This is a genomic window from Gordonia hankookensis, assembly GCF_014673215.1.
GTDB classification, from domain to species: domain Bacteria; phylum Actinomycetota; class Actinomycetes; order Mycobacteriales; family Mycobacteriaceae; genus Gordonia; species Gordonia hankookensis.
Window position 1 is genome coordinate 346,029 of sequence record NZ_JACWMS010000005.1, and the last position, 57,671, is coordinate 403,699.

54 protein-coding genes and 1 tRNA gene (2 of these 55 cut by a window edge) are annotated in these 57,671 nt (G+C 67.2%); 22 read left to right on the forward strand and 33 right to left on the reverse strand.

Annotated elements, in window-relative coordinates; all coding sequences use genetic code 11:
• A protein-coding gene (locus tag IDF66_RS22080) for a thioesterase family protein (RefSeq protein WP_164309664.1) crosses the window boundary here: on the forward strand, positions 1 to 783 show its 3' portion. Its footprint begins 63 nt before the window's first position; 783 of the gene's 846 nt are visible here — the last part of the coding sequence; the start codon falls outside the window, past its left edge; its stop codon occupies positions 781 to 783.
• A 20-nt stretch (positions 784 to 803) separates the two neighbouring features.
• On the opposite strand, the gene hisG is transcribed toward IDF66_RS22080, so the two are convergent.
• The 4 genes from hisG to IDF66_RS22100 all read right to left on the reverse strand — a co-directional run bounded on the left by hisG (position 804) and on the right by IDF66_RS22100 (position 3,534).
• On the reverse strand, positions 804 to 1,649 hold the full coding sequence (gene hisG / locus IDF66_RS22085; RefSeq protein WP_164309663.1) for an ATP phosphoribosyltransferase: 846 nt from the start codon (positions 1,647 to 1,649) through the stop codon (positions 804 to 806).
• Between the two features lie 77 nt (positions 1,650 to 1,726).
• Positions 1,727 to 1,990: a phosphoribosyl-ATP diphosphatase gene (locus IDF66_RS22090; RefSeq protein ID WP_164309662.1), complete on the reverse strand. Its 264-nt coding sequence runs from the start codon at positions 1,988 to 1,990 to the stop codon at positions 1,727 to 1,729.
• Positions 1,991 to 1,996: 6 nt separating this feature from the next.
• Positions 1,997 to 2,740, reverse strand: a complete 744-nt coding sequence (locus IDF66_RS22095; RefSeq protein WP_317628811.1) for an HAD family hydrolase — start codon at positions 2,738 to 2,740, stop codon at positions 1,997 to 1,999.
• Positions 2,737 to 3,534 (reverse strand): helix-turn-helix domain-containing protein, encoded by a 798-nt coding sequence (locus tag IDF66_RS22100; RefSeq protein WP_190268627.1) that lies wholly within the window; start codon positions 3,532 to 3,534, stop codon positions 2,737 to 2,739. The genes IDF66_RS22095 and IDF66_RS22100 overlap by 4 nt, the downstream gene beginning before the upstream one ends.
• A 49-nt stretch (positions 3,535 to 3,583) precedes the next feature.
• On the opposite strand from IDF66_RS22100, the gene IDF66_RS22105 reads away from it, so the two are divergent.
• Entirely contained in the window at positions 3,584 to 4,468 is an 885-nt protein-coding gene (locus IDF66_RS22105; RefSeq protein WP_317628812.1) for a serine aminopeptidase domain-containing protein, read from the forward strand.
• Here the strand turns inward: IDF66_RS22105 and IDF66_RS22110 are convergent.
• The 4 genes from IDF66_RS22110 to metH all read right to left on the reverse strand — a co-directional run bounded on the left by IDF66_RS22110 (position 4,369) and on the right by metH (position 11,493).
• The gene (locus tag IDF66_RS22110; protein WP_190268628.1) at positions 4,369 to 5,832 is read right to left on the reverse strand and encodes a hypothetical protein; all 1,464 of its coding nucleotides are present in this window, start codon (positions 5,830 to 5,832) and stop codon (positions 4,369 to 4,371) included. The genes IDF66_RS22105 and IDF66_RS22110 overlap by 100 nt on opposite strands.
• 110 nt (positions 5,833 to 5,942) lie before the next feature.
• Positions 5,943 to 7,391, reverse strand: a complete 1,449-nt coding sequence (locus tag IDF66_RS22115; protein ID WP_223309964.1) for an MFS transporter — start codon at positions 7,389 to 7,391, stop codon at positions 5,943 to 5,945.
• 11 nt (positions 7,392 to 7,402) lie between these two features.
• Positions 7,403 to 7,867, reverse strand: a complete 465-nt coding sequence (locus IDF66_RS22120) for a MarR family winged helix-turn-helix transcriptional regulator (RefSeq protein WP_190268630.1) — start codon at positions 7,865 to 7,867, stop codon at positions 7,403 to 7,405.
• Between the two features lie 41 nt (positions 7,868 to 7,908).
• A complete protein-coding gene (gene metH / locus IDF66_RS22125) occupies positions 7,909 to 11,493 on the reverse strand; it encodes a methionine synthase (protein WP_164309658.1) in 3,585 nt (1,194 codons plus the stop codon).
• Between the two features lie 51 nt (positions 11,494 to 11,544).
• Here metH and IDF66_RS22130 point away from each other — a divergent pair, with 51 nt between their 5' ends.
• Positions 11,545 to 12,444, forward strand: a complete 900-nt coding sequence (locus tag IDF66_RS22130) for a PAC2 family protein (RefSeq protein WP_190268631.1) — start codon at positions 11,545 to 11,547, stop codon at positions 12,442 to 12,444.
• Positions 12,445 to 12,462: 18 nt separating this feature from the next.
• On the opposite strand, the gene IDF66_RS22135 is transcribed toward IDF66_RS22130, so the two are convergent.
• The 6 genes from IDF66_RS22135 to IDF66_RS22160 all read right to left on the reverse strand — a co-directional run bounded on the left by IDF66_RS22135 (position 12,463) and on the right by IDF66_RS22160 (position 17,496).
• Positions 12,463 to 12,771: a hypothetical protein gene (locus IDF66_RS22135; RefSeq protein WP_164309656.1), complete on the reverse strand. Its 309-nt coding sequence runs from the start codon at positions 12,769 to 12,771 to the stop codon at positions 12,463 to 12,465.
• Positions 12,772 to 12,838: 67 nt separating this feature from the next.
• A complete protein-coding gene (gene mshC / locus IDF66_RS22140) occupies positions 12,839 to 14,083 on the reverse strand; it encodes a cysteine--1-D-myo-inosityl 2-amino-2-deoxy-alpha-D-glucopyranoside ligase (RefSeq protein ID WP_164309655.1) in 1,245 nt (414 codons plus the stop codon).
• A 76-nt stretch (positions 14,084 to 14,159) separates the two neighbouring features.
• A complete protein-coding gene (locus tag IDF66_RS22145; RefSeq protein WP_190268632.1) occupies positions 14,160 to 15,068 on the reverse strand; it encodes an SCO1664 family protein in 909 nt (302 codons plus the stop codon).
• 1 nt (position 15,069) lies between these two features.
• Positions 15,070 to 15,762 carry a DUF3090 domain-containing protein gene (locus IDF66_RS22150; RefSeq protein WP_164309653.1) on the reverse strand — a complete coding sequence of 231 codons (693 nt, stop codon included), beginning with the start codon at positions 15,760 to 15,762 and terminating at the stop codon, positions 15,070 to 15,072.
• A 25-nt stretch (positions 15,763 to 15,787) separates the two neighbouring features.
• Positions 15,788 to 16,582 carry an MSMEG_4193 family putative phosphomutase gene (locus IDF66_RS22155; RefSeq protein WP_190268633.1) on the reverse strand — a complete coding sequence of 265 codons (795 nt, stop codon included), beginning with the start codon at positions 16,580 to 16,582 and terminating at the stop codon, positions 15,788 to 15,790.
• Positions 16,583 to 16,653: 71 nt separating this feature from the next.
• On the reverse strand, positions 16,654 to 17,496 hold the full coding sequence (locus IDF66_RS22160) for an undecaprenyl-diphosphate phosphatase (protein ID WP_164309651.1): 843 nt from the start codon (positions 17,494 to 17,496) through the stop codon (positions 16,654 to 16,656).
• A gap of 140 nt (positions 17,497 to 17,636) precedes the next feature.
• On the opposite strand from IDF66_RS22160, the gene IDF66_RS22165 reads away from it, so the two are divergent.
• Genes IDF66_RS22165 through IDF66_RS22175 form a run of 3 tightly spaced genes read left to right on the forward strand, consistent with a single transcriptional unit; the run spans position 17,637 to position 20,193 of the window.
• The gene (locus tag IDF66_RS22165; protein WP_223309965.1) at positions 17,637 to 18,749 is read left to right on the forward strand and encodes a YncE family protein; all 1,113 of its coding nucleotides are present in this window, start codon (positions 17,637 to 17,639) and stop codon (positions 18,747 to 18,749) included.
• A gap of 2 nt (positions 18,750 to 18,751) precedes the next feature.
• Positions 18,752 to 19,084 (forward strand): DUF5703 family protein, encoded by a 333-nt coding sequence (locus IDF66_RS22170; RefSeq protein ID WP_164309649.1) that lies wholly within the window; start codon positions 18,752 to 18,754, stop codon positions 19,082 to 19,084.
• The gene (locus IDF66_RS22175; RefSeq protein ID WP_190268634.1) at positions 19,078 to 20,193 is read left to right on the forward strand and encodes a quinone-dependent dihydroorotate dehydrogenase; all 1,116 of its coding nucleotides are present in this window, start codon (positions 19,078 to 19,080) and stop codon (positions 20,191 to 20,193) included. Before IDF66_RS22170 ends, IDF66_RS22175 begins: the two co-directional genes overlap by 7 nt.
• A gap of 45 nt (positions 20,194 to 20,238) precedes the next feature.
• Here the strand turns inward: IDF66_RS22175 and IDF66_RS22180 are convergent, their stop codons facing one another.
• Together IDF66_RS22180 and IDF66_RS22185 are read right to left on the reverse strand one after the other, a co-directional pair.
• On the reverse strand, positions 20,239 to 20,784 hold the full coding sequence (locus IDF66_RS22180) for a YbhB/YbcL family Raf kinase inhibitor-like protein (protein ID WP_164309909.1): 546 nt from the start codon (positions 20,782 to 20,784) through the stop codon (positions 20,239 to 20,241).
• A gap of 56 nt (positions 20,785 to 20,840) precedes the next feature.
• Complete coding sequence (locus IDF66_RS22185) at positions 20,841 to 22,187, reverse strand: M20/M25/M40 family metallo-hydrolase (protein ID WP_190268635.1); 1,347 nt, start codon at positions 22,185 to 22,187, stop codon at positions 20,841 to 20,843.
• Between the two features lie 67 nt (positions 22,188 to 22,254).
• Between IDF66_RS22185 and IDF66_RS22190 the strand changes: the two genes are divergently transcribed.
• The 3 genes from IDF66_RS22190 to IDF66_RS22200 all read left to right on the forward strand — a co-directional run bounded on the left by IDF66_RS22190 (position 22,255) and on the right by IDF66_RS22200 (position 24,105).
• Positions 22,255 to 22,343 (forward strand) — tRNA-Leu (locus IDF66_RS22190).
• Between the two features lie 183 nt (positions 22,344 to 22,526).
• Positions 22,527 to 22,940 (forward strand): Zn-ribbon domain-containing OB-fold protein, encoded by a 414-nt coding sequence (locus tag IDF66_RS22195; protein WP_164309647.1) that lies wholly within the window; start codon positions 22,527 to 22,529, stop codon positions 22,938 to 22,940.
• Positions 22,941 to 22,959: 19 nt separating this feature from the next.
• Positions 22,960 to 24,105 carry a thiolase family protein gene (locus IDF66_RS22200; protein WP_164309646.1) on the forward strand — a complete coding sequence of 382 codons (1,146 nt, stop codon included), beginning with the start codon at positions 22,960 to 22,962 and terminating at the stop codon, positions 24,103 to 24,105.
• A 22-nt stretch (positions 24,106 to 24,127) separates the two neighbouring features.
• On the opposite strand, the gene IDF66_RS22205 is transcribed toward IDF66_RS22200, so the two are convergent.
• Complete coding sequence (locus IDF66_RS22205) at positions 24,128 to 25,063, reverse strand: mechanosensitive ion channel family protein (RefSeq protein ID WP_164309645.1); 936 nt, start codon at positions 25,061 to 25,063, stop codon at positions 24,128 to 24,130.
• A gap of 158 nt (positions 25,064 to 25,221) precedes the next feature.
• Between IDF66_RS22205 and IDF66_RS22210 the strand changes: the two genes are divergently transcribed.
• Entirely contained in the window at positions 25,222 to 26,280 is a 1,059-nt protein-coding gene (locus IDF66_RS22210) for a nucleoside hydrolase (RefSeq protein WP_190268636.1), read from the forward strand.
• Positions 26,281 to 26,319: 39 nt separating this feature from the next.
• Positions 26,320 to 27,273, forward strand: coding sequence for an LLM class F420-dependent oxidoreductase (locus tag IDF66_RS22215; protein ID WP_164309643.1), 954 nt, complete (start codon positions 26,320 to 26,322; stop codon positions 27,271 to 27,273).
• 126 nt (positions 27,274 to 27,399) lie between these two features.
• On the opposite strand, the gene IDF66_RS22220 is transcribed toward IDF66_RS22215, so the two are convergent.
• Together IDF66_RS22220 and IDF66_RS22225 are read right to left on the reverse strand one after the other, a co-directional pair.
• Positions 27,400 to 27,693 carry a phosphopantetheine-binding protein gene (locus IDF66_RS22220; protein ID WP_190268637.1) on the reverse strand — a complete coding sequence of 98 codons (294 nt, stop codon included), beginning with the start codon at positions 27,691 to 27,693 and terminating at the stop codon, positions 27,400 to 27,402.
• Positions 27,694 to 27,843: 150 nt separating this feature from the next.
• The gene (locus IDF66_RS22225) at positions 27,844 to 29,421 is read right to left on the reverse strand and encodes a (2,3-dihydroxybenzoyl)adenylate synthase (protein ID WP_164309641.1); all 1,578 of its coding nucleotides are present in this window, start codon (positions 29,419 to 29,421) and stop codon (positions 27,844 to 27,846) included.
• 24 nt (positions 29,422 to 29,445) lie between these two features.
• Here IDF66_RS22225 and IDF66_RS22230 point away from each other — a divergent pair, with 24 nt between their 5' ends.
• From IDF66_RS22230 to IDF66_RS22240, 3 genes are all read left to right on the forward strand, one after another.
• Positions 29,446 to 30,144 carry an isochorismatase family protein gene (locus tag IDF66_RS22230; RefSeq protein ID WP_190268638.1) on the forward strand — a complete coding sequence of 233 codons (699 nt, stop codon included), beginning with the start codon at positions 29,446 to 29,448 and terminating at the stop codon, positions 30,142 to 30,144.
• Entirely contained in the window at positions 30,141 to 30,869 is a 729-nt protein-coding gene (locus tag IDF66_RS22235; protein ID WP_190268639.1) for an SDR family oxidoreductase, read from the forward strand. The genes IDF66_RS22230 and IDF66_RS22235 overlap by 4 nt, the downstream gene beginning before the upstream one ends.
• A gap of 112 nt (positions 30,870 to 30,981) precedes the next feature.
• Positions 30,982 to 31,821: a DUF5995 family protein gene (locus IDF66_RS22240; RefSeq protein WP_190268640.1), complete on the forward strand. Its 840-nt coding sequence runs from the start codon at positions 30,982 to 30,984 to the stop codon at positions 31,819 to 31,821.
• Between the two features lie 21 nt (positions 31,822 to 31,842).
• Here IDF66_RS22240 and meaB read toward each other — a convergent pair whose 3' ends face one another.
• Genes meaB through IDF66_RS22255 form a run of 3 tightly spaced genes read right to left on the reverse strand, consistent with a single transcriptional unit; the run spans position 31,843 to position 37,084 of the window.
• Complete coding sequence (gene meaB, locus IDF66_RS22245) at positions 31,843 to 32,877, reverse strand: methylmalonyl Co-A mutase-associated GTPase MeaB (RefSeq protein WP_164309637.1); 1,035 nt, start codon at positions 32,875 to 32,877, stop codon at positions 31,843 to 31,845.
• Positions 32,877 to 35,168, reverse strand: coding sequence for a methylmalonyl-CoA mutase (gene scpA, locus IDF66_RS22250; protein WP_190268641.1), 2,292 nt, complete (start codon positions 35,166 to 35,168; stop codon positions 32,877 to 32,879). Before scpA ends, meaB begins: the two co-directional genes overlap by 1 nt.
• On the reverse strand, positions 35,165 to 37,084 hold the full coding sequence (locus IDF66_RS22255) for a methylmalonyl-CoA mutase family protein (protein WP_190268642.1): 1,920 nt from the start codon (positions 37,082 to 37,084) through the stop codon (positions 35,165 to 35,167). The genes scpA and IDF66_RS22255 overlap by 4 nt, the downstream gene beginning before the upstream one ends.
• A 127-nt stretch (positions 37,085 to 37,211) precedes the next feature.
• On the opposite strand from IDF66_RS22255, the gene IDF66_RS22260 reads away from it, so the two are divergent.
• The 3 genes from IDF66_RS22260 (at position 37,212) to IDF66_RS22270 (ending at position 39,292) form a co-directional block, all read left to right on the forward strand.
• Complete coding sequence (locus IDF66_RS22260) at positions 37,212 to 37,982, forward strand: TVP38/TMEM64 family protein (RefSeq protein ID WP_387999540.1); 771 nt, start codon at positions 37,212 to 37,214, stop codon at positions 37,980 to 37,982.
• A 114-nt stretch (positions 37,983 to 38,096) separates the two neighbouring features.
• Positions 38,097 to 38,702 carry a hypothetical protein gene (locus IDF66_RS22265; RefSeq protein WP_190268643.1) on the forward strand — a complete coding sequence of 202 codons (606 nt, stop codon included), beginning with the start codon at positions 38,097 to 38,099 and terminating at the stop codon, positions 38,700 to 38,702.
• On the forward strand, positions 38,699 to 39,292 hold the full coding sequence (locus IDF66_RS22270) for a hypothetical protein (protein WP_164309633.1): 594 nt from the start codon (positions 38,699 to 38,701) through the stop codon (positions 39,290 to 39,292). Before IDF66_RS22265 ends, IDF66_RS22270 begins: the two co-directional genes overlap by 4 nt.
• Positions 39,293 to 39,319: 27 nt before the next feature.
• On the opposite strand, the gene IDF66_RS22275 is transcribed toward IDF66_RS22270, so the two are convergent.
• From IDF66_RS22275 to IDF66_RS22285, 3 genes are all read right to left on the reverse strand, one after another.
• Entirely contained in the window at positions 39,320 to 40,519 is a 1,200-nt protein-coding gene (locus IDF66_RS22275; protein ID WP_190268644.1) for an SPFH domain-containing protein, read from the reverse strand.
• Positions 40,520 to 40,526: 7 nt separating this feature from the next.
• Positions 40,527 to 40,955 (reverse strand): NfeD family protein, encoded by a 429-nt coding sequence (locus IDF66_RS22280; protein ID WP_190268645.1) that lies wholly within the window; start codon positions 40,953 to 40,955, stop codon positions 40,527 to 40,529.
• Positions 40,956 to 41,018: 63 nt separating this feature from the next.
• Positions 41,019 to 41,849, reverse strand: coding sequence for a DUF3097 domain-containing protein (locus IDF66_RS22285; RefSeq protein ID WP_317628815.1), 831 nt, complete (start codon positions 41,847 to 41,849; stop codon positions 41,019 to 41,021).
• Positions 41,850 to 41,939: 90 nt separating this feature from the next.
• On the opposite strand from IDF66_RS22285, the gene IDF66_RS22290 reads away from it, so the two are divergent.
• Complete coding sequence (locus IDF66_RS22290) at positions 41,940 to 42,752, forward strand: hypothetical protein (RefSeq protein WP_190268646.1); 813 nt, start codon at positions 41,940 to 41,942, stop codon at positions 42,750 to 42,752.
• Positions 42,753 to 42,812: 60 nt separating this feature from the next.
• Here IDF66_RS22290 and IDF66_RS22295 read toward each other — a convergent pair whose 3' ends face one another.
• The 8 genes from IDF66_RS22295 to IDF66_RS22330 all read right to left on the reverse strand — a co-directional run bounded on the left by IDF66_RS22295 (position 42,813) and on the right by IDF66_RS22330 (position 51,371).
• Positions 42,813 to 43,919: a ferrochelatase gene (locus IDF66_RS22295; RefSeq protein ID WP_190268647.1), complete on the reverse strand. Its 1,107-nt coding sequence runs from the start codon at positions 43,917 to 43,919 to the stop codon at positions 42,813 to 42,815.
• The gene (inhA, locus tag IDF66_RS22300) at positions 43,919 to 44,752 is read right to left on the reverse strand and encodes an NADH-dependent enoyl-ACP reductase InhA (protein ID WP_164309627.1); all 834 of its coding nucleotides are present in this window, start codon (positions 44,750 to 44,752) and stop codon (positions 43,919 to 43,921) included. The genes IDF66_RS22295 and inhA overlap by 1 nt, the downstream gene beginning before the upstream one ends.
• Before the next feature lie 40 nt (positions 44,753 to 44,792).
• Complete coding sequence (gene fabG1 / locus IDF66_RS22305) at positions 44,793 to 45,524, reverse strand: 3-oxoacyl-ACP reductase FabG1 (RefSeq protein WP_161059149.1); 732 nt, start codon at positions 45,522 to 45,524, stop codon at positions 44,793 to 44,795.
• A gap of 50 nt (positions 45,525 to 45,574) precedes the next feature.
• A complete protein-coding gene (locus tag IDF66_RS22310; RefSeq protein WP_190268648.1) occupies positions 45,575 to 46,549 on the reverse strand; it encodes a VWA domain-containing protein in 975 nt (324 codons plus the stop codon).
• Between the two features lie 7 nt (positions 46,550 to 46,556).
• Complete coding sequence (locus tag IDF66_RS22315) at positions 46,557 to 47,495, reverse strand: DUF58 domain-containing protein (protein ID WP_164309625.1); 939 nt, start codon at positions 47,493 to 47,495, stop codon at positions 46,557 to 46,559.
• A complete protein-coding gene (locus IDF66_RS22320) occupies positions 47,482 to 48,666 on the reverse strand; it encodes an AAA family ATPase (RefSeq protein WP_164309624.1) in 1,185 nt (394 codons plus the stop codon). Before IDF66_RS22320 ends, IDF66_RS22315 begins: the two co-directional genes overlap by 14 nt.
• 120 nt (positions 48,667 to 48,786) lie before the next feature.
• Positions 48,787 to 50,343 (reverse strand): NlpC/P60 family protein, encoded by a 1,557-nt coding sequence (locus tag IDF66_RS22325; protein ID WP_387999531.1) that lies wholly within the window; start codon positions 50,341 to 50,343, stop codon positions 48,787 to 48,789.
• 374 nt (positions 50,344 to 50,717) lie between these two features.
• Positions 50,718 to 51,371 carry an Rv1476 family membrane protein gene (locus tag IDF66_RS22330; protein WP_190268650.1) on the reverse strand — a complete coding sequence of 218 codons (654 nt, stop codon included), beginning with the start codon at positions 51,369 to 51,371 and terminating at the stop codon, positions 50,718 to 50,720.
• Positions 51,372 to 51,837: 466 nt separating this feature from the next.
• Between IDF66_RS22330 and IDF66_RS22335 the strand changes: the two genes are divergently transcribed.
• The 4 genes from IDF66_RS22335 to IDF66_RS22350 all read left to right on the forward strand — a co-directional run.
• Positions 51,838 to 54,654 (forward strand): aconitate hydratase, encoded by a 2,817-nt coding sequence (locus IDF66_RS22335; RefSeq protein ID WP_190268651.1) that lies wholly within the window; start codon positions 51,838 to 51,840, stop codon positions 54,652 to 54,654.
• 33 nt (positions 54,655 to 54,687) lie between these two features.
• Complete coding sequence (locus tag IDF66_RS22340) at positions 54,688 to 55,254, forward strand: TetR/AcrR family transcriptional regulator (RefSeq protein ID WP_164309620.1); 567 nt, start codon at positions 54,688 to 54,690, stop codon at positions 55,252 to 55,254.
• 126 nt (positions 55,255 to 55,380) lie between these two features.
• On the forward strand, positions 55,381 to 56,946 hold the full coding sequence (locus IDF66_RS22345) for a GMC oxidoreductase (RefSeq protein WP_387999745.1): 1,566 nt from the start codon (positions 55,381 to 55,383) through the stop codon (positions 56,944 to 56,946).
• A 114-nt stretch (positions 56,947 to 57,060) separates the two neighbouring features.
• On the forward strand, positions 57,061 to 57,671 hold the 5' portion of the coding sequence (locus tag IDF66_RS22350; protein ID WP_190268652.1) for an acyl-CoA synthetase. It continues 940 nt past the right edge of the window; only the first 611 of its 1,551 coding nucleotides appear in the window; the start codon lies at positions 57,061 to 57,063; its stop codon lies off the right edge, out of view.

Below are 57,671 nucleotides of genomic sequence, written 5' to 3' on the forward strand. Positions count from 1 at the left end.
GGTGTCGAGTACTTCCAGCCCACCGAGGCGACGCAGAGTGTGTGGGCGGCGACGATGCAGCATGGCGGTCCGCCGTCGGGACTGATGATGCGGTCACTGTTGCGGTGTGACCCGGACCCGGGTCAGCGGTTCACGCGGGTGACCACCGAGATCCTCGGTCCGATCGGGCTCGGGGTGAATCGAATCAGCGCCCAGGTGATCCGGCCGGGACGGCAGATCAGCCTGGTGGGCACCGATCTCGAGGTGCAGCAGCCCGACGGTTCGTTCCGGCTGGCCGCGCGGTCGGTCGGCTGGCGGTTGCGCACCGCCGACACCTCGGCGATCGCCGAGGAGCCAGCCCCGCTGACCCCGCTCCCCGCCGAGCTGACCCCCGTCGCAGGCGTCACCGGCAACGAGGACCTCGGAGTGGATTGGGGCACAACGGGTTTCATTGGTTCGATCGAATCGGCGACGATCGCGGGCCGCACCGGCGACACCCCGGCGGTGTGGATCCGGCCCGCGATCCCACTCGTCGGTGGTGAGGAGATCTCCGATCTGGAGTCGGTCTTCAGCGTCATCGACATCGCGAACGGTATGGGCACGCGTCTGCGTACCGACGAGTGGACGTGGATGAACACCGACACCACCGTGCACCTCACCCGGACGCCCAGCGGACCGTGGGTGGGCATCGACGCCGACATGGTGCAGGGGCCGGACGGGTACGGCGCGACCTTCGCAGACCTCTTCGACACCGACGGGTTCATCGGCCGGTCGGCGCAGACGGTGCTCCTGTCCGCCCTCTGACGGATCGTCGGGGATCCGGGTCAGAAACGGCAGGAGCGGATGTCGGTCGCGAGAATCGCTTTCGCCCCGAGCTCGGACAGCTCGTCCATGAGACCCTGGTGCTCCTTGCGCGGCACCATCGCGCGCACCGCCACCCAGGCCGGATCCGCCATGGGTGCCACAGTCGGCGATTCCAGTCCCGGCGTCAGCGCGGACGCCTGTTCGAGGAGGGTGCGCGGGCAGTCGTAGTCGATCATCACGTACTGCTGCCCGAAGACGACACCCTGGACGCGGGCGATGAACTGTTTGGCGGCCTTGGTCCGCTCCGCGCCACCCTGCGAGATCAGCACAGCCTCCGAGTCGCACAGCGAGTCGCCGAACGCGGCCAGTCCGTGCTGGCGCAGCGTGCGGCCCGATCCCACGACGTCGGCGATCGCGTCCGCCACGCCGAGCTGGATCGAGATCTCGACGGCTCCGTCGAGCCGGATGATCTCGGCGTCGAGCCCGCGCCTGCCGAGGTCGGCACGCACCAGATTCGGGTACGACGTCGCGATCCGCTTGCCCGCCAGTTCCTCGACGGTCCAGCCCTTCCCGGCGGGAGCGGCGTACCGGAAGGTCGAGGAACCGAAGCCCATCGAGATCTGTTCGTCCACGGTGGCGCCCGAGTCGAGTGCCAGGTCACGTCCGGTGATCCCGAGGTCGAGAGTGCCGGACCCCACGTAGATGGCGATGTCCTTGGGCCGCAGGAAGAAGAACTCGACGTCGTTGGCGTTGTCGAGGACGGTGAGATCCTTGGGGTCCGAACGCTTGCGATATCCGGCTTCGGCCAACACGGCCCCCGCCGATTCGGAGAGTGATCCCTTGTTGGGCACGGCTACGCGCAACATGTTGTGGTGTCCTAACTGATTGCCGGGTGATCTGTGGAGGCGATCCGGGGCCGGTACGTGACATCCGATGCCGACCCCTACAGATGGCGGTACACGTCCTCCAGCGAGAGTCCACGCTTGATCATCATCACCTGCAGCCAGTAGACCAGTTGGGAGATCTCCTCACCCAGCGACTCGTCGGACTCGTACTCGGCGGCCAGCCACACCTCGCCGGCCTCTTCGATGATCTTCTTGCCGAGGGTGTGCACCCCGGAGTCGAGGGCCGCGACGGTCCCGCTCCCGGCGGGTCGATGCTGCGCCTTGTCGCTCAGTTCGGCGAACAGCTCCTCGAATGTCTTCACGATCCCCTATCTTGGCATGTCACGGTGGTCGGAACGATGGCCGGGGTGCTGCCCGGTCCAGGCATCGGTGAGGTCGTCGAGGGTGAGACCCACCAACGATTCCCTGAAGGTACGCAGATTCCCGGACGGAACCGGCGCCGCCGACGGGAGCACCAGCGTCGGACACCCGGCCGCGGTCGCCGCGACGGTCCCGGTCGGCGAGTCCTCGACGGCCAGGCATTCATCGGGTGTCAGGCCGAGTAGTGCCGCCCCGCGCAGGTAGAGGTCCGGCGCAGGCTTCCCGACCGGGACCTCGTCGCCGCAGACCGTCGCGGTGAACCGGTCGCGCCCCAGCGTCTCCAGAGCGGTGTCGGTCAGTTCGCGCACCGTGTTCGTGACCAGCACCATCGGCAGTCCTGCCCCGGCCACCAGGTCCAACGCCGCCGCTGCGCCCGGTCTCCACGGCAGCCCGGCAGCGAAGAGTCCGGCGACGTGGTCGAGCAGCCACCGATAGTCGCCGTCCCGGTCCCGGTCCGGTTCGGCGATGGCGGCGGCGTCGTAGACCTTCGTCATCGCATCGGGAAGGGAGTTGCCCAGCGTCGACTCCCGAAGGGCGGGCGACATCATGATGCCGTGCCGCAGTGCCAGATCGGCCATCGCGATATCCCACAACGGCTCGGAGTCGAGCAGCGTGCCGTCCATGTCCCAGAGCACGGCTGCCGGACCCGAACGGGCGGCACGGGACGATGGGACGCTCGGAGTGCTGTTCACCCCTGCATTCTCGCAACCACATCCTCGGTCGCCTCGTCCGCCGGGTAGAACAGCTCGATGGTCAGTTCCTCGAGCGTGATGTCGCGGGGCGTCCCGAAGGTGGTGAGCGTGGTGAAGAACGACAACACGTCATCGCCCAGGCGGAGTACGAAGGGCACCAGCAAGGCCGGCTCACCACTGCGTTCCGCTGATCGCGTTGCGCGTCGGTCGAGGTCGGCAACCGTCGAGTACTCCCCCACCTCACGTTCGATGGCGGTGAGGCGCGGATCCGCCGTGATCCGGACCAGCCGACGAAGAGTGTCCACCAGGTACGCCGCCCAGACGTCGAGGTTCTCCGTCATGCGGGCGAAACCATCGGGGTGCAGGGACGCACGGAAGACGTTGAACGGCGGCCCCTGCAGGTGTGCCGGAAGCAGCGCGGCGAGCGATGCCGCCGAGTCGTTGGCCAACACGACGTTCCAGCTCCGATCGAGGGCAAGGCCCGGGTTGGGATCGTGCGCGTCGAGAATTCGCTGCACGGAGGCCCGAATCCGTTGCATCGCCGCCGCATCGAGTGACTCCTCGGAGTATCGCGGCGCATGCCCGGCTGCGAGCAGGAGCGCGTTGCGTTCCCGCAGAGGGATGTCGAGGCGGGTGGACAGCGCCTCGAGCAAGGCCGGGCTCGGTCGCGACTTCCCCGTTTCGACGAAGCTCAGATGTCGCGGTGAGACACCGACGTCGTAGGCCAGGTCGAGCTGACTGATCGACCGCTGCGAACGCCACTGCCGCAACATCGTTCCCGCATCGGCCGCCATCTGGCCATCCTAGAGCGGGCGGTGATCGGATCCGACTACCTCGGAGGTAGTGGATTCGCTGCACGACGACGAGCAGGCTGCACTCATGACCCACCACACCTCACCGACCGTGCTGATCTCCCCGGCGATGGCGGTGCCGTCGCGCTATTACCGACCGGTCGTGGACGCCTTCGCGCGGCGTGAGTGGTTCGCGGCGACGATTCCGCGACGTGGGCTCGACCCCGGCACCGATGCGCCCTCGCGGTCCGAGGACTGGTCCTACGCCGACGAGGCGGACGATCTCTCCGCGGCCGTTCGCCGTGTGCGTGCGCAGACGCCCGGCGCGCCGGTCATGATCCTCGGGCACAGTCTCGGTGCCCAGTTGTGCGCGGTCATCGGACAGCGCGGCGGCGAGGGCGCCCCGGACGCCATCGCCACGGTCGCGGCCTCGGTGCCCTACTTCCGTCACTACGCGCGTGGGGGTGTGGTGGAGTGGTGCACCGCAGCCGCCGTCCCGATCGTCACCGCGGCGGTCGGCCACTGGCCCACCCCGGGTTTCGGCGCCCCCGCACCTCGAACGCTGATGCGCGAGTGGGCTCGCATGGTTCGCACCGGAGTCACCCCGTTCGACGGTGGCGATCCGATCGAGATCCCCACGCTCGCGGTCCGTCTCGCCGACGACCGCCTGGTGCCCGCGCGAGCGGCCGAGCGCTTCGAGCGCGCCTTTCATCCGGCCGCCCGCACCACCTGGACATACTCGGCGGACGACTGCCCGCCGGGCGGGTCGGTGGGCCACGTCCGGTGGGCCCGCACGCCGGACGCGGTGGTCGACCGGATCGTCGACTGGTGGACGTCTCAGCTCGGGGAGGACGTCACCCGTAGGCGCCCCCGCCGGAACGTGTCGATCACGGCGACGACGACACCGAGCACGGCCAAGCCCATCATCGACGCGTAGATCGACAGTGCGGTATCGCCACGGCCCGAGCTGTAGCCACCACCCCCATTCGGTCCGCCGCGCGCTGCGCCACCGTGGGCGCCGTGGGCGGATCCCGGATCGCCGCCGGTGCCGCCGCCTGGGCTGCCGGGTGGGCCGCCCTGGCCGCCGCCCGGCGCGCCCGCATGTCCCCCGCCACCGGGACCACCGCCACCGGGACCACCGCCACGATGCCCACCGCCACCGGGACCACCCATCCCCTGTCCTTGGTCGCCGGTCAGCGAGGAGTGGTACACACCGATCGCGGCCGCCTGGATGAGGATCGGGATCACGATGAAGCGAAGCGGCAGGTAGAACGCCATGACCACACTCAGGATCTCCGCCGTGAAGAAGTAGCGATCGTGCATTGCCGGGAGCAGGAACGGCACGATCACCGAGGAAGCGGTCGCGACCACCAGGATCGAGGTCGGGGTCACCTCGGGCTTCTTCCAGACCGACCAGGCCAGGAACACCACGATGACGCCGGCGGCAGCAGCGATCCCGAGATGAGCGAGCCAGGTCGCATCACCGGAGATAGGGATGAGTTGATACAGATTCGCGGCACCCAGGGTCAGTTGCTGATAACTGTCGGTCTGATCCAGGTACACCGACAGTGCGGTCTGGAAGGGGGCGCCCGCGACGAGCGCCGGGACGTCGAGCAGCAGGTACACCACCGGGATGGCCGTCAATGCGTACCACGGCACGCGGCGCCGGAGCAGCATCCAGGCCAGCACCGGCAGCACGAAGACGGCCTGCAACTTGAACGAGATGGCCAGGCCGAACAGGCCGCATGCCCAGAGCGAGTTCCAGCGGTACGACTCGTGCCGGGCTCTCATCAGGAAGTACACGCCGCCGAGCGCGAACGCCGAGTAGATCGCGTCGGCCTGACCCCAATAGGCGCTGTTGGCGATCACCGACGGCAAGAACACCATCGTCGCGAACGCCAAGGCGCGCAATGCGAATCGGTCGGTCCGGAGGCCGACGATGCGATAAGCGAAGAAGCCCAGCACGAAATCGAAGAGGATCGAGATCGCCTTGATGCCCACCAGCGCGGGGATGTTGAGGACGGTGAGGATCCAGATCAGATACAGATAGGGGTAGTTGTAGTCGGCGAACTTCTCACGGAATGCCCCGAAGCCCTGCGTGTCGAGGGTGTCGTACCACCGGCTGAGAAACGCTCGGTAATCGAGGGTCTCGACGTCGAGGAACCAGCAGCGGATTCCGATGGCGACTGCGATGATGACGCCGAGCACGAGCCACCGCATCCAGCGCGGTGTCCCGGTGACGGCGTGCGACTCGGATGTGCCGTCGAGTGCAGGCGTGAGGGCAGGGGCAGCCAAGGTCATGCTCACCACTGTGGGTGGCGAAGCTGTGGACCCGGTGTCAGCCCGCTGGGAGGTTCACGCGGACCCGCCCGCAGTGGACGGTCCGTCCCGGATCGGTGACACCGGATCGTTCACGGACCGGTTGTCGCGACGATCTGCTCCCGCGTGCGCTCGGCGGTCCGGGCGGCCCGGCGACCCGTCGACACGATGCCGACGATGATGATCCCGACACCGCACGACGCCATGAGGATCCATGCCGGATGCGACGCCGCCGCCAATCCATCGGAGACCGGGCCGTCGAGGCCGGCGAACGCGACGGCCCCGAAGATCGCGACGCCCAACGAGATCCCGACCTGTCGGCTGGTCGAGGCGATCGCGGACGCAACGCCTGCCTGCGATCGTGGCATACCCGAGACGGCCGCATTGGTGATCGGGGCGTTGACCAAACCCATGCCCACCCCGAGGAACAGGTACGCGACCCCGAGGTACCACATGCTGGTGTCGTGACCGGCCTGCGTCAGCATCACGCCGCTCGCCAGAACCATCACACCGGCACCGACCATGGGCACACGTGCGCCCCGATCGCCCACCAGTCGGCCGGACAGCGGCGAGAACACGGCATTCGCGACCGCCATCGGCAACGTCATCAACCCGGCCTGAAGTGGGCTCAACCCGCGCACCTGCTGAAGGTAGAGGGTGTTGAGGAACAGGAAGCCGCCCATCGCACTGAACGCCAGGATTGCACCGATCACCGAGCTGCTGAACGGGATGCTGTGGAAGAAGCGAAGATCCAAGAGCGGCTCATGCCTGCGTGATTCGACGAGCAGGAACAGAAGGAGCGCCACGATCGCGGCGGTGAACGCACCGACGACCAGACCGGAGTCCCATCCGAGACCTCGGCCCTCGATGATGCCGTACGTGAGAGTGGCGAGAAAGACCAGGATCAGGAACTGACCGGCGGGATCGGGCCGGCGTGCACGGGCCGCCTTCGACTCCGGCACCAGGATCGCGGTGAGGATGCATGCGGCCAGGCAGACCGGGACGTTCAGCCAGAAGATCGCCTCCCAGCCGATGCCGTCGACCAGTGCACCGCCGACGAGCGGACCGAGTGCCATGCTCACCCCGATCGCCGTGCCCCACATGCCGATCGCCCGTGCCCTCTCCTTCGGTTCGGTGAAGGTGTTGGTGATGATCGACATCGCGACGGGGTTCATCATCGCCCCACCGACAGCCTGCAGCATGCGCGCACCGATGAGCATCTCCGGCGACACCGCCAAGGAGCAGAAGATGGAACCGAGCCCGAAGACGGTGAGTCCCACCTGGAAGACTCGTTTGCGGCCCAGTCGGTCGCCCAATGATCCACCCAGCATCAGCAGGCTGGCGAGCACCAAGGTGTAGGCGTCGATCACCCATTGCAGCTGGGATGCCGTCGCGCCGAGTTCGGAGCCGATCGCCGGTAGGGCGACGTTCACGCCGGAAGTGTCGATCCCCACGATGAAGAGACTCAGACAGCACGTCGCCAGGATCGCCATGCGGCGACGCGTACCGAGCTCGGAGATGTCCGTCACGGGTCCGGACATGGTCGGAAGGTTCATGATTCGGCTGCCTCTCGGAGGGCGTCGAGCAGTGAGCCCAGGTCGCGCAGTTGCTCGTCGTCGAGCGCGGCGAACATCGTGGGGGCGATGGCCGGATCGGCGATCACCGAATCGACGATCCGGCGACCCTCATCGGTGATGGTGACCACCTTGTATCGGCGGTCGGTGGGATGGGGCTCGCGCGTGACCAGCCCCCGGTCGACGAGGTCGTTGACGATTCCACTGGTCGCAGGTGCGTCGACGCCGAGACGCCTGGCCAGGTCGCTCTGGGTCATGTCGCGCACGGCGATCCGGCGCAGCGCACGGAATCGGCTGAACGGCATCTCGACGCGCGCGTCGATCCGGGCGCGCGACTCCACGGCGTGGTCGCGGACGAGGCTGTTCATCGCGAACCAGAGTTCGGTGGCAGTCGGCACAGCTGCCACCGAGGACGCGCGTTTCCCCGAATCAGTTGTACGCATACAATGATTGTATACATACAACCGTTTCCGTGCGACTCAGGTCAGGTGTTGAAGTACTTGGCCTCCGGGTGATGCAGCACGAACGCGTCCGTCGACTGCTCGGGATGCAGCTGCAGTTCCTCCGACAGCACCACACCGATCCGCTCGGGCTCGAGCAGCTCCATCATCTTCGCGCGGTCGTCGAGGTCGGGGCAGGCCCCGTAGCCGAACGAGAAGCGGGCGCCCCGGTACTCGAGGTCGAAGAAGCCCTGTGCGTTCTCCGGATCCTCCCCCGCCAGCGATGTTCCCGCGACGGTCAACTCACTGCGCACCCGCTGATGCCAGTACTCCGCCAACGCCTCGGTCAACTGCACACCGATGCCGTGCACCTCGAGGTAGTCACGGTAGGCGTCCTCGGCGAACAGCTTGTTCGCGAAGTCCGCGATCGGCTGGCCCATGGTGACGAGCTGGAACGGGAGCACATCGACCTGGCCTGCGGCCTTCGCCTGTTCGCGCGAGGAGATGAAGTCTGCGACGCAGAGGAACCTCGAACGCTGTTGCCGCGGGAATTCAAAACTGTGGCGCACCTCGGCGTCGGGTCGCGGCTCGGCCAGCACGTGGACCGTGTCGCCCTCGCTCACCGCCGGGAAATAGCCGTAGACGACGGCGGCATGCTGGAGGATGCCCTCGGTGGCGAGTCGGTCGATCCAGTAGCGCAGCCGTGGACGACCCTCGGACTCGACGAGCTCCTCGTACGACGGCCCCTCTCCCCCGCGTGCGCCGCGAAGTCCCCACTGTCCGAGGAACAACGCGCGCTCGTCTAGCAGTTGGAGATAGTCCGCCACCGGCACGCCCTTCACGATCCGGGTGCCCCAGAACGGAGGCGTCGGGATCGCGTTGTCGGCGGCCACATCCGAGCGGGCCGGAACCTCGACGGGCGTCTCCGCGGCCTTGCGCTTCTCGGCAATCCGCCGCGAACGTTCGTGCCGAGCCTTGCGCTCCTCCACCTTCTGCCTGGCGGCGATCGCCTCCGGGCTGTTCGGATCCGGACCTTCACCGCGCTTGGTCGCCATGATCTCGTCCATGAGCCGCAGACCCTCGAAGGCGTCGCGTGCGTAGTGGACATCGCCGTCGTAGGTCTCGGACAGATCGTTCTCGACGTAGGTACGGGTGAGCGCGGCCCCGCCGAGCAGGACCGGGAAGCTCGTGGCGACCCCGCGCGAGTTGATCTCCTCGAGGTTCTCCTTCATCACCACGGTCGATTTGACGAGCAGCCCGGACATGCCGATGACGTCGGCCCGCTTGTCCTCGGCAGCCTCGAGGATGGTGTTGATCGGTTGCTTGATACCGAGGTTGACCACCTCATACCCGTTGTTGGACAGGATGATGTCGACGAGGTTCTTGCCGATGTCGTGGACATCGCCCTTGACGGTGGCGAGCACGATGCGTCCCTTGCCGTCCTCGCCGGTCGCTTCCATGTGCGGTTCCAGGTGCGCGACAGCGGTTTTCATCACCTCGGCGGACTGCAGCACGAACGGGAGCTGCATCTGGCCCGACCCGAACAGCTCTCCGACGGTCTTCATGCCCGAGAGCAATGTCTCGTTGATGATCTCCAGCGGCGGCTTCTCGGTCATCGCCTCGTCGAGGTCGTCCTCGAGGCCGTTGCGCTCACCGTCGACGATGCGGCGTTCCAGACGATCGAACAGCGGCAGTTTCGCCAATTCGGCCGCGCGGGATTCGCGTGCGGACGCCGCCGACACCCCTTCGAACAGCTCCATGAGCTTCTGCAGCGGGTCGTAGCCCTCACGACGCCGGTCATAGACGAGATCGAGCGCGACCTCGCGGTGTTCTTCGGGAATCCGGGCGATCGGCAGGATCTTCGACGCGTGCACGATCGCGGTGTCGAGCCCGGCCTGCACACATTCGTGCAGGAACACCGAGTTCAGCACCTGCCGGGCGGCCGGGTTGAGGCCGAACGAGATGTTGGAGATACCCAGTGTGAAGTGCACGTCCGGGTGCGCCTCGTGGAGGCGGCGGATGGCCTCGATGGTCTCGATGCCGTCGCGTCGGACCTCTTCCTGCCCGGTCGAGATCGGGAACGTGAGGGCATCGATGATGATGTCTTCCTCGGCCAGACCCCAGTTCTCGGTGATGTCGGTGATCAGCCGCTCGGCGATCCGGATCTTCCAGTCCGCGGTCCGCGCCTGTCCCTCTTCGTCGATGGTCAGCGCCACCACGGCGGCGCCGTGTTCCACGACCAGCTCCATGATGCGGGTGAACCGCGAATCGGGACCGTCGCCGTCTTCGTAGTTGACCGAGTTGACCGCACAGCGGCCGCCGAGCGCTTCCAGACCGGCCTTGATGACCGCGGGTTCGGTGGAGTCGAGCATGATCGGCAGGGTCGACGATGTCGCGAACCGACTGGCCAGCGCCGTCATGTCGACCGCGCCGTCGCGGCCCACATAGTCGACGTTGAGGTCCAGCATGTGCGCGCCGTCGCGGGTCTGGTCCTTGGCGATGTCGAGGCACTTCTGATAGTCCTCGGCGATCATCGCCTCACGGAACGCCTTGGAGCCGTTGGTGTTCGTCCGCTCGCCGATCACCAGGAAGCTCGCGTCCTGATCGAACGGGACCGCGCTGTAGAGCGACGACGTCTCGGCGATGTGCTCGGGCTTCCGCTGTGCCGCGGTCACCTCGGCCACGCGGTCGGCGACCTGACGGATGTGTTCGGGGGTTGTTCCGCAGCAGCCGCCCACGAATGCCAGTCCGAAGTCGGAGACGAAATCACCCAGGGCGCTCGCCAGTTCGTCGGGCTGCAAGGGATATTCGGCGCCGTTGGCGCCCAGCACGGGCAGACCGGCATTCGGCATGACCGACACCGGAATCCGCGCGTGCTTGGAGAGATACCGGAGGTGTTCGCTCATCTCGGCGGGCCCGGTCGCGCAGTTCAACCCGATCATGTCGACGCCGAGCGGTTCGATGGCGGTCAATGCGGCACCGATCTCCGAGCCCAGCAACATGGTGCCGGTGGTCTCCACGGTGACATGACTGATGATGGGGATCGATCGCCCGAGATCGTTCATGGCGCGACGTGCCGCCACGATCGCCGCTTTGACCTGCAGCAAGTCTTGCGACGTCTCGACCAGGATCGCGTCGGCGCCGCCGTCGAGCATCCCGGCCACACACTCGTAGTACGCATCGCGGATCACCGCGAAGGTCGTGTGGCCGAGGCTGGGCAGTTTGGTACCGGGCCCGATCGAGCCGAGCACGAAGCGCGCGGTCCCATCGGCCGACGGACCCATCTCGTCGGCCACGCCACGCGCGATGCCGGTGCCCTTGTACGACAGCTCGCGGATCCGATCGGCGATGTCGTAGTCGCCGAGATTCGAGAGGTTGCAGCCGAATGTGTTGGTCTCGACCGCGTCCGCGCCTGCCTCGAAATAGGCACGGTGGATGTCGGCGAGCACATCGGGGCGGGTGTCGTTGAGGATCTCGTTACAGCCTTCGAGACCGTTGAAGTCGTCGAGGGTGAGATCGGCGGCCTGCAGCATGGTGCCCATGGCCCCATCGCCGATCAGCACACGGCGCGACATCGCGGTGAGGAATGTCGTGTCGTAGGCGGCCGGGTCGGTGGTGCGGGTCGACATGGTTGTCAGCGTAGTTCGCCCTCTCTCGGGGTTCGGTCGTAGGCTGGTTCAGTGAACGCTGAGCAGAGGTCGAACCTTCCCCAGCTGCGCAAGCCCATCCTGTTGGCCGCCTTCGAGGGGTGGAATGACGCGGGGGACGCTGCCAGCAGCGCGATCGAGCATCTGGCGCTCACCTGGGATGCCGTTCCACTCGCCGACATCGACTCCGAGGACTATTACGACTTCCAAGTGAACCGACCCACGGTCAAGCAGATCGACGGGGTCACCCGACGGATCGACTGGCCCACCACGTCCATTTCCTATTGCACCCCCCAAGGTGCGGACCGTGACATCGTACTCGTTCGCGGCATCGAGCCGAACATGCGCTGGCGGGCGTTCTGTGCGGAGATCGTGGATCTCGCCCGGCAGCTGGATGTGGAGACGACGGTCATGCTCGGCGCGCTCCTCGCCGACACGCCCCACACGCGTCCCGTTCCGGTGACCGGCACGGCCTACAGCAGTGAGTCGGCTGCACAGTTCAACCTCGCGGAGAGCCGCTACGAGGGGCCAACCGGGATCACCGGAGTGCTCCAGGATCTGTTCGTCCAGGCGGGGTTGCCTGCGGTGTCGTTCTGGGCCGCAGTGCCCCATTACGTCTCCACTCCCCCGAATCCGAAGGCGACGGTGGCCCTGCTGAACCGGGTCGAGGAGGTCCTCGACGTGGAGGTACCCCTGGCGACGCTGCCCGAACAGGCCGAGGAGTGGGAGCGCGCGGTCACCGAGATGACCGAGGACGACGAGGAGATCGCCGACTACGTGCGAGGGCTCGAAGAGCGCGGCGATGCCGAGATCGACGCCGACGACGTGATGGCCAAGATCGACGGGGACGCCCTGGCAGCCGAGTTCGAGCGCTACCTCAAGCGACGCGGACCGGGCGGGACGGGCCGCGGCCAGGGGTCGTTCGGGAGCTGAGGAGACCCGGATCGGCCGTCAGCCGATCCTCTCGATCGACACGACCGGCGTTGTGATCCGCCAGGTGCGCACGTCCGGATCGTCGGCTGCCCGAACCCAGAATTGGGCGGATTCACCGACCCGGCAGGACTTGACGCCCAGGAGTGGGATGTCCTCGGAATCACGACGCAGCCGGCTGACGGCCCACTCGTCACTCTCGGTGCCACCCACCCCCGGCGCCCTGAGCAAGGTCATGTCGTCGAAGTCCAGCAGGTAGGTCGATGTGCGGGTCACCACCGTCCACACCCCGGCAGTGGTGTCGGGATCGATTTCCTGAGCGCGTGCCACGGGAGAACTGTACCGATCCCGATTCCGACCTTCGCGACGACGTCGGCTCGTTCTGCCCGGTCGCGGGTCAGGAGGACAGGGCGACGCCGAGCAACGCGTCGACAGCCTGCTCGATCTCTCCGGGGGCCGCGGCGGATCCGCCGATCCCCTCGGCCACGTCGCGGCACCACGCGTCGATCGCGGCCAGTGCCTTCGGGGTGTCGAGATCGTCGGCGAGGTGCTGGCGCACCCGCGCGATGACCGGTGCCGCATCCGGACCGGCGGGCGCCGACGTCGCGGTGCGCCACCGCTGCAGACGCTCGCGCGCCTCGTCGAGAACCGCATCGGTCCACATCCGATCGGCCCGATAGTGATCGGCGAGCAGGGCGATCCGGATCGCGGCCGGGTCCACACCGTCACGGCGCAGGCCCGAGACGAACACCAGATTCCCGCGACTCTTCGACATCTTCTCGCCGTCGAGGCCGACCATCCCGGTGTGGACGTAGTGCCGGGCGAAACGGCGCGAATCGGTCAGGGCCTCACCGTGGGCGGCGGAGAACTCGTGATGCGGGAAGATCAGGTCGTTCCCACCGCCCTGGATGTCGAATTCGACGCCGAGGCGGTTCAACGCGATCGCCGAGCACTCGATGTGCCAGCCCGGGCGTCCCGGCCCCTGGGGCGAGTCCCAGGACGGCTCCCCGGGGCGCGTCGCGCGCCACAACAGTGCGTCGAGGGGGTCTCGTTTGCCTGCCCGGTCGGGGTCGCCGCCCCGCTCGGCGAAGAACTTCTCCATCGTGGCGCGGTCGTAGCCGGACTCGTAGCCGAACTGTTCGGTCGCATCCGTGCGGAAGTACACGTCGGGATACTCGGCATCGTCGACGACATAGGCCGCCCCGGACGCCAGCAGCTTGCCGACCACTTCGACGACCTCGCCGACCGATTCGATGGCGCCGATGTAGTCGCGTGGTGGGAGCACCCGCAGCGCCGTCATGTCGTCGCGGAACAGCTGGGTCTCGCGTGCACCCAGGTCCTGCCAGTCGATGCCGTCACGTTCGGCCCGCTCGAAGAGCGGATCGTCGACGTCGGTCACGTTCTGCACGTAGTGCACGTCATGTCCGAGGTCACGCAGCACGCGGTTCACCAGGTCGAAGGTCACGTAGGTCGCGGCATGCCCCAGGTGGGTCGCGTCGTAGGGGGTGATCCCGCAGACGTACATGGTCGCGGTCTCGCCCGGACTGACCGGACGAACCTGTGCGTCGGAGGTGTCATAGAGGCGGAGTGCCGGCCCGGTGCCCGGCAGGGCCGGAAGGGCGGGGTCAGGCCATGACTGCATGGGTCCACTGTATGGCCCGGCTCGCAACGCGCCCCGCCGGGATCGGCCGCTCCACCGCGCGAGCCCTCCCCAACGGTCAGAAAGGCGGCCACGGAATCGGCCGATGACCCGGTGGGAGCGGCATCGTCTCGTGCTCGACGAGCTCGCCGGCCCGTACGGCCATCGCGAGGATCTCGTCGTCGGTGATGTGCCCGGCCAGCTCTGCGGTGAGAGGGTGGTCGGCCGAGGTCAGGTGGTCGACGAGACCGGCGAGATCGGCCAGCAGATGTGCCGGGATCGGCTCACCCGCCCATCCCCACAAGACGGTCCGCAGCTTGTCATCGGTGTGCAGGCAGATCCCGTGATCGACGCCGTACACCCCACCGTCGAGGCCTTCGAGGACATGGCCACCCTTGCGGTCGGCGTTGTTCAGCACGATGTCGAGCACAGCCATCCGCTGGAGCCGCGGGTCGTCGGCGTGCACGAGGACCACCGGCTCCCCGAGCCCGTCGAGCGCGCGCAGGATCGCCCGGTAACCGGTCGGCACGGTGTCGGCGGGACACAGGTCGACCAGATCGACCCGCGGAGCCGGGAGGTCGCCTGCCGCTCCCACCCTCGACGGCGGCTCGTCGTTGTCTGCGGTCACCACCCACCGCTGCACCATCCCCGGTCCCAGGGGCCCGTCACGATGGATGGTCGTCGGGATGACCGACCAGCCGAGGGCCTCCGACACCAGGTATGACGACACCTCACGCCCGGCCAGCGTGCCGTCCGGGAAATCCCACAGCGGCACCTCGCCCCGGACGGGCTTGTAGACACAGCGCACCTCGGTGTCCCCGAGCACGGCGTCGCAGACCAGCGTCGCATTGCTCGCCGACGGGATGCGTCCGACGATGACCAGCTCGCCGGTGCGGAGCGCATCGACCTCGGCGACACCCCGCTCGTCTCGACGGTCGCGCGTACCCGACGTCTCGGGCCCGGGCGCGGACGGTTCTCCGACGGTCACATCAGTCCTGCGGGTTCGGACCGGGATCGGTGTCGTCGTCGGGGTCGGTCGGGTCGACGTCCAGGTAGCCGCCCTCGTCCTGGATCGTCAGGTTCCGGAACACCTCGGGATCGACGAAGTCGAGCGATTTGCTGAGTTCGGCGTCGCGCTTGTACCCGTTGGTCCGCACGCACAGGTGACCGTCGGGATCGAGTGGTTCGTGGCAGAGCGGGCAGGGCTGCCGTCCGGCCGAGATCACGCGCGACGATCGGGCGGCGAATTCGCGGGCCGCCTCGGTGGTGAGGAACACCCGAACGGCATCAGGCCCTTCGTCGGTGTCGTCGAGGACGACGCTCTCGTCGAACTCGCCCTCGGTGATCGCGAGCAGCTCCACCACGACGGCCTCGGACTCGGCATCCCAGCCCAGACCCATCGTGCCGACACGGAATTCCGCGTCCACCGGCATCACCAGCGGGCTGAGGTCACCGACGTGGTCGCTCTCCGGTGGGATGGCCGTCCCGAATCGCCGGTGGATCTCGTCGAGCAACGCACCGATACGGTCGGCCAGGATGGCCACCTGCTGCTTCTCCAGCATGACGCTGACGATTCTCGTCTCGTGCACGGCCTGGAGGTAGAACGTTCGGTCGCCCGGCTGGCCGACCGTACCGGCAACGAACCGGTCCGGGGTTCGGAACACGTGTATCGCGCGAGACATCACACCTCCTTGGCTTGTTCGTCCATTATCCGCGTGCGAGGGGGGTGGCCGCAGCCTTGTCGCCACGATCGCGGCCGTCGACGCCGGAGGCGCCTCCGACGACTGCGTCCTCACCGGCGTCCGCACCTGCGGTGTCCTCGGCGGATCCGTCACTCGACGCAGGCTTGTCGCGGTGTGGTGGTGGGACCGAGAGGACCGCCGTGTTGTTGACCGTGTGTACATACGGGCGGGTGGGACCGTATCGGATGACGCTGATCGATGCGGGTTCGACGACGATGCGCTGGAACGAATCGAGATGCATGCCCATTGCGTCCGCGATCACCGCCTTGATCACGTCGCCGTGTGAGCAGGCGACCCAGACGCCGCTGCCGTCCGCACCCCCGTGCACCCGGTCGAGGTCGCGGATCGCGGCGACGGCCCGCGCCTGGACGGCTGCGAGGCCCTCGCCACCGGGGAACACCGCGGCCGACGGATGCTGCTGCACCGTCTTCCAGAGCGGCTCCGAGAGCAATTCCTTGATGGGCCTGTTCGTCCAGTCCCCGTAGTCGACCTCCGCAAGGGCCTCCACCACGAGTTCGGGCACGTCACGATCGGCGGCGGCGTCGAGCACCGACATCAGCGGCGCCACGGTCTGCGCACAGCGATCCAACGGGGATCTCGCGACCGCGGCGATCTCGCCCATGCACACACCGAGCCGGTCGATCAGGGCAGCGGCCTGTTCTCGCCCCTTGTCGTCGAGGCAGACCCCGGGCGTCCGTCCGGCGAGCACCCCCGAGGTGTTGGCCGTGGAACGTCCGTGTCGCACCAGAATCACGGTCATGTCTCAACCATAGGCGTAGCCGCCCGCACTGATCGCGACGCGACGGTCCGCCGACGTCATGCCGGGTCGGATCACGTGGCGCTGATCACGCCACCGGCGAGCAGTCCCATCACGGTGAGCCCGAGGATCACGCGGTACGCGCCGAACCAGTTCATCGAATGGGCGCTGACAAAGCGCAGCAGCCAGGCGATCGACGCATACCCGATGACGAAGGCGATGAGTGTGGCGACCAGCAGCTGCGGTCCGGATGCCTCCATCCCCTCGCCGCTGGGGTCGAACGCGTCGGGGAGACTGAACAGTCCGGATGCGGTCACCGCCGGGATGGCGAGCAGGAACGAGAACCGAAATGCCGCTTCTCTCTCGAGCCCGAGGAACAGTCCGGCACTGGCGGTCGCCCCCGATCGCGAGACCCCGGGCACCAGGGCCAGGCACTGGGCCAGTCCCATCACGACGCCGTCGCGCAGCGTCAACTGTTCCATCGACCGTTCCTTGCGCCCATAGCGTTCGGCGAGCCAGATGACGCCTGCGAACACGATCAACACGGTCGCGACCAGCCAGAGGTTGCGACCGGTGGTCCGGATCTGGTCCTTGAACAGGAATCCGAGCACACCGATCGGGATGGTCGCGAAGATCACATACCAACCGATGCGGTAGTCGAGGCCGCGCTCCTCCTGATTCGTCAGGCCGCGGAACCATGCCGCCACGATCCGCACGATGTCGCGTGCGAAGTAGACGAGCACGGCGGCTTCGGTCCCGAGCTGGGTGACCGCGGTGAAGGAAGCGCCGGCATCCCCTCCGAACATGATCTCGGAGGCGATCCGCAGGTGGCCCGAGGACGAGATCGGCAGGAACTCGGTGAGACCCTGCAGCGCGCCGAGCACGATCGCCTGGATCCACGTCATGGTGTCTGTCACGGCGGCTGATGCTACGTGGAAACCCGATGCGGCACCGCATCGCCCACACCGGCGTTTCCCGGCATCCGCCACGGATCCGACATGTGTCGTCGCCGCGACCCCGCGCGTCCCGGATCGGTGTCGTGACGCAAGATGGTGAGATGCACGCGCCGAAATCACCGCGCCCGGGACCCCTGTTCACCGCGGTGCGCAGGCCTGCGCCGATCGCCGCGGGGATCGCCGCGATCGCTGCGGTCGTGGTCGTGTCGGGCTGTGGATCCTCCGGTGACACGTCGTCGACCCCGAACGTGCCGACCGTCACACCGGCGACCGCCGAGCAGGCGCCGCCCGGCCCGGCCGCCGCGCCGGCAGGGACCGTGGTCCCGACTCCCGCGAACAGCCGTGGACTGGCGATCGACTCCGGCACCGTCGCGGTGCTCGATCCGGCCGGGACCGCCGTCCTGCGTTATGCCACCGACCGGATCTCCGACGTTCCGCAACGATCGACGACACCGCCCCTGACCCGCATCGTCGGCGGTGGCGATGGTTCGTTCCTCGGTGTCGGACCGGAGGTCATCGTGCGCATCGCCGCCGACGGCACGGTGTCCACCACCCCGATCTCGGCCGCCGACCCGACCGCGTTGGCGCACACCGCATCCGGGCAGGTGCTGGTCGGTACCGCCGACGGGCGACTGATGGTCTTCGATCGCGACCTGAAGCCTGGTCGGGTCGTCGACAAGTTCATCCGGGTCGATGACATCACCGTGTCGCCGCCGGGCGCCGACCTCTCCGACGAACAGGTCGTCGTGCTCGATCGTGCACAGTCCTCGGTCACCCCCGTCACCATCTCCGACGGCGACCTCGGCCCCGCGCTGCGGGCGGGCAACGGGGCCACCAACTCCACCGTCGACCGGTACGGGCGTGTGCTGGTCGCCAACACACGCGACGACGAGATCATCGGATTCTTCGGATCTCCGCTGGTCATGCGATTCCGGTATCCCGTGTCCGCAGGACCGTACGCCGTAGACTACGACGACACCCGCAACCTGATGTGGGTGTCGACGACGGCGAACAACGAGGTGGTGGCCTATGACCTGTCCGCTGGCGAACCCGTGGCGAAGCAACGATTCCCGGCGGTCGCCCAACCGGACGACATCGCCGTCGACGACACGTCCGGCACCGTGTACGTCTTGTCCGACCGGGGTGGCCTGCAGGTCGTTCCGCCCGCCTACCGGCCGCCGGGCGTCGCGGGCGTCGGGCCGTCGGGTCGGTGATCATGTCCGTTAGCCAGAGCACCGGCAGCCTCTCCCCCCGCCGCGGTCGCGCGTCGTCCCGGTTCGGTTCGCGTCACCCTCGCGGTTGGGAAGTGAGCTCGGATACCCACGAGTGCGTGCTGTTGACACTGCCGCCCGACGTGACCAGGATCACCGCATCCATGCGGCTGTCGATCGAGGCCGAGTTCGGCGGCTGGGAACTGAAGAGGGTCCGACTCTACTCCGACGGGACGCGAAAAGTGTTGCTGCGCCGCAAGAAACCGCCAGGTCCCCGCCGCGCCGATGCCGGCATCGACCATACGGGCTACCCCGACGAAGGTGCCACCGCGTGCTGAAGCGGATCAACGGCGTGATCTATCCGATCCTGTTGCGGTTGATGTTCCGACTCTCCCCGGAGCGCATCCACGCGATCGCCTTCCGCGCCATCGGTCTCGTCGGTCGGGCCCCGATCCTGCGCGGGCTCGTCGCGCAGGTCCTGGCCACCCACGATCCCGTGCTACGTCAGCGCGTGTTCGGCATCGACTTCCCGGCTCCTCTCGGGCTGGCGGCCGGATTCGACAAGAGCGCCTCGGCCGTCAACGCCTGGGGCCAGTTCGGATTCGGCTATGCGGAGATCGGGACGATCACCGGACAGGCGCAACCAGGCAACCCCACCCCGCGACTGTTCCGCCTGCCCGCCGACCGCGCGCTCGTCAACCGGATGGGGTTCAACAACCCCGGATCCGGCGAGGCCGCCCGGCATCTCGCAGCACTGCGACCGGGTCCGGTGAGCATCCCGATCGGGGCCAACATCGGCAAGACCAAGGTCGTCCCGGTCGAGGACGCGGTCGACGACTACCGGGTCAGCGCGCGCGCACTCGGCCCGCTCGCCGACTTCGTCGTGGTCAACGTGAGCTCGCCCAACACACCGGGACTCCGGGACCTCCAGGCGGTCGACTCGTTGCGGCCGATCCTGGCGGCGGTGCAGGAGGAGGTCACCGTACCGGTCCTGGTGAAGATCGCCCCCGACCTCGCCGACACGGACATCGACGCCGTGGCCGATCTCGCCGTCGAACTCGGGCTCGCCGGGATCGTGGCAACCAACACGACAATCGAACGCAGCGGTCTGCAGACCCCCGCAACCGACGTCGCCGCCCTCGGTGCGGGCGGCCTGTCCGGGGCCCCTCTCGCCAGCCGATCGCTGGCTGTGCTGCGCCGACTCCATGCACGGGTCGGCGGACAGGTCGCGCTCGTCAGCGTCGGCGGTATCGAGACCGTCGACCAGGCCTGGGAGCGCATCCTCGCCGGCGCCGATCTCCTGCAGGGCTACACCGGATTCATCTACGGCGGACCGTTGTGGGTCAAGGAGATCCACGACGGTATCGCCGAACGGGTGCGTGCCGGCGGCTTCGCGAGTCTGGCCGACGCGGTCGGCAGCGCGGTTCGTGGCCAGGACACGCGCTAGTCGCGTGTCCTGGCCACGATGCCGGCGACTCAGGATGTCGGCGACTCAGATGTCCTCGGAGGCCTGTTCGTAGGTGCCGACGATGGTGGCCCGCGCGATCGCATGCGAGAACAGGTTGAAGCCGAGGTACGCAGGGGTGGCGCCGTCGGGCAGACCGAGCGATTCGACATCGACGGCGTGCACCACCACGAAGTAGCGGTGGGGCCCGTGTCCGGGCGGCGGGGCGGCGCCGATGAACCGCTTCTGTGCCGCGTCGTTGGCGAGCGTCACCGCACCCGCGGGCAACCCACTCCCGGTGTCGTCACCGGCGCCCGCAGGCAGCGTGGTCGCCGAGACCGGGATGTCGGCGACCGCCCAATGCCAGAAACCGGACGCCGTCGGGGCGTCGGGGTCGTACACCGTGACCGCGAAACTCTTGGTCTCCGAGGGGAATCCGGACCACGTCAGTTGCGGCGACAGATCTTCGCCGCCTGCCCCCATGATCCCGCTCACCTGCTCGTTGCGCAGCGGACCGCCGTCGGCGATGCTCTCCGACGTCAGGGTGAAGCCGGGCAGTGTCGGTAGCGGGTCGTACGGGTTGAACGACATCAGAACACCTTTCTCGGGTCAGCGCGGAAGAGGTCGAACGCGCAACGGACTCCAGTACATCAACTGTGTAGCAGAAAGTGCTCGAACACCTTGGTCCCGAACACCACCGCCTCGACGGGTACACGCTCGTCCACACCGTGGAACAGTGCGGCGAAATCCAGCTCCGGCGGGAGTTGCAGTGGGGCGAAGCCGAAGCAACGGACGCCGAGCTTGGCGAACGCCTTCGCGTCGGTGCCGCCGGAGAGCATGTAAGGGACCGTCATACCCTGTGGATCATGCGCGAGGATCGCGTCGTTCATCGCGTCGACGAGATGGCCGTCGAAGGTCGTCTCATACGAATCGAGATGGGTGATCCACTCGCGGGTCACGTTGGGCCCGATGAGCTCGTCGACCTCCTTCTCGAACGCCTCCTGGCGTCCGGGAAGTACGCGGCAGTCGACAACCGCCTCGGCCTTCTGCGGGATCACGTTGGCCTTGTAGCCGGCCTTGAGCATCGTCGGGTTCGCGGTGTCGCGCAGCGTTGCGCCGATGATGCGGGCCAGATTGCCGAGCTTGAACAAGGTCGTGTCGAGGTCGGGGGCGTCGGGGCTCAGATCCAGGCCGGTCTCGTCGGAGACCGTGGCCAGGAACTGGCTCACCGATTCGGTCATCACCAACGGAAAGGTGTGCCTGCCAAGGCGGGCAACCGCTTCCGCGACTTCGGTGACCGCGTTGTCGGAGTGCAGGAAGGACCCGTGTCCGGCCGTGGCATCGGCCGCCAGTCGCATCCACGACAGACCCTTCTCGGCGGTCTCCACGAGATAGAGGCGCCGCTGCGTGCCGTCGGGTCGATCAACGGTGAGAGAGAATCCGCCGACCTCGCCGACCGCCTCGGTGACACCCTCGAAGAGATCGGGCCGGTTCTCGACCAGCCAGTGGGAACCCCAGGTGCCACCTGCCTCCTCGTCGGCGAGGAAGGCGAAGACGATCTCCCGCGGCGGCACGGTGCCGTCACGTTTGAACTGACGCGCGAGCGCCAGCGCCATGCCGACCATGTCCTTCATGTCGACAGCGCCGCGACCCCAGATGTACCCGTCCGAGACGGTCCCGGAGAAAGGGTGCACGCTCCAGTCTGCGGGTTCCGCGGGGACCACGTCGAGATGACCGTGCACGAGTAGTGCCCCGCGGTCGGAGTCGACCGGCCCCGGGAGTCGAGCGAAGATGTTGCCCCTGCCCGGTCGTCCGGACTCGACGTACTGGGTGGTGTACCCGACTTCCTCGAGGAGTTGCGCCACCCATTTGGCGCATTCCTCTTCGCCTTTGGTGGTGTCGGCCTCGCCGGTGTTGGTCGTGTCGAACCGGATGAGACGGCTCACGATGTCGACCACTTCGTCGACCGCACGATCGGCCACAGGCTGGGAAGTCACCCCTCACTCCTACGGGATTTGGGATACACGGGCAACCTCGGTTAGGGTTATGCCCGCGCTACGAGAGGTCCGAGTGGCGGAATGGCAGACGCGCTAGCTTGAGGTGCTAGTGCCCTATTAACGGGCGTGGGGGTTCAAGTCCCCCCTCGGACACCACCTTCGGGATGATCACGGTCATCCTATTCGCGATTCACCCCGGCCACGGCCGGGGTTTTCTTTTTCCCGTCGACCGCAACCGGAGATCGGTCGCGCCCACTGATGAGAATGCCATTTTCATATTCGGAAACGTCGAGTACGATCACGAAGAATCCATTGTCCGACGATGCCGGAGGAAAGACCATGCCCAAGGCGCTGGCGCCAGAGATCTCCACCTGGCCCGACAAGGACGCGCAGCTGATCGGCACGAGGTGCGCCGTGTGCGAGTTCACCACCTTCCCCGCCCAGGACAACTGTCCCAAATGCAGTTCGGGTGACACCTCGGATGTCCTCCTCCCCCGGACCGGCACCCTGGTCGCCTGGACCGTCCAGGGATTTCCTCCCGGCGCTCCCTACATCGGTGCCACCGGCGACGACTTCGTCCCGTTCGGCGTCGGTCTGGTGCAGCTCGACGACGTGGTGCGCGTGGAGGGTCGGCTCACCGAGAACGACCCGGCCAAGTTGCAGTTCGGACAGGCCGTGGAACTCACGATGATCCCGCTCGCCACCGACGCCGACGGCGACGAGATCTACACCTTCGCCTTCGCCCCGGCCTGACTCCACGAGAGGAACCCCCATGACCAACGACGTAGCCATCATCGGCGTCGGCCTTCATCCCTTCGGTCGCTTCGACAAGACCGCCATGCAGATGGGCGCCGAGGCCATCCAGCTCGCTCTCGGCGATGCCGGTGTCGAGTGGAAGGACATCCAATTCGGCTTCGGCGGAAGCTATGAGATCTCGAATCCGGATGCCGTCACCCGCCTGGTCGGTCTGACCGGGATCACCTTCACCAACGTGTTCAACGCGTGCGCAACGTCGGCCAGTGCCATCCAGCAGACCGCCGACACCATCCGCCTCGGCACCTACGACATCGGGATCGCGGTCGGCATGGACAAGCATCCGCGCGGGGCGTTCACCGACAACCCGGCCAAGCTGGCCCTGCCCCAGTGGTACGCGCAGAACGGGCAGTTCCTGACCACCAAGTTCTTCGGGATGAAGGCCAACCGCTACATCCACGATCACAACATCTCCCAGGCCACCCTCGCCGAGGTCGCGGCCAAGAACTTCCGCAACGGCGAGCGGAATCCGAACGCGTTCCGACGCACCCCGATCCCCGCCGACCAGATCCTGAATTCGGCGATGGTCAACTACCCGCTGACGCAGTACATGTTCTGCTCGCCCGACGAGGGCGCGGCGGCGGTGATCATGTGTCGCGGGGACATCGCGCACAAGTTCACCGACAAACCGGTGTTCTTGCGTGCCAGTGAGATCCGTACACGTCGGTACGGCGCCTATGAGGTGCACGCCACCTCCGCACCGATCGAGGAGGACGTGTCGCCGACCGTCTACGCCGCACGCGCGGCCTACGAGCGGGCCGGTATCGGGCCCGAGGACGTCGACATCGCCCAGTTGCAGGACACCGACGCAGGTGCCGAGATCATCCACATGGCCGAGACCGGTCTGTGCAAAGACGGGGAACAGGAGCAGTTGCTCGCCGACGGAGCCACCGAGATCACCGGCTCGATCCCGGTCAACACCGACGGCGGGCTGATCGCCAACGGTGAGCCGATCGGCGCGTCCGGGCTCCGCCAGATGCACGAACTCGTGCGTCAGCTGCGCGGCGAAGCCGGTGACCGACAGGTGCCCGGGTCACCCAGGGTCGGGCTGGCACAGGTCTATGGCGCCCCGGGCACCGCCTCGGCCACGATCGTCTCGCTCTGAGGTCTCTGGCGCGGACAGTCCTTCATCGACCTGCCGTCATCGCAGCCATCCCGTTGCGATACGGCAGGTCGATGTCGTTCGCGTCGTAGGCGCGCAAGATCGCGCGGCGGATACGGCGCTGCAGAGACCACTGTGCGTTCGGCTTCGTCTTCAGCGTCATCCGCAGAACGACCATGTCGGGTGCGACCTCCTGGATGCCGAGCATCTCGGGGGCGCCCAGCACATCGGCGGCCGCCGACTCGTCGGCCAGTACCTCGTTGGCCGCCTCGAGCGCGACCTCCTGGGCACGATCGAGATCGGCGGTCAGGGCGACCGGCACCTCGACCCGAGCCACCGCGTACTCCTGGCTCATGTTGCCGACCCGGGCGATCTCACCGTTGCGGACGTACCAGAGCGTGCCGTCGAGGTCGCGCACCGTGGTGATGCGCAGACCCACCGACTCGACCTCGCCGATGGCCTCGCCGAGGTCGACGATGTCGCCGACCCCGTATTGATCCTCGAGCAGCATGAACACACCGGACACGAAGTCCTTGACCAGGTTCTGCGCACCGAAACCGATGGCCAGGCCGACGACACCGGCCGACGCGATGAACGGCGCGATGTTGACCCCGAGGACGCTCAGGATCGACAGCACGACCCACACCAGCAGAATGATCGACACCGTCGACTTGAGGACGGATCCGATCGTCTTCGCCCGCTGGGCCCTGCGCTCGGCAACCGCGGGGTTACGCGCGGCGGCGGGAGTCTTTTCCCGCAGGTGACGCAGCAATGCGGGCTTCCGCTGATCCGGGTTTCCGGAATCGGTCTTGGGTCGCCTGGTGGCCCGATCGATCGCACGGTGCAGCAAGTACCGCACGATCAGCGCGACCACGATGTATGTCACGATGCGGATCGGGGTCTCGATGATCCACTCGCGGTTTGTCTCCGTCCATTCGAAGGCGAGGGTTTGAGCTGTCATGGTGACGACCGTACGGATGTGATCGGTCATGTCCAGTCGGGACCGCGGTCAACTGGAGCGTCGGGCGGACAGTGCGTCGAATCTCACGGTGCGTCGATCTCGTGGTGCGTCTGATCTCATGGTGCGTCTGATCTCATGGTCCGGTCCACAATGGAACGGTGACCCGCCTCATCCTCGACTGTGACACCGGCATAGACGACTCGCTCGCTCTCCTCTATCTCCTCGGCCGACGCGATGTAGACCTGGTCGGCATCGTGTCGACGGCGGGCAATGTGCCCGTCGACGTCGTGACCGCCAACAACCTGGCGTGGCTCGAGTTGTGCGGACGCACCGACATCCCGGTGCACACCGGCTCGCCGGTACCACTCGTGGCCGAATTGATGACCACCGAGGACACCCACGGTCCGCTCGGCATCGGGTACGCCGAGCTCCCACCTGCCACCCAACCGGCCAGTCGGGTCGACGCCGCCGATGCCTGGATCGAGGCGGCGACGGCACACCCCGGGGAACTGATCGGACTGGTGACCGGGCCGTTGACGTCCCTGGCGACCGCGCTCCGGCGTGATCCCGCACTCCCCACCCGCCTGGCCCGACTCGTGATCATGGGCGGTGCGTTCCACGTGCACGGGAACACCACGCCGACCTCGGAGTGGAACGTCGCAGTGGATCCCGAAGCCGCCGCCGAGGTGTTCGCCGCGTTCGGGCGCGACGGTACGGAACCACCCATCGTCTGCCCCCTCGACCTCACCGAGTCGGTGGCGATGACGCCCGATCACCTCGTGCGGCTCGCCGCGACGGCAGGCAGCAGCCCCGTCGAGTGCCCCGATCCCAGCGACGAGGCAGGGCTGCGGTCGGTGTCCGACAATGCGCTGATCCGGCATCTGATGGACGCGCTGCGTTTCTACCTCGAGTTCCATCACACCCACGACGAGGGCTACATCGCCCATCTCCACGACCCGTTCGCGGCCATGGTCGCACTGGCGCCCGACATCGTGACGACGATCCCCGCGCGTGTCGACGTCGAGCTGATCGGGCATCACACGCGCGGGATGACCATCGCAGACGAACGATCGATGACCGGGGAACCCAATGCGCGGATCGCCACCGCGACCGATGTCGACGCAGTGTTCGACGACCTGATCGACACCGTCGGATCCTATGCGAGATCATATGCACCATCGGACAATTCGGGCAGCGGGATCGACGCGCGAACGTGAACGCCTGCGTGCCGGGAACCACAGGCGTAGCGTCGTGATGTGACCAGACTCGGCTACCAGATCCCCAACTTCACCTATCCCGACGTCACCGCAGATCGCCTCTTCCCCACCGTCGTCGCCCAAGCCGTCGAGGCCGAGGACTCCGGATTCGACACCGTGCTGGTGATGGATCACTTCTACCAGCTTCCCATCCTCGGCACTCCCGACGAACCGATGATCGAGTGCTACACCCTGCTCTCGGCCCTCGCCCAGCACACGTCGAGGGTCAGGCTGTCGGCACTCGTGACGGGCAACACGTATCGCCACCCGACACTCCTCGCCAAGACGGTCACGGCACTCGACGTGGTCTCGGGTGGGCGCGCCCAGTTGGGTATCGGCGCCGGCTGGTTCGAACTCGAGCACGACTCACTGGGCTACGAGTTCGGCACCTTCACCGATCGATTCGAGAAACTCGAGGAATCGCTGCAGATCGTCCTCGGCATGCTCGAAGGGAACACACCGAGCCTTGACGGCACCTGGTATCAGGTCCGTGAGGCGCTCAATGTGCCTGCGCCACTGTCGAAGATCCCGGTCATGATCGGCGGCGGCGGCGAGCGCAAGACACTACGCATGGTTGCCCAGTACGCCGACGAATCGAATCTCATCTGCGCGTTCGAGGACATCGGCCGCAAGCTGGATGCCCTGTCCGGGCACTGTGACCGCCTGGGCCGCAACCGCTCCGAGATCACCGTCAGCCTGCAGACGTCGGCATGTATCGCGCCGACGCACGACGAGGCCGTCGCCGAATTCGAGTCGTATCTCGAGCGGAATCCTGCTGCCGAAGTGCGCAGGGCGAACACCATCGTGGGCGACCCGGACGAGGTGGGTGCCCGGTTCTCGGAGCTCCTCGCGACCGGCGTGGACGGCATCACCGTCAACGCTCCTGCCAATGGCCATGTGCCGGGGCGGGTGTCGCTGTTGGGCTCGACCCTCGCCCCGCTGATCAGCGGCTAGTTCAGCTCGGGCGTCGTCTCGTGCACGGTGCCGCGGGTCGGCCGGCCGGGCTTCGCCCCGACCAGCCCGTGGTCGTCGACGATCACCCGAAGGATCTCACCGGACCAGATGGCCACAGTGGAGGGGTCATCTGTGCACCTCCTCGGTGGCGCCGGCCGCCGAAGCCGCGTTCGGCGCCGGGTCCGCCGCGAGCTCACGAACCCATGTGCCGACGATCGGATCCGATGCCAATGCCACCAGATCGGCCTTGACTGCTCCGGCAGCCCGCCAGCGTTCGACCAGTGACATGAGCCGGATCGAATCGAGACCGATGTCGAGGACATTGGTGTCGTCGCCGATCTCCTCGACAGGTATCTGCAGGATCTCAGCGATGTCCCCGATGATCCCTTCCCTGCTGAGTGTCGAACGATTGGTCGCCATAGGCTGATCTCCTCATCTCCGCCATCGCCGGGATGGCCTCTGTTCCGGGTCATCGCAGATCTCGCACGGCGGGTGCCGAACGCTGCCGAAGACGTCGACAATGCTTGGGCCGACCTCTTTTCGGGTGCGGTCGGCGTGCGCCGGGAACCCCTATCCGGCGAGAATGGCACGCAGCTTCTTGCGGCTCACCTTGCCCACCCCGGTCTCCGGGAACTCCTCCACCACCTTGACCGAGTCCGGCAGTTTCCATTCGGCGAGGCCCGCGTCGCGGACAAATCGCCGGATCACGGCGAGACTCGGCGGTTCGGCCGGGTCGGTCGCAATGACGTAGGCACAGGTGCGTTCGCCGAGGTACGGGTCCGGGACAGCGACGACGATCGCGTCCCACACACCCGGATGCGCCAACAACTGCTCTTCGAGCTGCTCGGCCGACACCTTCTCGCCGCCACGGTTGACCCGGTCGCCGCCACGGCCGCGGACCACCAGGTTGCCGTACTCGTTCAATTCGACGACGTCGCCGGTGCGATACCAGCCGTCGGCTGCGAACGAATCCTTGCCCGCACCGGCCCAGTAGCCTCGAATCGTGTACGGGCCCTGGGTCTCCAGGAACCCCGGTCCGACGTCCACCGGTTCACCGTGCTCGTCGACGACACGCAATTGATCGGCATCGGACATCGGTCGCCCCTGAGTCGTGCAGATCTCGTCGATCGGATCATCGAGGCGCGTGTAGCAGACCAGGCCCTCCGCCATCCCGAACACTTGCTGAAGCGTGACACCGAGGGCGGGGCCGATCCGACGGGCCAGCTCGTCCGGACAGCGTGCGCCGCCCACCTGGATGGTGTCCAGCGACGAGATGTCGAACGCGGCACCCCGTTCGGCTGTCTCGGTCCACAGTCGTGCGAGAGGCGGCACGAGTCCCGTCATCGTCACCCGTTCGCGCTCCACCAGCTCCCAGGCGACCGACGGCGTCGGGGACGCGGCCAGCGCGACAGTCCCGCCGGCACTCAGGGCCCCGAGGATGCCGGGCGAACTCATCGGGAAATTGTGCGCGACCGGAAGTGCCGCCAGATAGACCGTGTCCGCGGTGACCCCGCAGATCTCATTGCTGCGCCGCACGCTGTAGAGGTAATCGTCGTGGGTGCGCGGGATCAGTTTCGGGACGCCGGTGCTGCCGCCCGACAGTTGCAGGAATGCTAGCTCGGACGGATCCGCGCGACCGTGGTCGACCGGCTCGGCGAAGAGCGACTCCAGATCGTCGACATCGACGAGGTGTTCGACGGAATCGACTTGTGCCGCAACGGCCTCGGCGAGCGCCCGATGGTCGAAGCCCTCATGGGCACGCGGCGAGATGATCGCCACCGCGCACGCAGAGCGTGCGATCCCGACCAGTTCCGCCTCGCGGTGTGCGGGCAACCCGAATACCGGGATGGCACGCACCCGGAACACGGCGAATACGGCTTCGACGAAGGCAACCTGGTTGGGGATCTGCAGCAGGACGCGATCATCCGGGCGAATGCCCAACGCCGCCAGGCCCGCCGCGAGCCGACTGACCCGGTCATCGAGGTCGGCATAGGTGAGTCGACGCGCTGCGTCCACCACCGCGATCCGGGGCCCGGTCGCCGGATCGCCACCGCGCGAGCGCAGCATGTCGTCGAAGGTCTCTCCGCGCCAAAGTCCCTGGGCACGGTAATGATCGGCGAGTTCGGGGGGCCATGGCGAAACATCCATAGAAGGTGAGGCTACCCTAAGGGAGTGCCGATTCCTTCAATCAACCCCTACCAGATTCCCCGTGGACCGTTCCCCCGTCGCGTGAACTGGACACTCGAGGCTCCGCGCACCGCGCTGCTCATCCATGACATGCAGCGGTACTTCATCGACGCCTACGAGGTGGAGCAGGAACCGATGGCGACGGCCTTACCGAACATGGTCCGGATCCGTCAAGCGTGCCGACGCGCCGGCGTCCCGGTCGTCTACACGGCCCAGCCGGGTGACCAGCATCCCTCGCGACGTGGCATTCTCGCCGACTTCTGGGGCGTCGGGCTCGACGCGGGTCGCGACGAGGAGATCATTCCGGAACTCGACCCACGCCTCGGCGACATCGAGGTCACCAAGTGGCGCTATTCCGGCTTCCAGCGCACCGACCTCCGGCAACTGCTCGGCCATCACGGACGCGATCAGCTGATCGTCGTAGGCGTATACGCCCACATGGGATGCATGATCAGCGCCACAGAGGCCTTCATGAGCGACGTCGCACCCTTCTTCGTGGTCGATGCCATGGGCGATTTCACCCGCGAGGAGCACGAGATGGCGGCCGAGTACATCGGTAAGCGCGCCGGGTTGGTGGTGACCACCGATGAGATCGTCGCGGCCGTGCAGGCGACCGCGGCCGCCGGCGCCGTACCCACCGACGCCGCACCCACCGAATCGTTGACGAACGGATCGCCGCGGTGATCGACGCGAACGCCGCAGGCGTCGCCGGCATCGCGGGCCGCCGAGCGGTGGTCACCGGCGCGAACGGTGGTATCGGTCGCGCCGTCGTCGGTGCCCTCCGGGCCGCCGGCGCCGAGGTGGACGGGTGGGACGTCGACGGCCCGGGCATCCGGCCGGTCGACGTCACCGATCGGTCTGGCGTCGAAGCGGCGTGGCGCGCACACGAAGAGGACGTCGGACCGGTCGATCTCGTGGTCACCGCGGCAGGTGTCATGACCGACGACTGGGATCGCTGCATGGCCGTCAACGCCGGCGGTGTGAGACATGTGCTCGATGCGGCGGTCTCGGCGATGACACCGCGCGGTCGTGGGTGCGCCGTGGTCATCTCCAGCAATGCCGGCACCACGCCCCGCGCCGAGATGGCACCGTATGCGGCGTCCAAGGCCGCGGCCACGTCCTATGCGCGCAGCGTCGGGTTGGCAACGGCCTCCGATGGCCTCCGCGTCAACATAGTCTCACCAGGCTCCACCGACACCCCGATGCTCCGCGGCATGTGGTCGTCGACGACCGATCGGGATGCGGTGCTCGCGGGCGATCCTCATCGATATCGGCTCGGTATACCGTTGCAGCGCATCGCCGAACCCGCCGACATCGCTGCTGCCGTCGTCTTTCTGGCCTCGGATGCGGCACAACATGTCACGATGCACGATCTGCGTGTCGACGGGGGCGCGACGTTGGACATGTGATGCGGGTGCATGCAACGCAACGCACCCGGCCGGCGCTGGGACGCCGTCATCCCAGGAGATGAATTGTCTGACCACCATGCCGTCGAGGCGAACGGGCGGTCAGAATCGACGTATGCCGCGCCCACCGAGTCCACCGCCGCCGGTACCACCGGTCCGCACCATCGACGAGGTGGTCGCGGCCATCGACACGATCGTCTCATGGTCGGGCAGTGAATCGAGCCGGTTGGGATACTTTGCGGCGCTCTACAAACGCATCACACTTGCCGTGGGCGTCGCCATCGACGACGGCGTCTTCGATGATGGTCCGCGGATGGAGCGATTCGACGCTGTGTTCGCGTCCCGGTATCTCGACGCCGTGAACGGCCACTTTCATCCCGACCGGTTCCCGAAGCCCACCCGATCGTGGCGAAACACGTTCGCAGGCGCTGACCGATCCGATCCGATCATCCTGCAGCACATGCTGTCCGGCATCAACAGTCATATCGTCCTCGATCTCGGCATCGCCGCGGTGGAGACGGTCGGCCGCCGGAATCTGGTGTCACTGCGTAGGGATTTCGACACCGTCAACGCGGTGCTGGCCGGTCAGCTCAACGGTGTGGTGGAGGACCTCAACGAACTCTCCCCCGCGCTCGCGGACATCTACGCCACCTTTGCGCGACACCAGATCTTTCTGCTGAACGGGGCGATCAAGGGCTGCCGCGACAGCGCCTGGCGCTTCGCCACCGTGCTGGCACTGGAACCGGGCTTCCTCCGGCGCGCGACAATCACGGCCCGCGACCTGCAGGTGGCCCGTCAGTCCGCGCTCGCCTTCGATCCGCCCGGCCTGATCGGAGTGCTCGACCGCGCGGTGGTGGAGGTGGCGAGTCGCGAGAGTCGCGATGTGGCACACAACATCCGGGTGCTCGACGAGGTCGCGTCGTCGCCGTCCCGGATCGTCACCGAGCTCGACTGATCCGGGTCGACGGCTCGCCGCTCATGACGACGACGTCGGAGCGCTGTCGAATGCGTCGACGATCTGCTGCGCGGCGAGCGCGGGCGTCAGTTCGCCCGACCGGATCTGCTGTTCGACCTCGGCGCGGATCCCCTTGACCTCTGGACTCTCACCGAGGCGCGCCAGGACGATGTCGCGCACCATCGCCCACGTCCAGTCGATCTGCTGCTGATTACGCCGGGCCGCGAACTGCCCGGCGTCGGTGAGGGTCTGCTTGTGGCGGAGCACGGCGTCCCAGTACTCGGCGACGCCGACGTTCTCGATCGCGCTCATCGTCTGCACGGGTGGCACCCACAGGGCATCGTGCGGATAGATCAACCGCAGCGCGTTCTTGAGTTCGCGGGCCGCCCCCTTGGCCTCGGTGAGATGCTTCCCATCGGCCTTGTTGACCACCACCACATCGGCGAGTTCCAGGACGCCTTTCTTGATGCCCTGCAACGAATCCCCGGTCCGGGCGAGCGTCAGGAACGTGAAGGTGTCGACCATGTTCGCGACCGTCACCTCGGACTGTCCGACCCCGACCGTCTCCACGAGGACCACATCGAATCCGGCTGCCTCGAGCAGCACGATGCTCTCGCGGGTCGCCTTGGCCACGCCGCCGAGGGTGCCCGAGGTCGGCGACGGACGAATGTAGGCGTCTTTCGACATCGAGAGGCGCCCCATCCGGGTCTTGTCGCCCAGGATGGAGCCGCCGGTCCGGGTCGACGACGGATCCACCGCGAGCACCGCGACCTTGTGCCCCTGCTCGATCAGGTACATCCCGAGTGCCTCGATGGTGGTCGACTTCCCCACCCCGGGAACCCCGGTGATCCCGACCCGGAACGAGTTCCCCGCGTGTGGGGTCAGACGCAGCAGCAGCTCCTGGGCGGCCGCGCGATGATCCGGCCGTGCCGACTCGACGAGTGTGATGGCCCGGGCGAGGTCGGAACGCCGATCGGCCCGAACCGCCGCCTCGAGGGCGTCGACATCGATCGATCTACGCGCCGCCGTGGCCGGACCCGAGGGTTGATCGCCCATCACTCGCCGGCGACGCCGGCCAGCTCATGCCCCAGGCCGGCGGCCAGTTTCGTCACCAATTCCACTGCGGAATCGGCGATCACGGTTCCGGGCGGGAAGATCGCTGCGGCGCCTGCCTCGTGCAGCTCGGCGAAGTCGTCCGGAGGGATGACACCGCCGACCACGATCATGATGTCGGGACGCCCGACATCTTCGAGTGCCTGTCGCAGTGCGGGCACCAATGTCAGGTGCCCCGCGGCCAGCGATGAGACACCGACGACGTGCACGTCGTTGTCGGCGGCCTGCGCGGCAACCTCCTCCGGGGTGGCGAACAGCGGGCCCACGTCGACGTCGAATCCCAGATCGGCGAAGGCGGTGGCGATCACCTTCTGCCCCCGGTCGTGGCCGTCCTGTCCCATCTTCGCGACCAGGACGCGCGGACGACGGCCCTCCGCCTCACCGAACTGCCGGACGATCTCGGTCGCCGCGTCGACGTTGCTCACCTCGCCCGCCTCATGTCGGTACACCCCGCTGATGGTCTTGATCTCTGCCTGATGGCGACCATAGACCTTTTCCATCGCGTCGGAGATCTCGCCGACCGTGGCCTGATGACGAGCCGCCTCGATGGCCAGGGCCATCAGATTGTTCTCGAGGCCACCCTCGTCGGAGCCCGCTGCGCGGGTCAGGTCGGCAAGCGCCGCCTGCACGGCCGACTCGTCGCGCTCGGCGCGCAACCGCTTCAGCTTCTCCAGCTGCTCGGCGCGCACCTTGGAGTTCTCGACCTTGAGGACCTCGATCTCCTCGTCGACGTCGACCCGGTACTTGTTCACGCCCACGAGCGGCTGCTGGCCGGAGTCGATCCGGGCCTGGGTGCGGGCCGCGGCCTCCTCGATCCGCAGCTTGGGCAGTCCCTCGTTGATCGCCTGTGTCATGCCGCCGGCCTCTTCGACCTCGGCGATGTGCGCACGAGCCTTCTCCGCGAGCTGATGCGTCAGCCACTCGACGTAATTCGAGCCGGCCCACGGATCGATGGGGCGCGTGGTGCCGGACTCCTGCTGAAGCAACAGCTGCGTGTTGCGGGCGATGCGGGCCGAGAAATCCGTCGGCAGCGCGATCGCCTCGTCGAGGGCATTGGTGTGCAGCGACTGCGTGTGGCCCTGTGTGGCCGCCATCGCCTCGACACAGGTCCGTGCGACGTTGTTGAAGACGTCCTGAGCGGTCAGGGACCACCCCGAGGTCTGCGAATGTGTGCGCAGGGACAACGATTTCGCGTTGGTCGGCTCGAACTGTGCGACGAGCTCACTCCACAGCAGTCGCGCGGCGCGCAGCTTGGCGACCTCCATGAAGAAGTTCATGCCGATGCCCCAGAAGAACGAGAGGCGGGGCGCGAACTTGTCGATGTCGAGACCCGCGTCCAGCCCGGCCCGGATGTACTCGACACCATCGGCAAGGGTGTACGCCAATTCCAGATCGGCTGTCGCCCCGGCCTCCTGGATGTGGTACCCGGAGATCGAGATCGAGTTGAACTTGGGCATCTTCTGGCTGGTGTACTCGAAGATGTTGGAGATGATCCGCATCGACGGTTTCGGCGGGTAGATGTAGGTGTTGCGGACCATGAACTCTTTGAGGATGTCGTTCTGGATGGTCCCGGCGAGTTTCTCCGGCGGCACCCCCTGCTCCTCCGCGGCCACCACGTACAGCGCCAGAATCGGCAGCACCGCACCGTTCATGGTCATCGACACCGAGACCGATCCGAGGTCGATGCCGTCGAAGAGTTGCCGCATGTCGAGGATCGAGTCGATGGCGACACCGGCCATCCCGACGTCGCCGGACACCCGCGGGTGATCGGAGTCATAGCCGCGGTGGGTGGCGAGGTCGAAGGCCACCGACAGCCCCTTCTGTCCCGCCGCGAGGTTACGGCGATAGAAGGCGTTCGACTCGGCGGCGGTCGAGAACCCCGCGTACTGGCGGATGGTCCACGGCTGGTTGACGTACATCGTCGGGTACGGTCCGCGGACGAAGGGCGCCTCGCCGGGGATGGAATCCAGCGGATACGGGTGGTCGCCGTCGGTCGCGACGGCGTCGCGGTCCGCGCGGGTGTAGATCGGCCGGACGTCGATCTGTTCCGGTGTGCTCCAGGTGATCTCGTCGGCGGTCTGCCCCTGCGCCTTCGCCAGCCGGTCGATCGCGGCGTCGGCGGTCGGCGATTCGCCAGAGCCGGCTCCGGCGTCCAGGTCGACGTCGGCGAAACTGGGGATCGTCCCGAAGGGATCCACAGTCGAACTGGTCGGGCTCGGTTCGGTCTGGGTCATGATGTCGCTCCCGCTGGTTCATCGGTCAGCTGGTCGAGAAGGTCGCGCAGGATTGCCACCGCGTCGATACCGACCCGCAGCGATCCGTCCGGCCGGTCGTCTCCGTCGGGCCACTCCTTCTCGGGCCCGGCCAGCAGCACCGTGCGCAGACCGGCCGCGCGGGCGGCCTGCAGCGCGGTGGCGCCGTCGTCGGCATACCGCTGCTTGCTGCCGCAGATCACCGCGATCGATGTGTTCGCGTCTCCCGCTGCCACGGGGATGTCGTCGGCGGTCAAGGGTCCCGGGTTCACCACCGAGATACCTCCGGCGGCAAGAAGATTCGCGATGAACGTGGTCCGGCCGTTGTGCTCCGCCACGGATCCGAGCGGTAGCAGCAGAACGGTTGGCCGTCGGCCGGTGTCGGCGAGAACGGCGTCGGATCGATCGCGCAGTTCCTCGAACGAACGCCCGACCCGGGCGAGTCGCGGCGCCCCGAGCGGTACGTCGGTCGCGCCGGCCACGTCCGAACCCAAGGGCTTCTCGTCGAGATTCGGGAATTCGTTGACGCCGGTCACCGAGGTCCGACGATGGGCAACCGACTCCTCGCGATTGGCGAGGGAGGCGCCCACCCGGTCGGTGATCCAGCCGGAGTCGAGGGCGGGGCGGTACCCGCCCACCGATTCGATCTGGCCGAAGACCGTCCAGGCATTCGACGCGAGGTCGTCGGTGAGTGATTCGACGAACCAGGAGCCGCCGGCCGGATCCAGCACTCGGCCGATGTTGGATTCCTCGAGCAGCAGCAGTTGCGTGTTGCGAGCGATACGACGGGAGAACGACGCACTCGAGGTGCGGCTGCCGACCGGGATCGCGGCGTCGAATCCGAGGGCCGTGACCTGATCGGCACCACCGACACCCGCCCCGAACGAGGCGATCGTGGTGCGCAGCATGTTGACCCAGGGGTCACGCTGACTCTGCATGGCCAGGTCGGTGACGCCATGGGTGATCGCGGCCCCGGCCTCGGGGGCGCCGACCACCTCGGCCACCCGTGCCCAGACCTTGCGCAGCGCACGGAACTTGGCGATGGTCGCGAACTGATCGTCTCCCGCGGACACCGCGAAGGTGATCTGGCGCAGCGCATCCGCCGGCGACAGTCCGGCCTGGGTGAGGTCACGCAGGTGCGTGACGGCGGCCGCGATCTGCAGTGCCAGCTCGAGTCCGTTGTCGGCCCCCGCGGTGGCGAAATCCGTTCCGTCGACGCGGAATGTCCGGACGCCTGCCGGCAGATCTGCGGCCAGCGAGGTCGCCTCCGCGATATCGACTGTCGCGCGACCCGAGAAGGCAGCGGTCAACGGTGACAGACCGAGAGAGGTGATCGTCGAGGTCGTGGGCGCGATGGACTCGGGCGCGGCTGCCGCTGCCGCACAGACCGACAGCAGGGCCCGCGCGGAGGCGATGCCGTCGGCACCGGCGTCCAGGGTCACCGGGATCAGATCCAGATAGACGCCGTCGAGGACCGCGGCCAGGTCGTCGGGTGAGATGCCTGCGCCGACGTTCAACCACAGTCCGCTCGTGCCCTTGGACAGGGCATCGAGTACGGACTGATTGACGTCGGCGGCCGATGTCGAATCGTCACCGAATCGTTCGGTCACCCGCCAGCCCATGGTGACGTCGCGATCGGGGTCGGCACCCCGGACGAACGGGAACCCTCCGGGCAGGCCGGATTCCGCGTTCTCATCCCTGCGTGTGTACAGCGGACGGATCCGGAGTCCATCGAGAGTGGTGGTGGACAAGAGCTCTTCGGCCGAGGCCGGCAATTCCTCGACAGTGGACCGCCGGGACTTCGCCAAGACAGCGGCAGCGGCTTCCGACCAGGCCTGATAGGCCTCGTCGAGCGACCGGTCGGACCGATCGGATTTCGACGCAGTGGTCTGCGGCATGGGGCGTGACACCTCCGTGTTGCTCGGGTCGAGCGCGTACCCGACTTTAGCCGAACGCTCGCTCGGCTCTCACATCGAGGGCCGATCGTGACACATCCCACGGGTCGCGCCCGCGTAGTATTGCGCGGTGCCCACCGAGTCCCCCACGGTCCCCGACGACACGTCGGGATCACCGATCACCGATCTCGGGACGAGTGGCTCATCCCGTCCCGTCCGGCGCGGTGTCGATGCCCGCGTGATCCGCCGGGCACTGCTGCTGACCGCTGTCGTCGCCGTCGTCCTGGTGGGCTCCTACCTGATCCCGATGCCGTCGGTGGCGAGCGTGCGGACCTGGGGCGAGAGCCTGGGTCCGGCGTTCGCCTGGGTGTTCTTCGCCGCGTATGCGGTGGTGACGATCGCGCCGTTCCCGCGCTCGACCTTCACCGTGATGTCGGGCATCTTCTTCGGCCCGGTCGTCGGATTCACCGGAGCGATGATCGCCTCGACGGTGGCCGCGATCGTCGCCTTCTGGTTCGTCCGAACGGTGGGACGCGATCGTGTCCGGCCTTACCTGAAGAAGCCGGTGGTCCGCGCCGTCGAGTACCGGCTGAGCCGGCGGGGGTGGCTCGCGGTCGGTTCGCTACGTCTCATCGCGGCCTGCCCGTTCTCGGTGGCCAACTACTGCTCGGCGCTCTCCTCGGTGCGGTTCGTCCCGTACCTCGTGGCGACGGTGATCGGTATGGCCCCCGGTACCGCGGCAGTGGTCTTTCTCGGTGACGCCATGACCGGGCGGCGCGATCCACTTCTGCTGCTGCTCAGCGCGTGCTTCTTCGCCGTCGGCATCGTCGGCCTGATCCTCGACGCCCGGCTGCCGGTCAGCAGCTCCCGAGACGCGATCGAGACAAGTACGAGCCCTTGATCTCGCCGGATCAAGGCAATGACCCTCACATCGACGACTCTCACATCGACATAAAGCCAGAAGGCTTGATCTTGGCCTATCAAGCAGATAGCCTTGATAGTTGGAGGTGATTCGATGTTTGTCCTCACAGTCGATCAACGAGCCAGTCGACGCGACATCGATCGTGTGGACGGCCTCCTCGACGTCATGTCGAACGCCGATCTCCTCCGGCCGTTCGAGCGGACCGCTGGAGACGAGGTCCAGGCCGTCGCCGACGACGCCGCTGTGGTCGCGCGGCTCGCGGTGACGTTGGCCGCCGACGGTCACTGGAGCGTGGGGATCGGCGTGGGACCCGTGGCACTGCCTCTCCCCTCCTCCACACGCGCGGGCCGCGGGCCTGCATTCGAATATGCGCGGGAGGCCGTGGACTCCGCCAAGAACCAGCGGGTCCCGCTGTCCATCCGGGGTACGGACGACACCTGGTCCCGTCATGCCCAGACCGCCGCGCGTCTGCTCGCCGACGTCGTCGCCGCACGCAGCGAACCCGGCGCCGAAGCCGTCCGGGTGATGCACACCGGGGTGACACAGGCCGACGGGGCGGCCCGGCTCGGCATCACGCCACAGGCGATGTCCCAGCGCTTGCGGAGCGCCCGTTGGGACATCGACGACGACGCCCACATCTTGCTGACCGAACTCCTCAGGAGGGCAGACATGACCGACAGCTCAGGCGGGACCGCGTGACCGCTGCCGCCATCGCCGTGTTCGTCGCGGCCGCGCTGATCCCGATCGTGCCCGTAGTACTCCGCGGCCACGACGTCGGCGGCGTCGCCCGACGGCCTCGGGCGGCGATGGTGCTCGACGGGGTCACCGCCGGCGCGATGATCGCGCTCGCCGGAACAGCCGCGATCATCGCGACGACCACCGGCCCGGCGCGGGGCGCGGGCCTGGTGATCACCACCTGCGCCGCGATGGCGGCCGCGGTCGGCGGCGGCGGCTTCGTGGTGCGCGTCGTCCTGTGGACCGGTGGCGTGAGCCCACATCGCGCATCCGGTGAGAACACCGACCCCACCACGCGTCCCGACGACGACGCGCCCGAGTCCGGACCGCTGCGAGGTGGCCGGGTCATCGGCTATCTGGAACGAGCGACCGTCGCGGCCACCCTCCTCGCCGGATGGCCCGAGGGGCTCGCGGTGATCCTCGCCGTCAAGAGCCTCGCCCGCTTTCCGGAACTCCGCGCCCCGCACGCGAGCGAGCAGTTCATCATGGGAACGTTTGCGTCCGTTCTCTGGGCTGCGTCGATGTCCGGGGTCTGCTACCTCGTCGTCCACTGAGACGCCCGCACATAGGGAAGGAGCCTCTCACTCGGACGGGGAAGGTGACCGCGTCTGCTCCGCAGCGTCTCCCGCCGGCGGATCCGTCGGCGCCTCGTAGGACAGTTCGCGGGCGACCCGCGACGTCACCTCCGGGGAAACCGGTTTCCGGGCGACCGCCTCGGCCTCGGCGACGGCCTGCGCCACTTTGGGATCCGAGGCCAGCGAGAACCAATCCTCGGTCTCGGACTCGTCGATGGCGCTCGGCTCGTCGTCGCTCGGCGGTTCGTAGCGGAACACCCCGTCGTCGCCCTGCACGCCGAAGGACTTCGCGAAACCCTGGAGTGCCGAACCGAAATCGGACGGGATGACCCACACCTTGCTCCCCTCGCCCTTGGCCATCTCCGGAAGCTGTTGGAGATACTGATAAGCCAGCAGTTCCGGGGTCGGTTTACTCGCCTTGATCGCTGCGAACGTCTTCTCGATCGCCTTCGCCTCACCCTGAGCGTTCAGGTATGCCGCGGCGCGGTCACCTTGGGCCCTCATGATCCGCGACTGCCGCTCGCCCTCCGCGCCCAGGATCACCGCTTGTTTGGCACCCTCGGCCGCCAGGATCTGGCTCTGCTTGTTGCCCTCGGCGGTCTTGATGGCCGACTCACGCTGGCCTTCCGCGGCGAGGATGGTCGCCCGCTTCTCGCGGTCGGCCTTCATCTGCTTCTCCATCGACTCCTGGATCGACGGCGGCGGCATGATGCTCTTGAGCTCGACCCGGGCAACCCGCAGGCCCCAGCGTCCGGTGGCCTCGTCGAGGACGCCGCGCAACTGACCGTTGATGGAATCCCGCGACGTCAGCGTCTCCTCGAGGGTCATCCCTCCGACGACGTTCCGCAGAGTCGTGATGGTCAGCTGTTCGACGCCGACGATGTAGTCGTCGATCTCATAGACCGCCGACCGCGGGTTGGTGACCTGGAAGTAGACGACGGTGTCGATCGAGAGGGTGAGATTGTCCTCGGTGATCACCGGCTGCGGCGGGAACGAGACCACCCGCTCACGGATGTCCACGCGGGCGCGAATCCGGTCGACGAACGGCAGCAACAGCGTCAGTTGGCCGGACACCGTGCGCGTGTAGCGGCCGAGCCTCTCGATGACGGCGGCCTCCGCCTGCGGGATGATGGCCACGGATTTCACCAGCATCACCACGACCAGCAACACCACCAGCGCCAATACGATCAATCCGGCGTACTCCATGATCACGTCATCCCTTCCACACGACCGCGGTGGCACCATCGATCTGCACCACGGTCACCTCGATGCCCGGTTCGATGACCTCGCCCGGGTTGAGTGCACGCGCCGACCACACGTCACCGCCGATCTTCACGCGGCCGTCGTGCTCGTCCACACGCGCGGTCACCAACGCGTGACGGCCCTCGAGAGCTTCGGTGTTGGTGAGGACCGGCGGCCGGCTGAGCATGTGTCGACGCGCGACCGGTCGGGCGACCGCCAGCAACAGCACGGAGACGACCGCGAAGGTGACCGCGTCGACCCAGAGCGGAGGATCGAACACGAGATCCACGCCTGCCGCGGCCAGCGCGCCACCACCGAGCATGAGCAGCACCAGATCCCCGACGAACATCTCGGCGATCACCAGGAGAATCGCGGCAACCAACCACAACAGTGCGGTCATGACTCCAGTGTGCCAGAGATCACGCAACGGGCCGGCGGCCCGAAACGGCGGGGCGCCACGGTGTCAGGCGTCGTCGGCGGCCGCGGTGACGAAATCGATCAGTTCCTCAACCGACCTCAGGAGATCCACCTCGAGGTCGCGGAAGTCACGCGCCCCGGCCAGGACTCGTCGCCACCCATCCTGCGGTGTGCCCCAACGCAACTCACGACAGACGCCGGTCTTCCAATCGGTGCCGCGGGGAATCTGCGGCCACGCCTTGATCCCGACGGACGCGGGTTTCACCGCTTCCCACACGTCGATGTACGGGTGTCCGCAGACCAGGACGTGCTCTCCCACCGATCCGGTCAGTCGCATCTCCTTGGACCCGGCGACCAGGTGGTCGACGAGGACGCCTGCCCGCCGGTGGGCCGCGGGCCCGAATGCGTCGAGTGTCGCGGCCAGGTTGTCCAGCCCGTCGAGACTCTCCACCACCACGCCCTCGGCCCGCAGATCGGCACCCCAGACACGTTCGACGAGGGTTGCGTCGTGCACCCCTTCGACGAAGATCCGGCTCGCACGCGCGGTTCGGGCGCGCGCCGCGGGGGCGATGCGGGACCCGGACGCGGTCGTGGTGCGGGCCTGCGGGCCGCGGGTCCGCGGACGGACCAGGGTCACCGGCTTACCGTCGATCAGAAACGCCGCCGGGTGCATCAGGAACACGCGCGTCGCACCGCGCCGGTCCTCCAGCCGGACGAGGTCGCCCGAGTAACTCTTCTCCAGCCCGACGACCGCGCCGCAGAAACCGCTGGCCGCATCCTCGACGACGAGGTCCCGCTCGGCGGCCACCTCGGGAGCACGCGGTTTGGCCTTCCGCGGACTCGCCAACACATCACGTCCATAACGGTCATCTGTCACGGTGAGCCACCGTAGGACGTCGACAGTGCGAACCATTCGAGCCACGCCGGGTTTCCCGGAATCCGACCGCTCGCCTATCGTGGAAAACCTATGACCAGCACCGACCTCTTCGTCTCCGGCCCACCCGCCTGGCCGGGCTGTGCGCTGGGCGCATGGGCTGCGGCCTGGCTTGCCGGTCGCTGCGCACCGGATGACGTGATCGACACCATGTCCGAGTTCGCCAACCGACACCTCGTCGTCGACCCCGACGCGATCGTCGACGTCGCAGGCGACAGCGACGCACGACTCGGCCTGCTGACGGTCCTCCGTCGAGCCCGGCAGATCGAGGTGAGACTGCCGACATCGGGTGCCCCGCAGGGCCTTCCGCCGGATCCCGCCACCACCGCGGGTCTCGAGGTAGGCGAGATCCTGCTGATCCACGGTGATGTCACGTCGTCATCGACCATCGGGCTGACCCCGACGCTCGACGGCGACACCTGCCGGTGGACGATCCATCGTTTTCGCAGCGAGGTGCCGATCGTGCGGCCCGAGCCGTTGGGGCAGGTGGAATATGAACTGCGCGAGGCGATCCGGGAGACGGCGACGATCATCGGTGGACTCGGGAGCGCGGGTGGCCGGTCCGGTGGCGCCGAGTTGCGCACCACCCTCACCGCCCTCACCGCGCGACATCAGGTGATCTTGCCGCCGCACGACGACATCCGGGCCACCCGGGTGATCGACTCCGCCGCCCAGGTCGAGGCGATCATCACCTTGGCCGGGGCGCACGCCCCCACGTTCGGCGTGACCGCGCGCCACGTCGAGACCGGGGACTCACGCCTGAGACGGCTGTCGGGTCTCGCGCGCGCAGCCCGGGCGGCCGCGGTCAACCGGGTCATCGTCGAACACCTGCCTGCCGATCGCTGACGCCGCAGGCCGGACTCACGGACGCCCCAGAGGATTCGCGCACCGGCAGTACGGCTGCGATCAGGCCGAAACCGGCCGTGGACGCGCGACCGGGACACAGCAGTCCGGCCGGCACACCCGTCCGTTGTCACCACAGCCCATCGCGGTCTGATCACCCCGGCCGTCGACATACCGCTCGACGAGATCGGCGATCATCTCGACGAACCGCGGGTCGGTTCCGACCGTGTCGGCGCGCACGTAGTCGAGACCGAGTCGCCCAGCCACCTCGGCTGCCTCGTTGTCGAGATCCCAGATCACCTCGAGATGATCGGAGATGAACCCGACCGGGAACACCACCACCTGCCGAACACCTTGTTCGGCAATGGTTTCCAGGTGATCGCAGATGTCGGGTTCGAGCCACGGAACCTGAGGTGGGCCGGAACGCGACTGCCAGACCTGATCGAAATCGCGGCAGCCGACGGCGTCGGCCACCGCCGACGATGCCGCGTACACCTGTGCCGAATACCGCCCACCGCCCTCGGCGGCCGGGCCTGCGGCCCGATCCGCCGACTCCGGGACCGAATGCGCGGTGAACACCAGACGCGGCTCGACACCGGCCGACGGTAACTGCGCCCGCGCCCGACGGACCGCGTCGGCACCGGCCGCGATGACCGCCGGTTCGTCCCAGTACTGCGGCAGTTTCCGCAGCACCACCGGATCCTCTATGCTCGCCGGCTCCGACGCGGCCAGCGCATCGATCGCCCGGGCAATGTCCTCGTGATACTGACGGCAACCCGAATAGCCGGCCCAGGCCGAGGTCGGGAACACCAGTATCCGTCGATGCCCGTCGCGATAGATCCGTGCGAGGGTGTCCTCGATCATCGGATGCCAGTTGCGATTACCGAAGTAGACCGGCAGTTCCCGACCGCGGTCGGTGAGCGCAGACCGCAGCGCGCCGATCATCTCCAGGTTGAGGCGATTGATCGGTGAGACGCCGCCGAAGTGGAGGTAGTGTTCCGCGACCGCCTCGAGGCGCTCACGCGGGACGCCCCGGCCACGAGTGACGTTCTCCAGGAACGGCATCACATCGTCGGGTCCGTCCGGTCCGCCGAAGCTCAGGAACAGGACCGCGTCGAAGCGCGTCGAGGCGGCCGCACCGACCGGCGATGAATACGCTGACGCGTCCACTAGCCCGCGAAGTTCTCCGGGAACCAGGTGTTGTGGCTCGCACCGCCGTCGACGTACACGATCGAACCGGTGGTGCCCGGCAACCAGTCGGAGAGCAAGGCGCACACCGACTTCGCGACCACGGTCGGGTCGTCGACGTCCCATCCGATCGGCGATGCACCGTCCCAGTAGGTGTTGAGCATGGTCAACTGTTTGGCGTCATCGGTTGCGGTGCCGGCAATCGCCTTGGCCGCGAGCGTCTTGATCGGGCCCGCCGCGACCAGATTCGATCGGATCCTCTTGGCGGTACCGACCTCGCGGGCCACATAGCGGTTGACCGATTCGAGCGCGGCCTTGGCGACGCCCATCCAGTTGTAGTACGGCAACGCCGTGCGTGGATCGAAGTCCATACCGACGATCGAGCCACCCTCGTTCATGGCGGGCAGGACCGCCCGGGCGAGCGAGGCGTAGCTCCATGCGGAGATCTCGAAGGCCTTGGCGGCGTCCGGGCCCGGACCTTCGAGGAACGGCACGGCCTCCGGTCCCATCAGGGTGCGGGGCGCGAAGGCGATCGAATGCATCACACCGTCGATGCCTTCGGGCGCGAGCTCCCTGACCTTGTCGGCCAAGGCGTTCAGGTCGTCCTCACTCGTGATGTCGAGCCCGATCGCCGGCGGCACCTCCTGAGGCAGTCGCTTGGCGATCCGATCGATCAGCCTCAGTCGCTCCGGGATGCCGGTGATGATCACCTTGGCGCCCTGCTCCTGTGCCATCGCCGCCGCATGGAAAGCGATCGAGGCATCGGTGATGATGCCGGTGATGAGGACGGTCTTGCCGTCGAGAATTCCTGTCACGATTCGCTCCTGAGGTGTCTGGTGGTCCGAGGTGAGAAGGTCAGTTGCCCATGCCCATGCCGCCGTCGACCGGGATCACCGCGCCGGTGATGTAGTTGCCCTGGTCGGACGCGAGGAAACTGATGGTCGCGGCGACGTCCTCCGGCTGGCCGACGCGGCCGAGCGGGATCGCCTGCTTGGCCATGTCCACGTAGCGGTCCTCCATCGCGGCGGTCATGTCGGTCTCGATGAAACCCGGTGCCACGACATTCGCGGTGATGTTGCGCGAGCCGACCTCGCGGGCGATCGATCGAGCCATACCGATGAGGCCCGCCTTGGACGCTGCGTAATTGACCTGCCCTGGAATGCCCGACATCGCGACAACCGAGCCGAGGAAGATCATGCGGCCCCACTTGGCGCGCTGCATACCCTTGGTGGCCCGCTTGGCACAGCGGAAGGCCCCGGTGAGGTTGGCGTCGATGACCTTCTCGAAGGATTCCTCGCTCAGCCGCATCAGCAGCATGTTCTCGGTGATACCCGCGTTGGCCACCAGCACCTCGACCGGACCCTGGTGCTCGGCGACCTCGTCGAAGGCGCGCTCCACCGATTCGTTGTCGGTGACGTCGCACTGCACACCGAACAGACCGTCGGGTGCACCCGAACCGCGGTGCGTCACCGCCACCTTGTGGCCGTCCGCGGCCAGGCGGCGGGCGACCGCGAGACCGATCCCGCGGTTACCGCCGGTCACCAGGACCGACCGGGAGACCTGCTGAGCTTCGTTGCTGTCTGCCATGGTGGCCAACCTATCCGTTCGTCACTGTTCTGATGTCACTGCGGTCGCTGTCAGGGCAGTCGCCGGTTGATGGCCAGCGCCGCGAACGCCGAGAGCAGCGCTAACAAGGTACCGGCGATCAGCCACGGACGAGAGTTGTCGCCTCGGCGTTTCTCGTAGCCGATCTGCTGTTGGAGGGTCTCGTAGACCTTGTTGAGCTCATCCAGGCTCGACGCCGTGAAGAACTGTCCGCCACTGAGATTGGCGATCTTGCGCAACGACTCGTCGTCGACCGGGACCGGGACCGGGTCGCCCTCGAGATCGACAGTGCCGCTCATCGTCCCGAAGGAGATGCTCGATACCGGGATCTTCTCCTCCTTGGCCTTGCGGGCCGCCGTGAACGCGCCGCGCGGATCGTCCGGGTTGTCGGGGACAGTCTCCTTGCCATCGGAGAGCAGCACGACCCGAGCAGGAGGCGCCGCCGCATCCCCGCCGAGGACGGCGTTGAGGGTCTTGATCTGCTGGATGGCCGCGAAGATTCCCTCGCCGGTGGCCGTCTTGTCGTCGAGGCGGAGCTTGTCGACGGCTTCCTTGGTCGCATTGTGGTCTGGGGTCGGTGACACCAGGGTCGACGCGGTGCCCGCGTAGGAGATCAGGCCGAGGTTGATGCCGTCGGTCAGCTCGTCCGCGAACTTCCGCGCCGCGTCCTGGGCGGCCTTGATACGCGACGGCGACACATCGGTCGCGTTCATCGACCGGGAGACGTCCATCACGAGGATGACGGTTGCCTTGTTCCGGGGCACGCGACGGTCGGCCTGCGGTGCGGCGACCCCGACGACGAGCAGGATCAGCGCCACGAGCAGCAGCGCGATCGGCACATGCTGCCAGCGGTTGCGCTGTTGGGGCGCCACCCGGTTGAGCAGGTCGAGGTTCGCGAAGGTCAGTGCCCGCTTGCGACGCAGCCGCTGGACATAGACATAGGCGGCGCCGAGTCCGGCCACGACCAGGAGAAGCAGGAGCCACCATGGGCTCGCCAGGAACGACACGCCGGCGTCACCCGACCCCGGCGGCGAGGCCGCGACGTCGCTGGGCGACGAACTTGACGGTGTCGGTGATCCAGTCCCGATCTGTGGACAGACTCAGCACGGGTCCTCCGCAGCTACGGATGGTGCGATGCACCTTCTGCTGGTGTGCGCGCGCCGCGGCCGCGAAATCCCGGCGGACCGCCGGGGTGATCGTGATGTCGCGGACCTCGCCGGATTCGGCATCCGCGAGGGTCACCTCACCGATGTCGGGCAGCTCGAGATCGCGCGGATCGAGTACCTCCACCGCCAGCAGCTCGTGGTGCGCGCCGATCGCGCGCAATGACCGTTCCCAGTCGATCGGACCGAGGAAATCACTGATCACCACGGCGAGGCCGCGGCGCCGCTGAGGGCGTCGCAACGCCTCGATCCCGGCGTGCAGGTCACCCCGCACCCCCGTCGACGCGCGAGTGGTGGTCGCGATGGCCTTCAGCAGGTTCTGGGCATGGGCACGACCGCTGCGGGCGGGCACACGGACGAGCTGATCGCCGGTCACGACGATGGCTCCGTGGCGGTTGCCGCCGCCGGAGGTGAGGTGCACGAGGGCGGCCGCAGCCGCCACTGCCAGATCTCGTTTCGTGCAGTTGACGGTGCCGAAGTCGAGGCTTGCCGACACATCGACGACGAGCCAGGTCTCCAGCTCGCGGTCGGCGATCATCTGCCGGACGTGGGGCTGGGTGGTGCGCGCGGTGACCGACCATTCCATCCGCCGGATGTCGTCGCCGGGCTGATACGCCCGGGCCTCCCCCGGTTCGGATCCGGGACCGGGGATCAGGCCCAGATGCTCCCCTTGCAACACGCCGTCGAGCTTGCGGCGCACAGTCAGCTCCAGCGTCCGCAACGCGGCGGTGAGCTGCGGTTCGGACAGGAGGCCGGCGCCGAGCGACGGCAGCTCGCTATTGGCCGGCATACCGCGGCGGCGCCTGATTCACCGCAGCGCCATTCGTCTGGCCCGGATGCTGTTGCGGTGCTTGCTGATTGACAGTCCCCTGCCCCGGTGGCGGGCCCGCTTGTGCAGGTGAACCCGAGTACGCAGCGGGTGCCACCGGTTGCGCGCCGACCTGTGGCAATCCCACCGTCTGCAGCACCCGGGTGATCACCTGGTCGGCGTCCACCTCGTCCGCGAGCGCGTCGTAGCTGAGCACCAGGCGATGCCGCAGGACATCGGGAATGATCTCGACCACGTCCTGCGGGATCACGTAGTCGCGTCCCCGCACCAGAGCGAGAGCGCGTGCGGCCGCGACGATCCCGAGGGTCGCACGAGGCGAGGCACCGTAGGAGAGCCAGGCGGCGACGTCGGTCATCCCGAGCTCGCCCGGACGACGGGTGGCATTGATGACCCGCACGACGTAGTCGACGAGTGCATGGTGGACGAAGACGTCGGCGGCGGTCCGCTGGAGTCGGATCATCGTCTCCGGGTCGAGGATCTGCGACGCCGTCGGTGGGACGTTGCCCATCCGGTAGACGATCTCACGCTCTTCTTCGACGGTCGGATAGTCGACGAGCACCTTGAACAGGAAGCGGTCGCGCTGTGCCTCGGGCAGCGGGTAGACGCCCTCGTTCTCGATCGGGTTCTGGGTTGCCATCACCAGGAACGGGTCGGGCATCGGATAGGTGGTGCCGCCGATCGAGACGTGCCGCTCGGCCATAACCTCGAGCAGGGCCGACTGCACCTTGGCGGGAGCCCGGTTGATCTCGTCGGCGAGCAGGAAGTTCGCCACCACCGGGCCGAGTTCGGTGTCGAACTCCTCGCGGCCCTGACGGTAGATACGGGTACCGATGAGGTCGGTCGGGACCAGGTCAGGAGTGAACTGCACGCGGGAGAACGAGCCGCCGACCACGGTGGCGAATGTCTCGACCGCGAGGGTCTTGGCCACGCCCGGCACACCTTCTAGCAGGATGTGGCCACGTGCCAGAAGGCCGACCAGGATGCGCTCGACGAGCTCGTCCTGCCCGACGATGACCCGTTTCACCTCGTAGATCGCTCGTTCCAGCAGCTTGACGTCGGCGTCGGAGAGCGAGACCGATCCGTCGCGGCCGGCTCCGCCCGCGGGTTCGGCAGGGGGATGCGAAGAGGTCAACCGGTGCTCCTTGTTCATCTACGAGTTGAGCAGCAATACAGGGCGGCCTGTCGTGTCGCTGCCAGCCTAGTCGCGTTGCCTGAACGGGGGCCAAGAAGGGTCACGGGTGCGCGCGAATGCTCAGAGCAGGCGCACGACGTTGGGCATGGCCCCGCTGGTGCGCAGCGGCGACACCTTGACGACCGACCCGGACTCCGGCGCCTCCAACATCTTGTTGTCGCCGAGGTAGAGCGCCACGTGCTGACTCGCGTTCGGACCGTAGAAGATCATGTCGCCGCGCTTCATCTGCGACAGCGGGAACTGCGGACCCGAGGTGTACTGATAGCCGGTGTAGTGCGGCAGGTCGATCCCGACACCGGCGAAGGCGTAGATCATCAACCCCGAGCAATCGAAACCGGTCTTGTTGTAGTCGCCGTAGCTGTCGGCGACGCCGCCGTCGCGGATGCCGCGCGTCGGACCGTTCGCGTCTCCGCCACCCCATGCATAGGGGACGTTGAGCTGTGACAGGCCCCGATTGACGACGATCTCGACGGCCTGCGGTCCGCGCAGGCCCGGACGGACCATGCCGCCGCCGGACGAACTGCCGAACAGACTGCCGAGGCTGCCCGAACCCAGCGCCGAACTCAAGGAGTCGGGCCCGCTGCCGGTCATGTCGGAACCACCGACGCCGAGTTCGTCGAGCAACTGCGAATGCGGGACCTGCTGCCGGCCGACCACCCCGGCGAGAACTTTCTGGCCGACGTCGAGGGCGAGCTTCGCCGCCGCCTCGGCCGCGACCGCGAGCGCCTGGTTGTCGCCACCGCCTGCCGCCGGAGAGCCGGGAGTCGACGGCGCCGCGGGAGTGCTCGGCGAATCCGGGAAGAGGTTCTGCAGGAGCTGGTCGGTCGTCGGGCCCTCGACCTCACGCTTGGGCACTACCCCCCGGATCTTGTCCAGGGACGCCTGCACCTTGTCGCGCTTCTGGATCAGCGTGCCCCGGCGTTGCTGTTCGGAGGCGGCTGCCGAGCGCGCTTCGGAGACGGCGGCGAGGGCGTCGTCTTTGCGCGTCTGGGCGCTCTTGGTGGCGAAAGCCGCCTGCCGCTTGGTGGCCTCCACCGCGGCGACGCGATTGGCCTGCTGGTTCCGGGCGACCTGAAGGCGTTCGATCGTGTCGCGCTGCTGCTTGCCCAGACGGTCGAGGACGGTCACCCGGTCCAGCACCGACTGCGGGTTGTCCGAGGAGACGTAGTTCGACATCGAGTTCTGCGAGCTGCCCTGGCGATAGACATCGCGGGCGAAACGATCGAAGTCCTTCTGCGCTTGCGCGACCCGGCGGCCCGCCTGGGCGAGCGAACGCTTCGACGACGTGGCCGCGACGTTGGCGAGGTGTTGCGCGGCCACCGAGTTCTGGAAGTCGACGAGCGCACGGTTGACGTTCTCCTGCCGTACCGCGATCGCATTGTCGAGGTCGGCGATGTTCTGGTTGGCCTTGGCGATCTGATTGATCAGCGTCGACACGCCCGATTTTCCTGATTTGCCTCGTTCGGGGGCCGCCTGCGCCGTTCCGGCTCCGATCGCGCCGAGGACGACGATGACCACGAGCACACAGAGGCGTGCGAACGGCGACAGACCGCCGACTCGCTGCGCTCCGGGCGCCGGTGGTCCCCCACGCGCCACACCGGTATTCCCTCGCCTCACCAGATCTCCCTTGCCGTTTGCGGCATGCCCCGCCACATCCGCACCGTTGCGACGTCGGTGCCCGTCCGATCCCGACCCTTTCTCGACCTGCACCATGCACCACATGCGCTGCCCTTCATCACTTGGACACCACACGTGACAACAGAACCGTACGTCACATCGGACACATCGGAAAACAGGCGTAACGAATTACATTGGCGTGATTACCTGCGAAAATGCCGTGAACTGGCGAAAGACCGGAGCTCTGTCGAGGTATCGAATTCGCAACGAAAAGGCCGCGCGAGCGTGCCGTGCCGAAAACGGTTCGAACCGCCGTGTAGCGGGGGCGCTGACGGCCCCGTTTCAGGCCGTGGAGGCCGGGAGAACGAGCGACCCTAGGGCAGGTCGCGGGAGAGGTCGGTGGTGCCCGGCCCCGGCGTGGATGTCTCGTCGGCCGGCTCCGGGTCCTTGTGGGTTCGGACGCCGTCGGAACCGACATCACCGGGGAGCGCAGCAGAGCCCTCGGCCGTGGCTCCACGCTGCCTGCGGGTCCGCAGGCGGGCGATCACCGCGCCGATGATGATGATCACGATGAGCACCAGGCTGATCGCCGTCCAGTTCAGGGACGGACCGTTCATCTGGTCCCACATCTGGCGCGCGGCGAGCGGCGGATTGGTGAGGGTGAGGTTGTCGGTCGCCTCTTCCTGGTGCACCCGACTGAAGTACGGCGAGGAACTGCCGACCGAATTGGGCCCGAGGACGATCACGGTCCCGCCCACCTCGGATTGCAGTTCGGTCGCGATATCGCGGTAGTAGGTGAACTTCATCGCGTCGGGCAAGACGACGAAGCTGACGTCGTAACCCTGGGAGTCCGCGTGCGCGACGACCTCCCGGAGGCCCGCGACCTGATCCGCAGGCGCCGAGACATGATCATCCTTGATGTCGGCGAGGATCGCGTTCATGTCGAGGTCGCTCGGGATGATCTGGGGTGCGGTTCCGCCGGCGGCCGGCAGGGCCACCACATTCTCAGTCGTCGCACCCGGACTCATCTGGCCATCCTCACATCCATCCGCACCGGTACCCGGTAACCGTCACGAGCCGTGTCACAGCGTCTGCGACCAGGTTTCGCGAGCATTAAATTCGCACGGACAGTGGCTGCTCGCCAAACCTCCTGCTGCACGGTACGACAGAATGGCAGGGGCCGGATACTCGCGGTCCGGATCCGGCGCGCGAGCGGTGGAGTCGGCTTGTTAACAGTACGGACGTACTGTTAAGGTTGGTGATGTCGTCGCCGCCCCGTGATCGGCCCCCCGCAGATCGGTCCCGGACACGCGACAGCGATCGCAACGGACATACTTGTTGCAACCCGTGCCGACGCAGCCCGTCGGTGCCACGGTCAGAGTCGACGGGCCGGCCACGCTCGCCGACGACCCCCAGCGGTTCGCCCGGTTGGACGAGCGGATCAGAGAAGCACGCCGGCGCAGCCCGCCGGCACTTGAGGAGAGTGGATTAGACGTGAGTATCGATTCCTTTGGCGCCAAGGGCACCCTCGAGGTGGGCGACAACTCGTATGAGATCTACCGGCTGAGTGCCGTGGAGGGCGCCGACAAACTCCCTTATGCGCTCAAGGTGCTCGCCGAGAACCTGCTGCGCACCGAGGACGGTGCCAACATCACCAAAGAACACATCGAGGCGATCGCGAACTGGGATCCGAGCGCCGATCCGAGCATCGAGATCCAGTTCACCCCGGCCCGTGTGATCATGCAGGACTTCACCGGTGTGCCCTGCATCGTCGACCTGACAACCATGCGCGACGCGGTGAAGGAACTCGGCGGCGACCCGGACAAGGTCAATCCCCTCGCGCCCGCCGAGATGGTCATCGACCACTCCGTGATCATCGAGGCCTTCGGCAACGCGCAGGCGTTCGAGCGCAACGTCGAAATCGAATACCAGCGCAACGAGGAGCGCTACAAGTTCCTCCGCTGGGGTCAGGGCGCATTCGACGACTTCCGCGTCGTCCCGCCGGGCACCGGCATCGTCCACCAGGTCAACATCGAGCACCTGGCACGTTCGATCATGGTGCGCGACGGCTCGGCCTACCCCGACACGTGCATCGGCACCGATTCGCACACCACGATGGAGAACGGCCTCGGCGTGCTGGGCTGGGGTGTCGGCGGTATCGAGGCCGAGGCCGCGATGCTCGGCCAGCCCGTCTCCATGCTCATCCCCCGTGTGGTCGGCTTCAAGCTGACCGGCGCCACAAAGCCCGGCGTGACCGCCACCGACGTGGTCCTGACCATCACGGAGATGCTGCGCAAGCACGGTGTGGTCGGCAAGTTCGTCGAGTTCTACGGGAAGGGCGTCGCCGAGGTCCCGCTGGCCAATCGCGCCACCATCGGCAACATGAGCCCCGAATTCGGCTCGACCTGCGCGATGTTCCCGATCGACGAGGAGACCGTCAAGTACCTGAAGCTGACCGGCCGCAGCGAGGAGACCCTCGCCCTGGTCGAGGCATACGCCAAGGAACAGGGCATGTGGCACGACGGCGACAAGGAACCGGTCTATTCGGAGTACCTCGAGCTCGACCTCGCCGACGTGGTGCCGTCGATCGCCGGCCCCAAGCGCCCGCAGGACCGGATCGAGCTCTGGGACGCGAAGAACGCCTTCCGCAAGGACATCCACAACTACGTCGAAGAGGGGAACACCCCCGCCCACAACGGTGTCGACGAGGCGAACGAGGAGAGCTTCCCGGCATCCGACGCTCCGTCGGTCAGCCCCGGTGCCGCCACCCTCTCCTTCTCCGATGACCAGGAGCCTGCCCACAACGCGTCGAAGGGCGCCGAGGGCCGTCCGTCCAAGCCCGTCAAGGTCACTTCGGCCGAGCGCGGCGACATGATCCTCGACCACGGCATCGTGACCATCGCGTCGATCACCAGCTGCACCAACACCTCGAACCCGTCGGTCATGCTCGGTGCGGGCCTGCTGGCCAAGAAGGCCGTCGAGAAGGGCTTGACCGCGAAGCCGTGGGTGAAGACCTCGATGGCTCCGGGCTCGCAGGTCGTCACCGGCTACTACGAGAAGGCCGGCCTGTGGCCCTACCTCGAGAAGCTCGGCTTCTTCCTCGTCGGCTACGGCTGCACCACCTGCATCGGCAACTCGGGCCCGCTGCCCGAGGAGATCAGCAAGGCGATCAACGACAACGATCTGACCGCCACCGCGGTGTTGTCGGGTAACCGTAACTTCGAGGGTCGTATCAACCCCGACGTGAAGATGAACTACCTCGCATCGCCGCCGCTGGTGATCGCCTACGCCCTCGCCGGGACGATGGACTTCGACTTCGAGGCCGATCCGCTCGGTCAGGACACCGACGGCAATGACGTGTTCCTCAAGGACATCTGGCCGTCGGGCGAGGAGATCGCCACGACGATCGAGGAGTCGATCTCGTCCGAGCAGTACGCCTCCGACTACGCCGACGTCTTCAAGGGCGATGAGCGTTGGCAGGGTCTGCCCACCCCTGCGGGCAAGACCTTCGAGTGGGACGACAACTCGACCTATGTCCGTAAGCCTCCGTACTTCGAGGGCATGCAGCTCGAGCCGTCGCCCGTCTCCGACATCAAGGGCGCTCGGGTGCTCGCGAAACTCGGTGACTCGGTCACGACCGATCACATCTCACCGGCCTCGACGATCAAGCCCGGTACGCCTGCGGCGCAGTACCTCGACGCGAATGGTGTTGCGCGCAAGGATTACAACTCGCTGGGCGCCCGTCGCGGCAACCACGAGGTGATGATCCGGTCGACCTTCGGCAACATCCGCCTGCAGAATCAGCTGCTCGACGGTGTGTCCGGCGGCTACACCCGCGACTTCACCCAGGACGGCGCCCCGCAGTCGTTCATCTACGACGCCGCGCAGAACTACGCCGCGCAGGACACCCCGCTCGTCGTGCTCGGCGGCAAGGAGTACGGCACCGGGTCGTCGCGGGACTGGGCCGCCAAGGGCACCAGCCTGCTGGGTGTGAAGGCCGTCATCACCGAGAGCTTCGAGCGCATCCACCGGTCGAACCTGATCGGTATGGGCGTGATCCCGCTGCAGTTCCCGGATGGCGAGTCACACAAGTCGCTCGGCCTGGACGGCACCGAGACCTTCGACATCAGCGGCATCGAGCAACTCAACTCCGGTGAGACGCCGCAGACCGTGCACGTCACCGCCACCAAGGAAGACGGCTCGGCGATCGAGTTCGACGCCAAGGTGCGGATCGACACGCCCGGCGAGGCCGATTACTACCGCAACGGAGGAATCCTGCAGTTCGTGCTGCGCAACATGATCAAGAGCTGACGGCGTTGATCAGGAATTCAGGGAGCACGAGACGTGCCCAAGGTCAGTGATGACCGGCTCGCCGCGCGCCGTCGAGAGATCCTCGACGGCGCGCGGCATTGCTTCGCCGACTACGGATACGACGGGGCGACCGTCAAACGCATCGAAGAGTCGACCGGATTGTCACGCGGCGCCATCTTCCATCACTTCCGCGACAAGGAAGCCCTCTTCCTCGCGCTCGCGCAGGAGGATGCCGAGCGGATGGCCGACGTTGCCGCCGAGCAGGGTCTGGTCCAGGTCATGCGCGACATGCTTGCTCGGCCACAGGATTTCGACTGGTTGGGGACGCGACTGGAAATCGCGCGCAAGCTGCGCACCGATGCGTCCTTCCGGGCCGCCTGGTTGTCCCATTCGGCAGATGTCGAACAGGCCACGCTGAGACGGCTCGAGCATCGACGCGAGGCCGGTCGACTGCGCGACGACGTTCCGACCGAGGTGCTGGTCAAATACCTCGACCTCGTTCTCGACGGCCTGATCACCCGCCTCGCCACCGGACAGCCCACGGGTGACCTCACCGCCGTTCTCGACCTCGTGGAGGAGTCGGTTCGACCCGAGCACTAGAGTTCCTGGCGTTTCAGGTCGCCTTCAGGTTTCGACCGATACGGTCATCAGGTGGACGCCAAGGCTCCCTCGCCCCGTGACGGGCGATCGGGACATCTCACCCGTCGGTCGTTTCTTCGCGGCGCGATCGGAACTGCCGCCCTCGCCGCCGGAGGGCTCGCGGCTGCAGGCGGTGCCGGCATGGCCGGCCCTGCCACCGAACGGACCGCCATCGTCATCGGTACCGGTTTCGGCGGATCCGTTGCGGCGCTGCGACTCGGCCGGGCCGGCATCCGGACGACCGTGTTCGAACGCGGGCGACGTTGGCCGATCCGACCCGACGGCGACACGTTTGCCACTTTCACCAACCCGGACAAGCGAGCCGCGTGGTTCGGCAGTCCCGCAGGTGCGAACCTCGCGACCGCGATACCGGTCGAGCCATACCCCGGGGTGCTCGACCATGTGGTCGGCAACGGGATCGAGGCGGTATACGGCGCAGGCGTGGGTGGCGGATCGTTGGTGTTCGGGTCGTTCACGCCAGTTCCCAGGCGCCGCGATTTCGAACTCATCTTCCCTGCGGCGGCCGATTATCCGGAACTCGAGCGCTCGTATTATCCACGCGCGAAACGAATGCTCGGCGTCTCACCGCTGCCGTCGGACATCCTGTCCCATCCCGACTACGTCGGTGCCCGATCGTGGTTGAAGGTCATCGACCGCTACGGTGCCGACCCCCATTTCTTCGATTTCGCGATCGACTGGGATCTCGTTCGCGCGGAGCTACGCGGTACACGACCCCGCGGCGTCTCGATCGGGGACCTGACCTACGGCGTCAACAGCGGTGCCAAGAAATCCCTCGACCACACCTACCTGCCCGCCGCGGAGCAGACCGGCAACGTGCGCATCCTGCCGATGCACGAAGTCTTCGACATCCGGCAACGGCCACGCCGCAGGGGATTCGCCGTGACGGCACGGGTTCTCGACGAAAGTGGCCGGACGGTACGGACCGTCCGGGCCGAGGCCGATCACGTCTTCCTGGCCGCCGGCTCATTCCACACCACCGAACTCCTGGTGCGCGCACGGGCACTCGGTATCCTGCCGCGGCTCTCACCACGCATCGGTGAAGGATTCGGCGGCAACGGCGACTTCCTGACCACGCGGTCCAACCCCCGCGAAGACTTCGGTGCCGTCCAGGGCGGCCCGGGTTACGCGCGGATCTACGACGACGACCTTCCGGGTGGGCCCGCATCGATGGTGTACCAGGCGACCCCCCTGCCGTCGCCGCTCGGTAAGGCGCTGACCACCAACCTCGTCCAGGTGCACACCGATGAGCGCGGCAGCATCGACTTCGACCATGCCACCCGTAGAGCGGTCCTCACCTATCCGTACCCGGAAGGTTCCAGCGACCTCGATCGGCGCGCCAACGCGTTCGTCGAACGGTTCCACTACCGAACCGAGACCCGGTACGGCTACCCCGCCAACGGGATTCCGCTGTCCTCGCGGCTCATCGGGTTCGGCTCGGCGAGCACGTATCACGGCCTCGGCGGTGTGGTCATGGGAAAGGCCGCGTCGATGAACGGCGCGGTCAAGGGCTACGACGACCTCTACGTGGTGGACGGTTCGTTCGTGCCCGGCGCCGTCGGATTGGTCAACCCATCCCTGACGATCACCGCCCTGGCCGAACGAACGATGGACAGGTTCCTCGCGACGCGTTAGCGGCCGCCGCGAGGCCGCGGACATAGGGTAATGTGACGCACAGCACCCCGATCGATCGCTCGGTAGAGTCTCGGTCGGGGTGACTGTTCCCACTGTCAGTCAGAGGAGTGCCCGTTGTTCCCTGGAGTATTCGCGAAGTCCACTCCGGACAAGCCCGCGATCATCCGTGCCGCCACCGGAGAGCAGTTGACCTACCGGCAATTGGACGAGAACTCGACTCGGCTCGCCAACCATCTGGACACCCTCGGCCTGCGTCCGGGGGACACCATCGCGATGATCTCGCGGAACGACCTGCACATGTTCGAGGTCTACTGGGCGGCCCTTCGCAGCGGACTCTATGTCACCGCGATCAACCACCATCTCACCGCCGCGGAGACCGGCTACATCCTCACGGACTGCAACGCGCAGGCGGTCTTCGCCGACGCCGCGGTCGCCGACGCGGTCGCCGAGGCCCACGCCATCCCAGGCCTGAGCGCGCCGGATCGGCGAATCGCCTGGGGCGGACAGATAACCGGATTCGGCTCATACGACAGCATTCTCGCCGGGGCGTCCGCCGCGCCGCGTGCCGACCAGCCTCGGGGCACCGACATGCTGTACTCGTCAGGTACCACCGGCCGGCCCAAGGGCATCAAGACGCCCTTGCCACAAGGTCAGGTCGACGAGATCCCGGATGCCTACACGGCGATCTTCGCACCGATGTACGGCTTCGACGCCGACACCGTGTA

Bases quoted from the DNA above. Each gene is read 5' to 3' on its own strand.
- IDF66_RS22240 (WP_190268640.1), top strand. From the start codon at position 30,982: ATGCCGCGCCCACCGAGTCCACCGCCGCCGGTACCACCGGTCCGCACC.
- metH (WP_164309658.1), bottom strand. From the start codon at position 11,493: ATGTCGACCCGCACCACCGACCCGGCCGCCTACGACACGACATTCCTC.
- IDF66_RS22100 (WP_190268627.1), bottom strand. From the start codon at position 3,534: ATGGCGGCCGATGCGGGAACGATGTTGCGGCAGTGGCGTTCGCAGCGG.
- IDF66_RS22255 (WP_190268642.1), bottom strand. From the start codon at position 37,084: ATGCCGCAGACCACTGCGTCGAAATCCGATCGGTCCGACCGGTCGCTC.
- IDF66_RS22200 (WP_164309646.1), top strand. From the start codon at position 22,960: ATGACCAACGACGTAGCCATCATCGGCGTCGGCCTTCATCCCTTCGGT.
- IDF66_RS22205 (WP_164309645.1), bottom strand. From the start codon at position 25,063: ATGACAGCTCAAACCCTCGCCTTCGAATGGACGGAGACAAACCGCGAG.
- IDF66_RS22165 (WP_223309965.1), top strand. From the start codon at position 17,637: ATGCACGCGCCGAAATCACCGCGCCCGGGACCCCTGTTCACCGCGGTG.
- IDF66_RS22155 (WP_190268633.1), bottom strand. From the start codon at position 16,582: ATGACCGTGATTCTGGTGCGACACGGACGTTCCACGGCCAACACCTCG.
- hisG (WP_164309663.1), bottom strand. From the start codon at position 1,649: ATGTTGCGCGTAGCCGTGCCCAACAAGGGATCACTCTCCGAATCGGCG.
- IDF66_RS22290 (WP_190268646.1), top strand. From the start codon at position 41,940: ATGACCAGCACCGACCTCTTCGTCTCCGGCCCACCCGCCTGGCCGGGC.
- scpA (WP_190268641.1), bottom strand. From the start codon at position 35,168: ATGACCCAGACCGAACCGAGCCCGACCAGTTCGACTGTGGATCCCTTC.
- IDF66_RS22265 (WP_190268643.1), top strand. From the start codon at position 38,097: ATGTTTGTCCTCACAGTCGATCAACGAGCCAGTCGACGCGACATCGAT.
- IDF66_RS22225 (WP_164309641.1), bottom strand. From the start codon at position 29,421: ATGGATGTTTCGCCATGGCCCCCCGAACTCGCCGATCATTACCGTGCC.
- IDF66_RS22150 (WP_164309653.1), bottom strand. From the start codon at position 15,762: ATGTCTCGCGCGATACACGTGTTCCGAACCCCGGACCGGTTCGTTGCC.
- IDF66_RS22195 (WP_164309647.1), top strand. From the start codon at position 22,527: ATGCCCAAGGCGCTGGCGCCAGAGATCTCCACCTGGCCCGACAAGGAC.
- IDF66_RS22115 (WP_223309964.1), bottom strand. From the start codon at position 7,391: ATGTCCGGACCCGTGACGGACATCTCCGAGCTCGGTACGCGTCGCCGC.
- IDF66_RS22275 (WP_190268644.1), bottom strand. From the start codon at position 40,519: ATGGAGTACGCCGGATTGATCGTATTGGCGCTGGTGGTGTTGCTGGTC.
- mshC (WP_164309655.1), bottom strand. From the start codon at position 14,083: ATGCAGTCATGGCCTGACCCCGCCCTTCCGGCCCTGCCGGGCACCGGG.
- IDF66_RS22280 (WP_190268645.1), bottom strand. From the start codon at position 40,955: ATGACCGCACTGTTGTGGTTGGTTGCCGCGATTCTCCTGGTGATCGCC.
- IDF66_RS22120 (WP_190268630.1), bottom strand. From the start codon at position 7,867: ATGCGTACAACTGATTCGGGGAAACGCGCGTCCTCGGTGGCAGCTGTG.
- IDF66_RS22110 (WP_190268628.1), bottom strand. From the start codon at position 5,832: ATGACCTTGGCTGCCCCTGCCCTCACGCCTGCACTCGACGGCACATCC.
- IDF66_RS22315 (WP_164309625.1), bottom strand. From the start codon at position 47,495: ATGCCGGCCAATAGCGAGCTGCCGTCGCTCGGCGCCGGCCTCCTGTCC.
- IDF66_RS22220 (WP_190268637.1), bottom strand. From the start codon at position 27,693: ATGGCGACCAATCGTTCGACACTCAGCAGGGAAGGGATCATCGGGGAC.
- meaB (WP_164309637.1), bottom strand. From the start codon at position 32,877: ATGGGCGATCAACCCTCGGGTCCGGCCACGGCGGCGCGTAGATCGATC.
- IDF66_RS22170 (WP_164309649.1), top strand. From the start codon at position 18,752: ATGTCCGTTAGCCAGAGCACCGGCAGCCTCTCCCCCCGCCGCGGTCGC.
- IDF66_RS22330 (WP_190268650.1), bottom strand. From the start codon at position 51,371: ATGAGTCCGGGTGCGACGACTGAGAATGTGGTGGCCCTGCCGGCCGCC.
- fabG1 (WP_161059149.1), bottom strand. From the start codon at position 45,524: ATGGCAGACAGCAACGAAGCTCAGCAGGTCTCCCGGTCGGTCCTGGTG.